45 protein-coding genes and 1 pseudogene (2 of these 46 cut by a window edge) are annotated in these 57,671 nt (G+C 45.7%); 22 read left to right on the top strand and 24 right to left on the bottom strand.

Translation table 11 applies throughout. The annotated features are described in order from the left end of the window. Positions 1 to 41 carry the 5' portion of a penicillin-binding transpeptidase domain-containing protein gene (locus GJR95_RS21765; RefSeq protein ID WP_162387859.1) on the bottom strand. Its footprint begins 1,909 nt before the window's first position, so the window shows 41 of its 1,950 coding nt (coding positions 1–41); its start codon is at positions 39 to 41; the stop codon falls past the left edge of the window. Between the two features lie 136 nt (positions 42 to 177). Continuing rightward, positions 178 to 1,200 carry an SMP-30/gluconolactonase/LRE family protein gene (locus GJR95_RS21760; RefSeq protein ID WP_162387858.1) on the bottom strand — a complete coding sequence of 341 codons (1,023 nt, stop codon included), beginning with the start codon at positions 1,198 to 1,200 and terminating at the stop codon, positions 178 to 180. Between the two features lie 234 nt (positions 1,201 to 1,434). Between GJR95_RS21760 and GJR95_RS21755 the strand changes: the two genes are divergently transcribed. Beyond that, entirely contained in the window at positions 1,435 to 2,868 is a 1,434-nt protein-coding gene (locus GJR95_RS21755; RefSeq protein ID WP_162387857.1) for a Gfo/Idh/MocA family protein, read from the top strand. Positions 2,869 to 2,945: 77 nt separating this feature from the next. Here GJR95_RS21755 and GJR95_RS21750 read toward each other — a convergent pair whose 3' ends face one another. After that, entirely contained in the window at positions 2,946 to 7,052 is a 4,107-nt protein-coding gene (locus GJR95_RS21750) for a glycosyl hydrolase (RefSeq protein ID WP_162387856.1), read from the bottom strand. A gap of 333 nt (positions 7,053 to 7,385) precedes the next feature. Between GJR95_RS21750 and GJR95_RS21745 the strand changes: the two genes are divergently transcribed. The 11 genes from GJR95_RS21745 to GJR95_RS21695 all read left to right on the top strand — a co-directional run bounded on the left by GJR95_RS21745 (position 7,386) and on the right by GJR95_RS21695 (position 20,904). Then, positions 7,386 to 9,020: an amidohydrolase gene (locus GJR95_RS21745; RefSeq protein ID WP_232540821.1), complete on the top strand. Its 1,635-nt coding sequence runs from the start codon at positions 7,386 to 7,388 to the stop codon at positions 9,018 to 9,020. A gap of 207 nt (positions 9,021 to 9,227) precedes the next feature. Beyond that, positions 9,228 to 10,088, top strand: coding sequence for an ABC transporter permease (locus GJR95_RS21740; protein ID WP_232540820.1), 861 nt, complete (start codon positions 9,228 to 9,230; stop codon positions 10,086 to 10,088). Between the two features lie 10 nt (positions 10,089 to 10,098). Beyond that, entirely contained in the window at positions 10,099 to 11,376 is a 1,278-nt protein-coding gene (locus GJR95_RS21735; RefSeq protein ID WP_162387854.1) for an ABC transporter ATP-binding protein, read from the top strand. A gap of 22 nt (positions 11,377 to 11,398) precedes the next feature. After that, positions 11,399 to 13,015 (top strand): glycosyltransferase, encoded by a 1,617-nt coding sequence (locus tag GJR95_RS42195; protein WP_232540819.1) that lies wholly within the window; start codon positions 11,399 to 11,401, stop codon positions 13,013 to 13,015. Then, the gene (locus tag GJR95_RS21725) at positions 13,012 to 14,025 is read left to right on the top strand and encodes a polysaccharide deacetylase family protein (RefSeq protein WP_162387853.1); all 1,014 of its coding nucleotides are present in this window, start codon (positions 13,012 to 13,014) and stop codon (positions 14,023 to 14,025) included. The genes GJR95_RS42195 and GJR95_RS21725 overlap by 4 nt, the downstream gene beginning before the upstream one ends. Positions 14,026 to 14,085: 60 nt before the next feature. After that, positions 14,086 to 15,156: a polysaccharide pyruvyl transferase family protein gene (locus GJR95_RS21720; protein ID WP_162387852.1), complete on the top strand. Its 1,071-nt coding sequence runs from the start codon at positions 14,086 to 14,088 to the stop codon at positions 15,154 to 15,156. Between the two features lie 56 nt (positions 15,157 to 15,212). Further along, entirely contained in the window at positions 15,213 to 15,686 is a 474-nt protein-coding gene (locus tag GJR95_RS21715) for an acyltransferase family protein (protein ID WP_162387851.1), read from the top strand. Continuing rightward, positions 15,617 to 16,363 (top strand): acyltransferase family protein, encoded by a 747-nt coding sequence (locus tag GJR95_RS42855; protein WP_162391813.1) that lies wholly within the window; start codon positions 15,617 to 15,619, stop codon positions 16,361 to 16,363. The genes GJR95_RS21715 and GJR95_RS42855 overlap by 70 nt, the downstream gene beginning before the upstream one ends. A gap of 356 nt (positions 16,364 to 16,719) precedes the next feature. Continuing rightward, on the top strand, positions 16,720 to 18,159 hold the full coding sequence (locus GJR95_RS21705) for a serine hydrolase (protein WP_162387850.1): 1,440 nt from the start codon (positions 16,720 to 16,722) through the stop codon (positions 18,157 to 18,159). A 766-nt stretch (positions 18,160 to 18,925) separates the two neighbouring features. Beyond that, positions 18,926 to 19,903 carry a glycosyltransferase family 2 protein gene (locus GJR95_RS21700; protein ID WP_232540818.1) on the top strand — a complete coding sequence of 326 codons (978 nt, stop codon included), beginning with the start codon at positions 18,926 to 18,928 and terminating at the stop codon, positions 19,901 to 19,903. Next, the gene (locus GJR95_RS21695) at positions 19,903 to 20,904 is read left to right on the top strand and encodes a glycosyltransferase (protein WP_162387848.1); all 1,002 of its coding nucleotides are present in this window, start codon (positions 19,903 to 19,905) and stop codon (positions 20,902 to 20,904) included. Before GJR95_RS21700 ends, GJR95_RS21695 begins: the two co-directional genes overlap by 1 nt. A 97-nt stretch (positions 20,905 to 21,001) precedes the next feature. Here the strand turns inward: GJR95_RS21695 and GJR95_RS21690 are convergent, their stop codons facing one another. Continuing rightward, positions 21,002 to 23,488 (bottom strand): TonB-dependent receptor plug domain-containing protein, encoded by a 2,487-nt coding sequence (locus tag GJR95_RS21690; RefSeq protein WP_162387847.1) that lies wholly within the window; start codon positions 23,486 to 23,488, stop codon positions 21,002 to 21,004. A gap of 73 nt (positions 23,489 to 23,561) precedes the next feature. Here GJR95_RS21690 and GJR95_RS21685 point away from each other — a divergent pair, with 73 nt between their 5' ends. Continuing rightward, on the top strand, positions 23,562 to 24,212 hold the full coding sequence (locus tag GJR95_RS21685) for an oxidoreductase (RefSeq protein ID WP_162387846.1): 651 nt from the start codon (positions 23,562 to 23,564) through the stop codon (positions 24,210 to 24,212). Between the two features lie 272 nt (positions 24,213 to 24,484). Here GJR95_RS21685 and GJR95_RS21680 read toward each other — a convergent pair whose 3' ends face one another. Together GJR95_RS21680 and GJR95_RS21675 are read right to left on the bottom strand one after the other, a co-directional pair. After that, a complete protein-coding gene (locus GJR95_RS21680) occupies positions 24,485 to 26,929 on the bottom strand; it encodes a glutaminase family protein (RefSeq protein WP_232540817.1) in 2,445 nt (814 codons plus the stop codon). Positions 26,930 to 27,133: 204 nt separating this feature from the next. Next, positions 27,134 to 28,360 (bottom strand): DUF6786 family protein, encoded by a 1,227-nt coding sequence (locus tag GJR95_RS21675; RefSeq protein ID WP_162387845.1) that lies wholly within the window; start codon positions 28,358 to 28,360, stop codon positions 27,134 to 27,136. Positions 28,361 to 28,445: 85 nt separating this feature from the next. On the opposite strand from GJR95_RS21675, the gene GJR95_RS21670 reads away from it, so the two are divergent. The 3 genes and pseudogenes from GJR95_RS21670 to GJR95_RS21660 form a co-directional block, all read left to right on the top strand. Beyond that, on the top strand, positions 28,446 to 28,907 hold the full coding sequence (locus tag GJR95_RS21670) for a GNAT family N-acetyltransferase (protein ID WP_162387844.1): 462 nt from the start codon (positions 28,446 to 28,448) through the stop codon (positions 28,905 to 28,907). A gap of 631 nt (positions 28,908 to 29,538) precedes the next feature. Then, positions 29,539 to 31,311: an arylsulfatase gene (locus GJR95_RS21665; RefSeq protein WP_162387843.1), complete on the top strand. Its 1,773-nt coding sequence runs from the start codon at positions 29,539 to 29,541 to the stop codon at positions 31,309 to 31,311. A gap of 25 nt (positions 31,312 to 31,336) precedes the next feature. Further along, positions 31,337 to 31,558, top strand: a pseudogene (locus GJR95_RS21660) (serine hydrolase); the annotation flags it as partial. Positions 31,559 to 31,639: 81 nt separating this feature from the next. Here the strand turns inward: GJR95_RS21660 and atpH are convergent. The 6 genes from atpH to GJR95_RS21630 all read right to left on the bottom strand — a co-directional run bounded on the left by atpH (position 31,640) and on the right by GJR95_RS21630 (position 35,137). Beyond that, entirely contained in the window at positions 31,640 to 32,179 is a 540-nt protein-coding gene (gene atpH / locus GJR95_RS21655; RefSeq protein WP_162387842.1) for an ATP synthase F1 subunit delta, read from the bottom strand. Between the two features lie 55 nt (positions 32,180 to 32,234). Then, complete coding sequence (locus GJR95_RS21650) at positions 32,235 to 32,729, bottom strand: F0F1 ATP synthase subunit B (RefSeq protein ID WP_162387841.1); 495 nt, start codon at positions 32,727 to 32,729, stop codon at positions 32,235 to 32,237. Between the two features lie 217 nt (positions 32,730 to 32,946). Beyond that, a complete protein-coding gene (atpE, locus tag GJR95_RS21645; RefSeq protein WP_162387840.1) occupies positions 32,947 to 33,204 on the bottom strand; it encodes an ATP synthase F0 subunit C in 258 nt (85 codons plus the stop codon). A gap of 106 nt (positions 33,205 to 33,310) precedes the next feature. Further along, positions 33,311 to 34,411 (bottom strand): F0F1 ATP synthase subunit A, encoded by a 1,101-nt coding sequence (gene atpB / locus GJR95_RS21640; RefSeq protein ID WP_162387839.1) that lies wholly within the window; start codon positions 34,409 to 34,411, stop codon positions 33,311 to 33,313. 19 nt (positions 34,412 to 34,430) lie between these two features. Next, entirely contained in the window at positions 34,431 to 34,793 is a 363-nt protein-coding gene (locus GJR95_RS21635; RefSeq protein ID WP_162387838.1) for a hypothetical protein, read from the bottom strand. Between the two features lie 71 nt (positions 34,794 to 34,864). Beyond that, positions 34,865 to 35,137, bottom strand: coding sequence for an AtpZ/AtpI family protein (locus GJR95_RS21630; RefSeq protein WP_162387837.1), 273 nt, complete (start codon positions 35,135 to 35,137; stop codon positions 34,865 to 34,867). 118 nt (positions 35,138 to 35,255) lie between these two features. Here GJR95_RS21630 and porW point away from each other — a divergent pair, with 118 nt between their 5' ends. The 3 genes from porW (at position 35,256) to uvrC (ending at position 41,997) form a co-directional block, all read left to right on the top strand. Next, positions 35,256 to 37,520, top strand: coding sequence for a type IX secretion system periplasmic lipoprotein PorW/SprE (gene porW / locus GJR95_RS21625; protein WP_162387836.1), 2,265 nt, complete (start codon positions 35,256 to 35,258; stop codon positions 37,518 to 37,520). A gap of 82 nt (positions 37,521 to 37,602) precedes the next feature. Then, on the top strand, positions 37,603 to 39,954 hold the full coding sequence (locus GJR95_RS21620; RefSeq protein ID WP_162387835.1) for a penicillin-binding protein 1A: 2,352 nt from the start codon (positions 37,603 to 37,605) through the stop codon (positions 39,952 to 39,954). A gap of 234 nt (positions 39,955 to 40,188) precedes the next feature. Continuing rightward, the gene (uvrC, locus tag GJR95_RS21615) at positions 40,189 to 41,997 is read left to right on the top strand and encodes an excinuclease ABC subunit UvrC (protein ID WP_162387834.1); all 1,809 of its coding nucleotides are present in this window, start codon (positions 40,189 to 40,191) and stop codon (positions 41,995 to 41,997) included. 77 nt (positions 41,998 to 42,074) lie between these two features. Here uvrC and porN read toward each other — a convergent pair whose 3' ends face one another. The 8 genes from porN to sucD all read right to left on the bottom strand — a co-directional run bounded on the left by porN (position 42,075) and on the right by sucD (position 51,455). Then, positions 42,075 to 43,130, bottom strand: coding sequence for a type IX secretion system ring subunit PorN/GldN (gene porN, locus GJR95_RS21610; RefSeq protein ID WP_162387833.1), 1,056 nt, complete (start codon positions 43,128 to 43,130; stop codon positions 42,075 to 42,077). 64 nt (positions 43,131 to 43,194) lie between these two features. After that, positions 43,195 to 44,781, bottom strand: a complete 1,587-nt coding sequence (gene porM / locus GJR95_RS21605) for a type IX secretion system motor protein PorM/GldM (protein ID WP_162387832.1) — start codon at positions 44,779 to 44,781, stop codon at positions 43,195 to 43,197. A 115-nt stretch (positions 44,782 to 44,896) separates the two neighbouring features. After that, on the bottom strand, positions 44,897 to 45,709 hold the full coding sequence (gene porL, locus GJR95_RS21600; protein WP_162387831.1) for a type IX secretion system motor protein PorL/GldL: 813 nt from the start codon (positions 45,707 to 45,709) through the stop codon (positions 44,897 to 44,899). A gap of 128 nt (positions 45,710 to 45,837) precedes the next feature. Then, on the bottom strand, positions 45,838 to 46,974 hold the full coding sequence (gene porK / locus GJR95_RS21595; protein ID WP_162387830.1) for a T9SS ring complex lipoprotein PorK/GldK: 1,137 nt from the start codon (positions 46,972 to 46,974) through the stop codon (positions 45,838 to 45,840). A gap of 268 nt (positions 46,975 to 47,242) precedes the next feature. Further along, a complete protein-coding gene (locus GJR95_RS21590; RefSeq protein WP_162387829.1) occupies positions 47,243 to 48,214 on the bottom strand; it encodes a PorP/SprF family type IX secretion system membrane protein in 972 nt (323 codons plus the stop codon). A 204-nt stretch (positions 48,215 to 48,418) separates the two neighbouring features. Further along, a complete protein-coding gene (locus GJR95_RS21585) occupies positions 48,419 to 49,204 on the bottom strand; it encodes a uroporphyrinogen-III synthase (protein WP_162387828.1) in 786 nt (261 codons plus the stop codon). Positions 49,205 to 49,307: 103 nt separating this feature from the next. Beyond that, positions 49,308 to 50,546, bottom strand: a complete 1,239-nt coding sequence (locus GJR95_RS21580; protein ID WP_317167011.1) for a DUF4271 domain-containing protein — start codon at positions 50,544 to 50,546, stop codon at positions 49,308 to 49,310. 30 nt (positions 50,547 to 50,576) lie between these two features. Then, positions 50,577 to 51,455, bottom strand: a complete 879-nt coding sequence (sucD, locus tag GJR95_RS21575) for a succinate--CoA ligase subunit alpha (RefSeq protein ID WP_162387826.1) — start codon at positions 51,453 to 51,455, stop codon at positions 50,577 to 50,579. A 159-nt stretch (positions 51,456 to 51,614) separates the two neighbouring features. Here sucD and GJR95_RS21570 point away from each other — a divergent pair, with 159 nt between their 5' ends. Together GJR95_RS21570 and GJR95_RS21565 are read left to right on the top strand one after the other, a co-directional pair. Continuing rightward, on the top strand, positions 51,615 to 52,190 hold the full coding sequence (locus GJR95_RS21570; RefSeq protein WP_174260216.1) for a DUF6962 family protein: 576 nt from the start codon (positions 51,615 to 51,617) through the stop codon (positions 52,188 to 52,190). A 111-nt stretch (positions 52,191 to 52,301) separates the two neighbouring features. Further along, positions 52,302 to 53,387, top strand: coding sequence for a DNA topoisomerase IB (locus GJR95_RS21565; protein WP_162391810.1), 1,086 nt, complete (start codon positions 52,302 to 52,304; stop codon positions 53,385 to 53,387). 29 nt (positions 53,388 to 53,416) lie between these two features. On the opposite strand, the gene GJR95_RS21560 is transcribed toward GJR95_RS21565, so the two are convergent. The 3 genes from GJR95_RS21560 to GJR95_RS21550 all read right to left on the bottom strand — a co-directional run bounded on the left by GJR95_RS21560 (position 53,417) and on the right by GJR95_RS21550 (position 55,838). Further along, complete coding sequence (locus GJR95_RS21560; protein WP_162387825.1) at positions 53,417 to 54,112, bottom strand: DUF421 domain-containing protein; 696 nt, start codon at positions 54,110 to 54,112, stop codon at positions 53,417 to 53,419. A 57-nt stretch (positions 54,113 to 54,169) separates the two neighbouring features. Continuing rightward, on the bottom strand, positions 54,170 to 54,376 hold the full coding sequence (locus GJR95_RS21555) for a DUF2188 domain-containing protein (protein WP_162387824.1): 207 nt from the start codon (positions 54,374 to 54,376) through the stop codon (positions 54,170 to 54,172). A gap of 73 nt (positions 54,377 to 54,449) precedes the next feature. Further along, positions 54,450 to 55,838, bottom strand: a complete 1,389-nt coding sequence (locus GJR95_RS21550; protein ID WP_162387823.1) for a TolC family protein — start codon at positions 55,836 to 55,838, stop codon at positions 54,450 to 54,452. Positions 55,839 to 55,944: 106 nt separating this feature from the next. On the opposite strand from GJR95_RS21550, the gene GJR95_RS21545 reads away from it, so the two are divergent. Next, positions 55,945 to 57,576: an amidohydrolase gene (locus tag GJR95_RS21545; protein WP_162387822.1), complete on the top strand. Its 1,632-nt coding sequence runs from the start codon at positions 55,945 to 55,947 to the stop codon at positions 57,574 to 57,576. A gap of 1 nt (position 57,577) precedes the next feature. On the opposite strand, the gene GJR95_RS21540 is transcribed toward GJR95_RS21545, so the two are convergent. Continuing rightward, positions 57,578 to 57,671: the end of a 3-oxoacyl-ACP synthase gene (locus GJR95_RS21540; RefSeq protein WP_232540816.1), read on the bottom strand. Its footprint extends 377 nt past the window's final position; 94 of the gene's 471 nt are visible here — the last part of the coding sequence; its start codon lies beyond the right edge, outside the window — the gene reads right to left on this strand; its stop codon occupies positions 57,578 to 57,580.

Genomic DNA, 57,671 nt, shown 5'->3' with positions numbered 1-57,671 from the left:
CAGAAAACGCCGATAATGACATACTTACGATTCTCCAACATGAGAATAAAAACCTAACTTTCAAGCGATGTACTCTCTACAAAGTTAGCTTAATAATGATGAATTATGAATGATAAACGATGAATGTCTTTTCGCTAATTTATCGATCACTTTTCATTCCTAATTCATCATTGCTTATTACCATCCTTTAGCCGTAGTTTTTATCCGACAGAGATACATATCGGCGGTAATGTAGAGCATGGAGCCGTCGTCGCCCCAGGCGCAGTTAGCGGTTGCTCCTCCAATTTTAATATGCCCCAGAAAATCGCCTGCGGGTGAGATCACCAACACGCCACCGGGACCTGTAGCCCAGAGGTTGCCTTCACGGTCAACTTTCATACCATCGAACCCTCCTTCCAGATTTTGCTTTTTCAGGCCATCGGCTCCAAACACAACCCGGCCTTTGCTCACCGATCCGTCTGGCTGCACGGCATAAGCCATAATGACGGGTCGGGATGGATCTGACTGAGCCACATACAACGTTTTTTCATCTGGCGACAAAGCAATGCCATTCGGGCGGGTCAGATCGCCGACAACCATAGAAACGGTTCCATTCTGAGCAATCCGGTAAACACCGAAGCCTTCGGTTTCCCGAGTGGGGTCTTTTTCTTTTTTGGGCATCCCATAAGGAGGGTCAGTAAAATAATAGCTGCCGTTGGAGTGCGCTATCACATCGTTTGGGCTGTTGAACCGCTTTCCGTTGTAATTATCGGCCAGTGTGCGTTTCCCACCAATCCCATCTAAAGGCATGGCCGTTACGCGCCGGTCGCCATGCTCACAGGCAATAAGCTGCCCTTTACGGTCAATGGTCAGTCCATTAGAGCCGGGCTCATCGCCGTACACACCCGTACCTGTATAGCCCGAAGGTTTCAGAAAGGGAGTAACACCCTCTTTTTCGGTCCACTTGAAAATGGTATTTTGCGGCACGTCGGAGAAGAGTAAAAAATTTCCGGCAACGGCGTCATGGTTTTTGACCCAGATTGGCCCTTCGGTCCATACGAAGCCACTGGCCAGTACTTCTATCTGGGCATCTTTCGGAATCAGTTTATCGATTCGGGGATCAAGTCGCACGACCTGACCAATGGTCGGGTAAGGCGTAGTTTGTGCAAGAATCTGGCCAACACTGGCCGTTATTAAACAAGTTAACACGAATGCTTTCATCTTACTGACAGTGATTTAGGAATAAGGACAAGATTACTAAAGTGATGAGGGGATTGCAATGTGAATAAGTGGTTTCAGCGGACTTTTTAATTATTAAATTTTTTAAAAATTAAATAAAGACTTCGGTTATTTTTACAGGAGATTCGCCGGAAACCAAGTTATAAGCGGCTGAAACCTTAAACAGCCCTGTAACAGCGAATACGCGACTTTTCAAATCCTCAATCTATTTTTATTATGAAGAACGACAAACGGGCGGTTTCATCAGAAAACAATGGGAAAAACTCCCGCCGATCTTTTCTGAAGACCCTCGGCATTGCCGGTACGGCCGCAGCCACGGCACCAGCTGCATTGGCAGAAACCAAAGCAATAGCTGCTCCCCAGTATCTGAATCTGGTAAAAAGCCATTCCAGTACTGCGGCTAATGACAAAGTTCGGATTGCCCTCATCGGTACGGGTGGCATGGGTATTGGCGATACTCAAACGGCCCTGATGGTCGATGGTATCGAAATGGTAGCAGCTTGTGATCTGTATGACGGGCGTCTTCGTCGTGCCAAAGAACTTTGGGGCGATCAGCTTCCGGTTACCAAAGACTACCGGGAGATTTTAGAGCGTAAAGACGTTGATGCCATCATCAATGGTACTACCGATCACTGGCACGAAAAAATCTCTACCGATGCCATGCGCAAAGGCAAGCACGTTTATTGCGAAAAGCCGATGGTGCAAAAGTTTGAGGACGGCCATACGCTGATTAAAGTCGCTAAAGAAACCGGCAAGGTCTTCCAGGTTGGTAGCCAGTTTGCCAGTTCATTGCTGATTGCCAAAGCTCGTGAATTGATGAAGGCGGGTGATATTGGCGAACTGGTCTTCGCAGAAGCTATTTATGACCGCCACAGTGCGATGGGTGCCTGGCAGTACTCGGTTCCGCCGGATGCTTCACCACAAACCGTTGATTGGGACACCTATCTGGGTAGTGCACCCAAGCGTGCCTGGGACCCACTCCGCTTTTTCCGGTGGCGTAACTATCAGGACTATGGCACCGGAATTGCCGGGGATCTGTATGTTCACCTGCTAACGTCTCTACACTGCATTACGGGGTCAAAAGGGCCAAATCGGGTATATTCGAGCGGGGGTACCCGCTACTGGAAAGATGGGCGGGATGTACCCGATATTCAGTTGAGCATCTACGATTATCCAAAAACGGCCGAACATCCTGAGTTTAACCTGACAACCCGCTCTAACTTCGTCGATGGCGGTGGTGGTAATTATCTGGTTCGGATTGTGGGCACAGAAGGCGATTTGTCGCTCGGTTTCGATAGCCTGACCGTTCATCGGAATAAATTTCCAAAGGCACCGGGTATGTCGATCGACAACTTCCCGAAAGACCAGAAGGAACTCTATATTCAGGAATACGCCAAGTTGTATCCACCCCATCCGGAACTGGAAGGCCCGAAAGAGCTTAAATACACTTTCCCTAAAGATTATAAGGGCGATCGGTACGAGCACTTTTCCAATTTCTTCAACTCCATCCGGACGGGTGCTCCGAACGTCGAAGATGCTACCTTTGGCCTTCGTGCCTGCGGCCCAACCCAGTGCGGAAACATGAGTTTCGCCCAGAAGAAGGCCATTAGCTGGGACCCGATCAATATGAAAATTATGGGCGCCGTTTAGCTGTTTTGCAAACGGTACCCCCTTCAAAACAAGGCCATATCCAGGAGATATGGCCTTTGTTTTTGGCTAAAACATCATTACTTCTTCGCAGCTAAAAGCGTATCCAGCGATTTCAGTTCAGCCACGCGTAACGTTACGGGCCCAATTAGGCCGGACTCGAGCAGTGGCGAGTCTTTGGTATAGTGCTTCCAGGTGGTAAATGTAATGCGGCCACCGGCAGGTTTAGGCTTACCCTGTTGATACCAGTCGGGTAATTGCTCAATAGCTCCATTGCTCAGGCTGGCAAATCCACTGGCTCCCCCGCCAGGCGTATATTTCGCTTCTTCCGGGCGGTATTCGTCGCCAATCAGGCGATTCGGCCATAGGTTCGTTACCCGGATTTCAATTGAATTCGCTCCAGCTTTTATGGCTTCAGTAACGTCAACCTGATAAGGCCGTTTCCAGAGAATACCCAGTTCTTTTCCATTTACGCGCACCTCCGCAATCACTTCTACCCGCCCTAAATCAAGCCACACCCGTTTAGTATTCCCCAATTTACTGGCTGGAAACGAAACAGTCTGGCTATAGGTCACCGTACCCGAAAAATGCTTTACGCCTTCGTCTGTGTGGGTATGCAATGATACCAGACGGGGTAAGGTGATGGTTGCCGGTGCACCCAAATCAGGTGGAAAACGGAGTTGCCAGGGTCCAGTCAACTCGATTGCTTTTCCCAGGCCAGAAACCTGAAATGCTGTATCCCGGCCCGCATTATCGCGAAGCGTATAACGACCATCCTGCCAGACCAGAAGGCTCGCTTTCTTCGCACCTGCTATGGCTACTACCGGCATTGGTTGCTCAACGTTTGGTAATTCAGCCGCCAGCTTCTGGATTTGGGTCTCATTAAGCACCTCCCGTACTACCTGTGGTGTGCTCATATCACCATTGTAGTATGAAGCCCCCTCGTTCAGATAGGCTTTTCCAATACCCGGATGGATTGGCTTTCCATTGCTCTCTCCCCGCTGGATGAGTTTTCCATTCACATAGACCGATGGTGCTCCAGCCTGATAAACAAGCGCAATATGGCTCCAGCCCGAAATAGCGGTTGGCGCAGCCAGTATAAAGACAGGCTTACCGGCTCCATGATGCCATACAGCTACACCATTTCGCCCCACGGTTAAGCCGCAGGTTTCGTGCCCTTCTCCGTATAAATCTTTCCCCGATGGTGGATAAATCGTATAATAGTCTGTCCACGGATCAGCTATATTGTCCATGAAGTTCCGGGTACTAAGCATGACATTCGACTCCGGTTTCGCCCAGAAAGCGATGGAAAAATTGTCGGTTACCTCTTTGTAGAGCGTTCGGGTAACAGCCGGGAATGGCTTTGTAGTTACTAGTTGTTTTGCGTCTTTCAACACCACTTGCAGTTGTTTGCCCGCAACAGGCTCCCGAAAAACAACAAATACCGAACCTGATGGGTCAAGCTGTACAGGAACGCGCATCCGCCCATCAGGTTCTTCGTAAATCCCTACTGGCGTAATGGTACCCGTATTGGCATCCCATAACTCCGGCTGGCGGCCATTTACGCGAAAGGTGCAGACAAGTTCTTCAGTCGTTCGACGCTGATTCGCCAGAAAATAGAGATCAGTTTGACCTATCCGCCGGTGTATGTAGGTAATCGGCGCATCTCCCGACCGGGACGAAACCTCAAAATCCGGCTTTACGCTTAGCTTTTCGAGTACGGTGGGTAACGCAATACCCCAGTAAACGCTGCCTTTTCCTACCCGGTTTTCAGTCAGCGTAGTACCATTTATGTTGCCCCACAACTCACCCACAATCTGTTTGAACTCTGGCTCACCAGCCGAGTAATCCCTCAGTCCCGGTGTTCGTTCGGGTTTTGCTCCGACCAGACACATCCCCTGATGAACCAGTTCGCGAAGTTTTCGAAGCAGTTCGAGCGTGATTGTTTTATAATCCTGAAGCACCAAAACCCGATAGCTCATCTCATCGGGCAACACAATCCGCTGATTCTCAATTTTTACCCGCCGGAGAATAACCTCGGCATTAATCAGGTCATAATCATGGCCTTGCGGAGGAGCAGGGCTAAGTTCATCCGGACTCACTTTGGTATAGAGCCCGCCCGACTCGCCCGTAAAATAAGCCAGATCAGCTACGAATAATCCTTGCTGAAGCAGGTATTGACAACGGGACAGGTAATTCACCCAACCTTTTCCGACCGACCACCAGGTTGTTGTTCGATCGAAATGAATGCCCCACGGCCCCATTGTCATGCCCGGCAATGCCGTTGGATGAGGTTGATGTGCATAGCGGTGAAAAATGATTCGGTTCAACCCCTGCGTGAACATTTTATCACCCGTAGCCTTCATGGCAAAGGGATATTCCTGCCACCGCGACGACTCTGGCTCTCCGGTGAATGCTTCTGCCCCTACAACCTGTGGTTTTTCGCCACCCTTTCCATTAATGTGAGCAATAGAAGCGGCTAATTTGGTCGTTCTGCGCATCGTCCAGTTATTCTGAAACAGCGTCGACAGACCATTCCAGAACTCGCCCATGTTCACATCGACCCGGGCTCCGATCTGCATTTCTTCCATTGGCCCGCGATCGTAGGGTTCGGTATAGGCAATGAGGTTATGTTGATGGCATAACTCCGTAAACTGACCATAGTAGTTATCGGCCATCAAGTCGGCCTGTATCCGCCGAAAATCCCAGAGGAATCGTTCTGTCGTATCAACGTTACCAACAGGGCGCCCGGTCAGCGTAGGCAGGTAGTTGACCAGATCATATCCGGCACGTTTCCCGAACTCCTGTGGAAATTCAGGCGTCCAGTTTTGCATACCGATCTCATACGAATCGATCAGTAATCCGACCTTACCCTTTTGAGCGAGTGAGCCAAGCGTTGGCAACAGATTCGCCATCATCTTGTTAAAATGGAATGTGATAGCCGTTTTGCTGTATTTGTCACATTCCAGCCCCACACCTGTGTCGGGAGCCGAACGATTTAATGCTCCTAATGGGGTGAATCCTATCCGCAAAATAGTCCACTGCCCGGCAGGTGCATTCCAGTTCAGGGCGCCCTCTTTGTCCATGTACTGCGTAATGTTAACAATAGACTCCGGTTTAATAGCGACATTGTCCAGACTAGCCGAAGCCGGTGCTACCTCCTCCCCATTAAAAACAGTATTGACTTTCTTCATCCAGTCCGTCAGGCGGGGCGTTCCCGAGAAGCGCAGCTGGGAAAGATTTCTTGCGGTTGCAGTAGTCAGCCGGAAAAAGCGGGCTTTTGTAGCTGTGAACTCCTTCATGGTGAAGTCATCGTCGGCCGATCGGCTTAAAGTCCCGGTAGCAACTTTTCTAAATTGACTCCCATCATCCGATGCTTCGAGCGTAAACACAGGCCCACCGCCAAAGCCACCCTGACCACCTGATTCGGAAGCGCCAGGCACAGATTTACTCACAAATGCAATCGATCGGGCCTCAAACCGCTCATTAAATTCAAGCTGTAGATAAGCCGATTTAGCGCCTTCGGCTGGCCGGATAGTAGCTCCTTCAGGGCTTTCGCCAGTCAACAGCTTACTATCGACTATTCCATTACCGGTTGTTATCTGTCTGATCAGCTTTGGCAGAGAAACCTCACCGGGCAAAGAGGGGAACGCCAGCACCTGCACATCGCGATAATAGCCCAGTCGAGTCAAGGGTTTAGGCAACGTAAGCGTTACCGTTTTTCCCCCATCAACATAGGCTTCGCTCCAGGTTATCTGCTGCATGGCCAATTCTGGTGTAATCCAGGGTCCACCGCTCGATGACCAGCCGGGGCAGTTGTGCATCGTAAATTCCAGTCCCAGCCGCTCGGCTTCCTTAATGGTATGTTCTTTCAGTTTAAGCCATTCCGGGCTCAAATACTGAACAGGCCCTTTGGGTATGCCCGTACCAGCATCGAAATTCTGAAAACCACCCAGGCCGATTTGCTGCATGGCTTCGAGATCACGAGTGATTCCATCCGCCGTAACATTACCATTCATCCAATGCCACCATGTTTGTGGTCGGGCCGATGCCGGAGGAGTCAAAAAATTGGTGGCTAATGAACCGGCATCAGGCACCTGGCTACTGCGCCTGATAATACCCGTAGGAGTAATTAATGCCACCAGGCCAGCAGCAGAGCTATTTTTCAGGAAGGTACGTCTTTTCATTTAGGGCTGATAGGATAAGTCCCGTTTTATCGGCTATACAAACTATCGTCTGCGCTGTACGATCCAGACACAACACGCTTTGTCTATAAAAAGCCTAATTATAAGCCCAAATATTACTAATCAATCAGCGACTTGCATCATGCACTTTCCTTTTCCTGTCTATTCTTTATAAAAATTTCCAACACACAGCTCTACAGAACTTCCTGGCTTATTAATCAGGCATAAGAAATTCCACATTTTCAGTATATTTATAAATAGTTAACCTAAATAGCCCAATATAATTTTATCATAACAATGAATTATAGAATAAAACCTCTATTACTTCTCTGCCTGATGCCTGCTATTCTACTGGCACAAGCCAAAAAGGCAAAACCGACTGTCGATAAAGTTGAGCGGCTCAAACAGGAGGCAATTGCTGCTATTGATCAGCGCAAGGATCAGGCGCAACAGATCAATGATATGCTGTTCAGCTTCGCGGAACTGGGTTTTCAGGAGGTTGAATCCTTTAAATACCTGACCTCTATCCTCGAAAAAGAAGGCTTCACCGTTCAGAAAGGCATTGCCGGTATGCCAACGGCCTGGGTTGCAACCTGGGGGTCGGGCAAACCCGTCATTGCCATTGGCTCTGATGTGGATTGCATACCCAAAGCCAGCCAGAAACCGGGCGTAGCTTACAAAGACCCAATTGTAGAAGGTGCGCCCGGTCACGGCGAAGGACATAATTCGGGGCAGGCTCTCAATATTGTGGCCGCCCTGACGGTGAAACAGCTGATGGAGAAAAACAAGATGTCTGGCACGCTGATGCTCTGGCCCGGTGTTGCCGAGGAATTACTTGGTGCCAAAGCCTTCTACGTTCGTGATGGTTACTTTAAGGATGTTGATGCCTGCATTTTTACCCACGTAGCCGATAACCTGAGTGTATCCTATGGCGACGTAGGGTATAACGGCATGATCTCGGTCAAGTTTACTTTTGAAGGTCAGGCTGCTCATGCGGCAGGTGCTCCGTGGCGGGGTCGTAGCGCACTGGATGCGGTAGAACTGATGAATATCGGCTGGAACTACCGGCGCGAGCATCTCGAATTAACCCAACGCTCCCATTATGTCATTTCCGACGGTGGCGATCAACCCAACGTCGTTCCGTCCAAAGCGTCGGTCTGGTATTACTTCCGCGAACGATCTTACCCTAAAATCAAGGCGCTATTTGAAAAAGGGATCAAAATTGCGGAAGGGGCTGCCCTGATGACTGATACAAAATTCACCTATGAGATTTTGGGGTCGGCCTGGCCGGGGCACTTCAATAAGCCCATAGCCTCAACGATGTATGAAAACATTAAGCGGGTTGGTCTGCCAACCTGGTCGCCCGATGACCAGTTGCTGGCCAAAGCGACCCAAAAGGAACTCCAGTCGCCCAAACGGGAAGGGCTGGCCATCAAGCTGGACACAATCGGAACGCCAATTCCAACTGGGCCAACGCTCATGATGGGTGGTCAATCGATGGTTCCTCTGACGGGTGGTTCCGACGATATTTCGGACATTTCCTGGGCAGTTCCAACGGTGGTGCTTCTTTATCCGTCCAATATTCCGGGGCTGCCGGGCCACCATTGGTCAGATGCTATATCTATGGCTACACCCATTGCGCACAAAGGGGTGGTGGCCGGGGCAAAAGCCGAGGCCATGACGCTTCTGGACATGCTCATGAAGCCAGAAATCATTCAGCAGGCTAAGGCATACTACACCGACGAGCAAACAAAAGAAACGAAATACCAACCACTGATTTCGTCGAAAGAAATACCGGCCATTTACCTGAATCAGAAAATAATGACTGAATTCAAGCCCAAACTGGAGAAATACTATTACGATCCCACTAAATATAAGACCTACCTGGAACAGTTGGGCATCAAGTATCCAACCCTCCGCGACGATCAGCGGGCGGAATTTGAGAAGAAGCCAGAGAGCAAAGGGAAGTAAGCAAAGAAACAATTAAGGATTAGTCTGCTAGCTTTACAGCCAGACTAATCCTTACCAATAAGGTATTCGTTTCGACTAATCTACCAAAATAGATATAAATAATCAATTGATTTTCAGTTACATAAAATTCGTAAACGTTGCTTTTATACAGGCTTTACTTTTTTCCATGCCAGTGCTTAGTTACTTTTGGATTAGTAGCTATAGAACATGAAGAGCGATTCCAAATCAGAAGAGTGGGAATGGGAGCTTACCAGTGAAACCAGTTGGTGGGATTGGAAACTAAAAGAAGTATGGGCTTACCGTAATCTTTGGCTCCGTTTGATCAGGAAAGATTTTCTACTCAATCACCAACAAACCCTGCTTGGACCGTTATGGATACTTTTCCAGCCTGTTCTGACTCTATTGACGTATGTACTGGTTTTTAATAAACTGGTTGGTATTTCCACGGGCAATATACCACCGGTATTATTTTACCTGATCGGTATTGCTTTATGGACATTCTTTAGTGAAAGCTTTATTGCTATCTCCTTTACTTTCACCCACTATGAATCCATTTTTCAAAAAGTATACTTCCCACGACTTATTGTTCCATTATCACTAGTAAGCGCCAACATCATACGACTTTTATTACAACTCCTGCTCTTATTCATACTAATTTTGGTTTATTGGAGTATTTACAACACACCCATCACTATAAGTTGGTGGTTACTTTTACTTCCGTTTGCGATAGCCGTAATTGGTATTAATGGCCTGTCAGCAGGCTTATTGTTTGCCGTTTTGACAGCTCAATACCGTGATTTAATCAATATTGTGAATATCGGCATTCGCTTAATGATGTTCATTACACCCGTTATTTACCCAGTAATCATTGTTCCAGACAATTTAAGACTGCTCATGGAGCTAAACCCCTTGTCTTCCTTATTCGAACTGAGTCGGTTCTGTATTTTTAACGAAGGGACATTTACTACTGGTCAATTGCTCTATAGTGTTTCCATCACGCTGCTTTTATTCGTCGGGTCTATGATGCTTTTTCATAAACGGGTGGACAAATTGATGGACGTTGTATAATTTATTTTCGATGTCAGATACGATCATTCAATTAGAAAACCTTTCAAAATATTACCGGCTGGGTACCATTGGGACTGGCTCGTTCCGGCAAGACCTCCAACGGTGGTGGACAACCACCGTTCATCGAAGAGACGACCCATTTTTTAGAAATCCAATGTCGCCCCATGACCCGTCTCGCCTGGTCGCATTAGATAATGTCAGTTTCGATATTAAGCAAGGCGAAGTATGGGGTTTAATTGGTTCTAATGGCGCGGGCAAATCGACATTATTAAAAATCATTTCCCGAATCACCCGACCGAGCAAAGGCGTTATACGTGGCAAAGGGACAATAAGCAGTTTGCTGGAAGTTGGAACAGGCTTTCATATGGAGTTGACCGGTCGCGAAAATATCTACATTAGCGGGCATATGCTGGGAATGAAAAAGGTCGATATCCAGCGAAAGTTTGATGAAATCATTGCCTTCTCAGGTATCGAAAAGTTTATCGATACGCCAGCAAAGCGCTATTCTTCAGGCATGTATATGCGCCTGGCATTTGCGGTAGCAGCTCACCTCGAACCTGATATTTTAATTGTTGATGAGGTACTGGCCGTTGGCGATGCCGAATTTCAGAAAAAATGCCTCGGCAAGATGCAGGAAGTTGCACATGATAAGGGGCGAACAATTCTGTTTGTTAGCCATAACATGCAGGCTGTCAATAATTTATGCCAAAAATCGGTATGGTTACAGCATGGACGGGTGAACGAGATTGGCGAAACACGTACTGTTGTCAGTAAATTTTTAGCCACCCTTCAGCAGAACAGTCTGCAACAGTCCTGGGAGGAGCCGGCAGATGCGCCTGGCAACAAATACGTCCGTATTAAACACGTCGAACTGATTCCCCAATTCAATAATGGGCAAACCCTGGTTGATGTCTGTACACCCCTGAAGTTCAGGTTTTCTATCTGGAATTTTGCGGCAGCAACTCAATTGAGCCTATCCTTACAGTTGTTTACCAATGTTGGCGAATGCGTTTTTGATATTCCTACGGCGAGCCTTACCTGTAATGAAGGAATACTGGAAGGCGAATGCACCATTCCGGGAAACTTCCTGAATGATGGCGCCTACTATTTATCACTCCGGATCATAAAAGATACGAACTCCGTTTTATTCGACTATCAGCAATGCTTATCGTTTGAGGTAGAAGATTATCGGGAAAACACAACATGGTTTGGCAAATGGCCGGGAATAGTTCGTCCGGCATTTCCATTCACGTGGCGGCAAACGTTAGTCAATCAAGTACACCAATAGGGCCAATTCGTCCAACCATCCTGTGGATTCACCCTTAGTTTCCGTAATTATTCCGTGCTATAATCATGGGCGTTTTTTACAACAAGCTATCGATAGTGTTGTCCGGCAAACGTATACCCCAATCGAAATTATAGTCGTCGATGATGGCTCTACCGATACAACCAAAACCATTGCCTTACGGAATCCTCAGGTTCGCTATGTATATCAATCAAACCAGGGATTATCGGCCGCTCGAAATACAGGCATAAGCCACAGTACAGGCGATTATCTTGTTTTTCTGGATGCTGATGACCTCTTGTACTCACATGCCATTGCCTATAATGTGAAGATGTTACTTAATCATCCTGAGGTAGCATTCGTTTCAGGAGGGCATCACACTGTTGACGCCGAATTGAACATTCTGAATACTATAAAACGGACTGTACTCACCAATCATTATAGAAACTTTCTGAGGATTAATTATATCGGTATGATTGCGACGGTTATGTACCGTCGAAGCATATTCGATACCTTACGTTTTGATGTAACCCTTAGAGCATGTGAAGATTACGATTTATACTTGACCATATCAGCAAAGTATCCCGTTCTGCACCATACTGAGGTTCTAACCGCTTATCGGCAGCATCAGACCAATATGTCGTCTGATTCGTCAATGATGCTATCGATTGTCCTTCAGGTGTTGCAACGACAGGAAAAAGCAATCCATGATCCAGAAGATCTTGAAGCGTATCAGGAGGGTATAAAAAACTGGTACACCAATTATTGTGAGCAGATGTATCACCAGCTCCTCGGCCCTAATGTCTCCTTAAGCGCTTTAACCAGAAAAAACTATGAGCAAGTACTCTACAAGCATAAACCCAAATGGTTTTTTCGCTATCAATTAATTACTAAACTCATGTTTATCAAGCCAATAGCCAAACGCATTATACCTAACTTTCTATTCCGATGGGCGTATCAGGCGGGTGTATTTCAAAGTTATCGGCCTAAAGTAGGTTCCATTCGGTTAGGTGATATTAAGCGGCTCAAACCAATAAGTAACTCGTTTGGCTACGACCGGGGTGGTCCCGTTGATCGTTACTACATCGAAAATTTCCTGCATCAACAAGCCGATTTGATTCGAGGGCGCGTATTGGAAATTGGCGACAATGAATACACAGTGCGCTTTGGCAGCACCAATGTTAGTCAAAGTGATATTTTACACGTTCATGCCGATGCTCCCCAGGCCACAATCATAGGGGACCTGACAGACCTTCCGCAGGTTGATGCGAATACATTCGATTGCATTATCCTGACCCAAACATTGCACTTGATCTATGATTTCCGGAGCGCCATACAAACGTGCCATCGGATTCTGAAACCAGGTGGTATGTTACTACTAACCTCGCCAGGAATCAGCCCGATCGATCATGGTGAATGGCAGAAAACATGGTACTGGTCGTTCAATGAATTATCGCTGGGACGAATTCTTACGGAGCATTTCCCTCCCGATCTTGTCAGATTGCAAACGTTCGGCAATGTATTCGTGGCTACGGCATTTCTATATGGAATGGGGCAGAGCGAACTAACTCAGCATCAATTAGATGCACAGGATTCTCACTATCCTGTTATCATTACGGCTAAAGTTTGTAAACCAGTATGAGCGTTCAGTCCCTTTGGTTGCGTCGGCTCCGGCAATCTATTTCCCCCAGCGTATTGGCACTGATGTACCATCGTGTGGCTGAGGTTACTGTTGACCCCTGGGATTTATGCATTAGCCCTGCTCATTTTGAGAAGCAACTACAATGGCTAAAAAAGACCAATCGTGTGATATCAGTTAATCAGTTAGTTGATCAGTTGCGAACGGGTAAGCTCACTCGCCGGGGGCTGGTGCTGACTTTCGATGATGGGTATACGGATAATTTTACGGTTGCCAAACCATTGTTGGAAAAATATGAATTACCAGCAACATTCTTTCTAACAACCGATTCTATTTTTAACAGGCAACCGTTCTGGTGGGATGAATTGCAATGCCTCATCTTTGATACGCACCTTCTACCTCAGACGCTTTCGGTACAAATTGCCGACGAAAACTTCCTGTTTGATCTGGGTGATGAATCAGAACTGACACAGAGTCTTGTGCAACTACAAAAATCATGGAAAGCAACCAGTCTTCCACCAACCAGGCGATGCAGTTTATATTTAAGCATCTGGAAGAAAATGCGGCCTTTACTTCACAATGACCAGCAACAAATTTTAGCTTATTTACGAAACTGGGCTAGATCTGATGTAAAAATACGACCCGAAGATTCAGCACTATCGCTAGCGCAGCTTAATGAATTGATCGATCATCCGTTTATCGATATAGGCGCTCATTCCTTATCTCATCCGGCACTGTCTGATCACAGGGAGGCTACTCAGCGCCACGAAATTGCTACCAGTAAAAATATACTTGAAAAAATTAGCCATCGATCCATAACTTCGTTTGCCTATCCGTACGGTGACTATGACAGCCATACGCAAAAAATAGTGCGTGAAGAAGGATTTTCGATTGCTTTCACGACAAACGCTGTACTAACAAGAGCTCGTAGCAATCAGTATCAAATTGGACGGTTTCCCGTTCCAAACTCCACGGGCGAACAATTACAAAAACAGCTTGATCAAATTTTATAATAGTCATCATGAGCTGTTTCAGATTTGTAGAAACAGAACTAGTGGCGGGTAAAATTCCTCATGAAAAGAAAAGTTCTTATTGCTGGCTGGTTTAGTTTTGAGCTAGGACACCCTACTGCTGGAGACATTCTGGCCTTAAACGTTACCTGCAAATGGGTAGAACAAGCTGGTTATAGTTACGATATTGCTTTCGATCCTCCATTTGAAGGAGGTGTCGACTGGCGAGTAGTTGAAGCATCAACTTATTCGCACGTTGTCTTTGTATGCGGCCCCTTCGAGCAAGGTCAGTATGAAGCTGATTTTCTAAACCGCTTCAGCACATGCCGTCTTATTGGCCTTAATTTATCAATGCTTGTCCCACTAGATAAGTGGAACCCTTTTGATTTACTATTAGAACGAAATAGTTCATTCGCTGTACGGCCAGATATAGTTTTTTTATCGCAGGAACCCCAAGTGCCGGTTGTGGGGATTTGTTTAGTCGAGCCTTATCCGGGCGCTTTGGATTCAGTAGCAAACGAGGCTATTAGTCGTTTGGTCAACTCCCGCCAAATGGCTGTTGTCTATATAGATACTCGCTTGGATTCAAACAATACCCATCTTCGGACCCCGGCAGAGATCGAATCCCTGATTGCGCGAGTCGATGTACTGTTAACAACCCGCCTGCATGGCACGGTACTTGCACTCAAGAATAATGTTCCAGTACTTGCAATTGATCCAGAAGCTGGAGGAGCTAAAATCGTGGCTCAGGCTGAAAAAATCGGCTGGCCAATTGTATTCAAGGCTGACGAACTAGATGATCAGGCATTAGCTAATGCTTTTACTTATTGTTTGACCGATCAGGCACGTAAAAAGGTGCGGGAGTGCCGTGATAACTCTATCGCAATGGCTAAAGAGATACAACATGAGTTTATTTCTGAGCTAATTAATCCCGTAGAGCTGGAAACTAAATTTAAAAATAGATTAGCGGATCCAGCCGCGAACAAATGGATGATCGACCTACCTGCCAGTTCTCGTATAAAGCCGAATTGGGTAAACAGGCTAAAAAGGAATAGCAAAAGGCTCGTAAAAACTATATCTTATTTGACATTACCAATTCCTATTTACAACTTTCTTTCGTCAAGAAAAAGGTAATGCTCCACTTCTCAATGTACATCAATAGTTAAATTAAGCGAATTATAGATTTTACTATGAAGCTTTTATACACTGAAAGTACAGACCGCAAAAATAATCTGGACTTTTTCAGGTTTATTCTGGCGACAACAGTAGTCTTCAGCCATGCTTATGTGATATACTACGGGACGGCCAATTATACGGAGCCACTTTGGGTATTTTCAGGAAAACAAGTGGGATTTGGCACTGTAGCGCTTAATTTCTTTTTTATTATTAGTGGATTCCTTGTTTTACAAAGTTGGGATCAAAACCCAAATTATTTTGCATTTATAAAAAAGAGAATTTTACGAATTTATCCTGGATTTATAGTTATTTACTTACTCTGTGCCTTTGTTTTTGCGCCGTTGGGAAACAGCACGCCAATTCAACCATTTCAAAATAGCAGCACTTATTGGGCTCAGATTAATATTCCTGATCTTATATACAATATTTTTTTATTAAGATATCCTGTTTTACCAGAAACACTAAAAGGATTACCCAAGCCAACGTAATTAATGGGTCAATCTGGACAATACCATATGAATTTAAATGTTATTTATTGATAATTATTTTGGCATTCCTCAATATTTACAAAAACAAATTCGCCTTATTAGCAGTATATATTCTTATTTTAGTTGTCAATATTTTACATCACAAAACGTACGAATTATATAATACTAGCGGGATCATTAATCCCGATCTCATTCCGTATTTTCCGTCACAAAAATTCATGACTACCCTGAATTTGGAATATTTTTTATTATTTTTTCTATCTGGTTCATTATTCTATTTTTATCGAAACTATATACCTCGCTCGCTTGTCTTATTTTCAATTTCACTATTTTTTCTCATTTTCAGCGCAAGCTGGGTAGGCTATTTTGAATTAATCCAACCTTTTTTCGGATCTTATATATTATTTTACCTTGCATTTTCAAAAAAACTAAAGTTTTACAGTTTCGCAAAGTACGGCGATTTCTCTTACGGAATTTATTTATACGGTTGGCCAATCCAACAGCTTGTGCTATTGTACATTGGCCAGCAATTGAGCATGTTAGGAAATTTCATAGTTTCCTTCTTACTAATTCTTATATTTTCCGCGTTTAGCTGGTATTTAGTCGAAAAACCATTTCTATCCCTTAAAGGGAAATCGTTCTCTATAAATTTTTCTTATTTAAAAGTCAGGCTATAAACTACGAAACCTTTTACATTCATAGATCCAGATTTTCCCGCGTCTATTACTTTCATCCTTTTGCTATAGATTCGTGAGCAAGTGTCTGCTAAACTTATAATATGTTGGAAGATTGCCACAAACCGAGATAAGTGAGCGTCTGATTAGTTATAGGTAGCAAATGTACATTGGGCAAATCAGGCATCTTCGCAGGGCTGCTATCGATGCTGTGGTAACCAGTAGCAAATGTACATTGGGCAAATCAGGCTGATAGCTCAGTATCAGAAAGCTAGGTGCTACAACGAATACCGTAATTATAGCTTGCCATAAGTAACTAATATAACAATTTTACTCACGGTTCAATAATCTATACTTATATGAAATCATATCTATTTTTTGTGTGTCTGTTTACTTTGATGCTAAATTCAAGTCTAGCACAAAGCAAACAAGATAAGCTAAATGAAATAATGAGGGCCTATCACAACTATAACATGTTCGACGGAAGTGTTTTAGTTGCTGAGAATGGTGAGATCATTTATAAAGCTGCTTTTGGATTAGCCAATAGAGAATGGAACATCCTTAATACTACCGATACCAAATTTATGATTGGTTCTGTCTCAAAGTCGTTTACTGCTACACTAATGCTTATTCAGGTCCAGAAAGGCTTAATTAAACTTGATAAAACAATTTCAGATTATCTTCCCGAATTTGTCAATAAGCCAGCAGCAAAAGTCACAATCAAGCAACTGCTAAGCCATACATCAGGAATTCCAAATTACGATATAATAAAAGATTTTTTTCCAAAGATTAGCCGACAGAATTTTTCGAGAGAAGAATATGTAAAAGTATATATGGATTCCTCTCTGGCTTTTGAACCAGGCACAAGATATGCTTACAGCAGCTGGGGATATTTTACACTCGGCTACATCATGGAAAGAGTTACGGGCAAATCATATTCACAATTAATGAAAGATGATATTTTCAATAAAATTGGTATGAACAGTTCAGGCTCTTATTTCCATACGCAAGTAATCAATAAAAGAGCCACAGGCTATGATTACAGTTTTGGAGGCTATACCAGTTCTGATTTTCGTGATCAATCAAATACTATGGGAACAGGAGATCTATACTCCACCGTCGATGATATTTTCAGATTTCATATAGCGCTTAGCAATAATACTTTGCTCAATAAGCAACTCACAGCAGAAATGTTCACTTCTGGCATTAGACCAGCCCAATATGGCTATGGCTGGTTCAATAAACAGTTTAAATACACGCCTGCAGATAGCGTATCTTCAAACTTTCACTTAGGAATGACTGAAGGCTTTTTATCGTTCGTAGTTCGAATTCCTTCTACAAATAGTTTAATAGTTATTCTTTGCAATAGCTCTCCAACTGATTTTTTTGGAATTACAGGTAATTTGGCAAAAGTGTTATATAACAAGCCAGTTAATTTGAAAAAACCCGTCCATAAAATTATCGAGAAATTGATAGCTGAACAAGGTACAATAAAAGCAATTGAAGAGTATAAGCGAATGAAAACGGATACGGCTCACTATTATATTGACTGGATCTCTATGAATTTCCTGGCTGAACAATTACAATCCCTGAAACGATTTGAAGATGCAAGAATCATTGGAGAGAATAATGCATCAGAATTTCCTAATCGCGACTTAGTTATGGTAACAATGGGGAATATTTATTTAGCATTGAACCGAAAAGCCGATGCCATAACCTATTACAAAAAAGCACTTACAATCTATCCAGGCTACGAAGAAGCGAAAAATAAATTAAAAGAGCTCGAGGAACATAAATAATGTTGATCCTTTAATTAGTCAGTAATGAAGTAAATGTGGTGTCGGTTTCTTAAAACCGACACGGCGAGGGCGATCAGCCAAGTACAGGAGGAAATTCTGTACTTGAGTGAAATAGCTCCTATGCCAATCATCTGGGCAATGCAAGTGCTGGAAGGGTTAGCTAAAGCGGGGCTACCTTCTCCCAGGTGGAGATTACGAAAACTGCCATGGGCCACCGTGCAAATTGTGTGATATTGAGTAAAGGCCTTACTATTGTTCGGACAGTTGAAGTGTTGGATGTTGGATGGAATTCTCTAAAAGCTGCAAGCTCATCAGGATTTTTTATGGGAGCTTCCCGTTGCCCACACCTAAAAAAAGTAACGACAATCTGCGATTGATGAAGGCCATTTCCAAGGCACCTGATTAATACGACATCTTCATTAAGCAATTTAAAATCGTGAAAATCTGTCCAGTAAGTAGAATTTGAGCCAGTATAGGTATCATTTTTTGTCCCTCAGCATTTTAGTTACTGAGCAATCATTTTAGGACACAGCATAAAAACTTGCGTTTAAGTTATATTCTATGGAATAAGTTATTATAATAATTATTAATAAATTTACAACCAATTCTACATACTAACTTCGGAAGTTATGAAGCTACTTATGTTAGAAAATCTCTACCTATCAATAGATACCAGACTTTACTGTTTATAAGCATAAACTTATTTGCAGACGTACTATAAGATAAAGAGGCTTTAATGACATTAACAGTAACATCCACGTCAGTTTTGAACCGTATCCCTCTAGAACCACCTTCTATTAGCCCAGTCTCAATAGCCGAAAAAAGGTTACGCTGGTCGGTTATGATCCCTGTTTATAATTGCGCGCACTACTTAAAAGAAACATTAACTAGTGTATTAATGCAAGATATGGGGCCAGCCCAAATGCAGATCGAAGTTATTGATGATGCTAGTACTGATGGTGATATTGCTTCATTGGTGGCCGAAATTGGTCAAGGAAGAGTTAACTATTTTCGGCAACCTCATAACGTTGGGAGTCTTCGTAATTTTGAGACCTGTCTAAACCGGTCACGCGGCCAGTTAATCCATTTATTACACGGAGACGATAAAGTTTACAATGGATACTATAAGGCAATAGCTTCATTATTTGACAGCTTTCCCGAGATTGGAGCCGCTTTTTGTAGACACAATCATATTGATGAAATCGGACAATTTCTTGGCACTACGAACGTAGAGGCTGTTAGTGAAAGTATTTTAAGTGACTGGTTATTGCGCTTAGCGACGATACAGCGAATCCAATATAGCAGTATTACTGTAAAGCGTGAAGTTTATGAACAATTAGGTGGGTTTTACGGAGTAACCTATGGCGAAGATTGGGAAATGTGGACACGGATTGCCCACAAATACCCAATAGCTTATACACCAACCGTTTTAGCAGCTTATCGCATGCACTCAACCTCTATTTCTACTCAATCATTACAAACAGGCCAAAATTTGCGCGATTTGCAATGGGTTATTGGGACAATTCAACAGTATCTACCTGCTAATAAACGGAACGAGATAAAACGGAACTCGTTAAAAAAATACGCTCATTCCTATTTAGGAAGGGCTAATCATGAATGGGTAAAATCGCGTAATAAACAGATCGTTTACGCACAGATCAAAGGATGCCTTCACATGCATCAAGACATGCTTTTATACCTTAAAGCTGCCTATTTATATAGTAGACTATTACTTAATTATTAATGCAAAACGGCGTATCAATTGTTATCTGTACCTATAACGGGGCAAGCCGTTTGGAGCCAACCTTGCGTCACATTGCTCAACAAAAAGTACCTTCTGACGTAAATTGGGAAGTACTTCTAATTGACAATGCATCTACTGATGACTCAGCTCAAACAGCCTTTCAACTATGGAAAGAGTTAGCTTGTACTACGCCTTTTCGTGTTTTGCACCAGCCAATAAAAGGACTAAGCTATGCTCGAGATATGGGGTTTAGTGAGGCACAATATGAGTATATACTAATGTGCGACGATGATAACTGGCTAGATAATGATTATGTTAGCTACGCATATAAAATTATGCAGAGCCATCCAATTCTTGGCGTACTGGGTGGGCATGGAAATTTAGTGTATGAAGTCCCCCCCTCTCTTAATTATCCAATTCATGCAGGAGGAGCCCAGGTGTACAGATCGAGAATACTTCGCTCCTATGGAATATATGGTGCTGGGTGTGTTATCCGTAAATCAGCTTATGAAACGCTCCGCTTAGCCGGTTTCAAATTCTTATTAACGGATCGAATGGGTACGAAGCTTAGCAGTGGTGGAGATACGGAGTTGTGCTATGCTATAGCTCTAGCCGGGTATTTGATTCGATATGACAATCACTTACAGTTCAAGCATTTTATCCCCAAAAACCGCACTACCTGGAATTATTATGTGGAATATTTGAATGAAGATGCTCGTTCACATATCGTTTTAGAACCATACATAATTAATCAAAGTATATACACAAATAACTTAGCTATTTTTAGGTTGATATTAGTTGTAAACTTTTCGCTCCGTGGATTATATTTACTTTTTATCCTAGTAAAAAAAGCGAAACTGATTCTTACATCCTCTAACACTAATATGATTAACTTAAAAATAATCTGGCTTTTAGCCAGATTAAGGATCTATAAAAATCATAATGAGATGGCTGAGAATTTTCGTAAAATTGCCGCATTTCGGCAACGCTTCACCCTCTAAAAGCCTTATTATCCAAATCAGTTCTTAGCTCTTCTTTATCTGAAAAATATATATTACTCGCCAGTTATAAAGAATATACAATCCCATTTACTATATATTATTCTCTCTCCACTTGCACTAGTCGTTGCTCCATTCCCGGCATACCGCTCGTTGTTACGCCTTCGGCCCGTAAACGGAGATTGGTTTTGGCATCGGACGTATAGAACGACACGGTCGCTTTACCTTCAGCATTCGTTTGAATGAGTGGTGCCCAGAAAAGAGTCGTGCGATAATCGGGTCTGACATGTTCCGGCTTTTTAGTATCGTACCTTGGTGCATAGAACTCTCTTACCGGCGCATAACCGGGCAATTTGGCCAACAGCGTTCCGGGCGGTACATCCTTCGTTAAATCATAATCGGGAGCGCCCCGTTTGGTCAGGATAGAAATAACACCACCGCTCCCCCGAGAGCCATAAATAGCGGCCGACGGTCCTTTTAACACATCGATCCGATCAACGTCCTGCACCGACACACCAAGCACTGCCTGCAAATCCATAGGCATACCGTCCAGAACAAATAAGGGCTCAACGGGCCCACTAAAATTAGCCGCCCCCCGAATCTGTACCCGTGCACTCAGACCGTTGCCAATTACCTGCACACCCGCAATTCGCCCCTGAATCACATCCAGAATATTCATTCGACCTGCTGTATTCATCTGATCGAACTTGATACTGGCATCGGGTGTGCCATAAATCGTTCGGGAGTCATGTTCCTGATATTTCTTCGCCTTTACCGTAACGGATTGGAGTAATACCTCTCCATTCCGTCGAATTTGCCGCTCTATTTCCTGATATTCTTTGGTTCGTTTGATGAATTCTGCCAATTCATCGTATCTAAACTCAAGGGGATTATACGGTATGCGTGTGATTGTAACGGTTGGAGTCAGTAACTGGTCGAGCGAAATAGACAGATCACGGTTTGCTTTGCCCTTAACTCCCTGAATCAGTACCGTTGTTGTATCTGTAAAATCAAGGTCATAAGCACCGAAATTGCCAAACTCATCACTATCGCCAGCCAGAAAGTCGCGCGTGCTATCACGTCTGGACAAGACAAACGTTAACTTCACTTTACTGGCAATTCCTTTCTGATTGGGCCGCAGAACCCGACCTGTGAGTGATAGCCCGCGCTCAACATGGTATTTAACTGGTGGAATCGTATCACCCAGCACTTCGGTCCAGGTGAAGCGTCGCCATCCCTGCGTCATCAAGAGCAAGTCCAGTTGCTGCCAGCGATCTTTATGCATGGCATTAAAATAGTAACCTGGCTGTTCGATCGTGCCCGTCAGGTCCGATGAAAGCAACAGATGCGATACAATACTGGCACTGTTCGAGTCGGCTTCGGGCGCCTGTCGGGCGTCAAGAGCAGCCAGTGATAGATTAGCCGCAACAGGCTTACCTGCCGGATTCGTTGTTGAGATGGTCAACTCAACTTTTTCGCGGTTTTTATAGGATGCTTTGTCAGTAGACAGGCCGATATTGATTTGCTCATTTTTTGTAACGAAGACAAGCCGCTCACAGGCTGGTTTGTTTGTTTCATCGAAAAGCGTAAGCTGGGCGATTCCTTCGGGAAAATCAGCTTTAGGTAGCTGTACCAGCGATCCTTTTTTCGATAAAGGCACTTTTGCAGCCTGAATCACCCGTCCGCGCGTCTGAGCCAAAAGTGTCATCATGGCGGCAGGGTCAGCACTGGTTTTATTGTGGCGCAGATACACCCGAACGTGATCCTTATTACTCAGATTGTCTACCTGCATAATCACCCCCTGCGGCTGAACAGCTGGTAATGGATAAGGTTCCAGCGATCCGTCGGCCTGTTTGACAAAGCCTGTATAAGTCTGGCCGACTTCGGGAGTCAGGGTAAAAAAACCCATACCCAAATGTGTACTGAAAAGACCCGTAACCGTATCTTTCTTTGCGTTCAGCACGAACCCTTCGACTGGCTGGTTATGTCCCGATGAATTAACCGCTTTGAACGCTACCCTTGCTTCTAAACCCTCAACCAATTGGCCTCCTTCGGGCAAAAACTGTACATCCAGTCGATTCGACTTACCTAATACTGCACTTGCAGGCTTTGTATTTGCGCCATCTGTCCGCAGAATGGTCAGTGTTTTGGTAAAAAAATAAGCTTCCGGGAAATTGCGCATGTAGTTTGTATAAGCCCGAAGCAGGTAGGTTCCAGCCGCTAATGAATCAGGTAAAGCAAGCTGACCAGGCGAGTAACTGGTTGTTGCCCGAAGTTGTGATCGAAGGCGAATACGCCGGGCATACGGGTCGACTAAATCCACATATAGCACCCGACTGATGGTATCAATACCGTGAGTATTCCCATCGAAAATATAGCCTTTCATCCAGATCGTTTCACCGGTGAGATAAATAGAGCGGTCTGTATGGATATATACTTTTTCGAGGGGGCGTTGTTGGTTATAAGACTGGAATTTCGCTAATAATTGTTTTATAAAGTCATCGTTGTTTATAAAGCGAAATGCCGACAGTAAGCCAATCGCCGTTAGCAGACTAAGAATGGTTGTTCGATGGATGGTGTGGTGCATAAAATAGGTTTTTTCATTAAGTATCTCCAACTGCTCAATGAGCGACTAAATTAGCAAAAATATCCTCTTTGACATGACTGCACCCACTCCTAAAACAGCTATAGTCCTTGGTGCAACGGGGCTTATCGGCAACCTGCTTACTCATCGACTGGTCGATTCTCCCCTCTATGAAAAAGTTAAAGTTCTGGTGCGAAAGTCATTAAACTGGCAGCACCCTCGCTTGCAGGAGGTCCAATTCGATTTTGACTACCCTAATGGCCTACTGACTCAAGCCGACGATATCTTCTGCTGCCTTGGTACAACGATGAAAAAGGCAGGGTCAAAGGAGACTTTTCGTAAAGTTGATTACCAGTATCCAATGGATATTGCCCGATTAGGCCTGGCTGCTGGTGCTCAGCAATTCGCTATTGTTACCGCTATGGGTGCCGATACAAATTCAACGTTTTTTTATAATCGGGTCAAAGGGGAAGTAGAGCGCGACCTTACGGCGCTCAACTATCCGACATTATTGATTTTTCGGCCTTCCCTCCTGCTCGGAAACCGGGGAGAGAATCGGTTGGGAGAACGGCTGGCCGAAGGTGCTATGCGACTATTTTCTCCACTTATTCCGGCAAAATATAAAGGGGTCGAAGCATCTAAAGTCGCCAATGCCATGCTGACTACCATGCAGCAGGGGTTGGTGGGTAAACATGTATTTGAATCTGATCAGTTACAGACGTATTGACTTATCAACTTCATACTATTTTTTGACCCCGTTTGCGTTAAGATTGATCAGTAAATTTAACCCATGCTGAAACGGCAATGTTTTTCTTTTCAACTAAATAACCCGGCTTGTCGGAGTTCATGACACAAATTCTGTATACCCGAACTCCGGCTAATCAGGCCCGAATAAGTAGGTAGCTCCAACTATTATAGACCTTTCTCTCAGCAGTGTGCTATTAGTAGATTTTTCGAGCGACCTGCGAGCAAAGATACAAAAAATAGATTAAAGATTACTTATTTTATTTTTTCCGCCAGCATTTTGATATAGTAGCCGCCAACTACCGATCGTGCCCGAAAACCAACATGCTTTCCATCGGTGGTTTCATGCCAGTCGCTTAGCGGAATCCGGTCGGGGCTTTCGTTCACAAACCGCAATACGGGTGCAATCAGCGCGTCGAAATCGGCCGGTCGGTCAGCTAAGGTGGCTGTCCATATTATCCAGTCTGATTTGGTGTAGGTTCTACGGCTGTCCAGAGGTAGACCAAATGGTTGCTGTTTTGTTAGATAATAGGCAATTTCTTTCTGTGCTACTTCTTTAGGAAAGATGTCCAGCTTTAACAGCTTATCCCATATTAGATTATACTTCTGACTCCAGGTGCTTTTGTTTTCAAATGTGAGAGTATAGTGATCACCGTTATCAGCGAGTTTCATCCACTTGCGGGCTAGGTCACGCGCCATCTCGACATACTCCTTTTCACGGGCTTTATCGCCCAGACGACCCGCCAGATAACCATAACTGGCAATGCCCATGATGGCTTTGACAGACAGGTTTGCGTTGCGGGCAATATGCCCGGCAAAATCATCAGTACACAGTTGATTAGCCGGATCAAAACCATCTTTAATCAGATAATCGGTCCAAGTTGTCAGCGTTTTCCAATGCTGCCTGGCATACGTAGCATTCCCTTCTACAGCGGCAATAGCTGCTGTTAGAATCAGCATATTTCCGCACTCTTCAACGGGCATGTCTTCACCATACGTTTGCCCATTCGCCAGCGGATAGGTTCCAACGTCATGGGCAGCAAAGGGTTTGGTCCATTTCCCGCTTTCTGAGTACTGAAAAATGGGTTCCATCATTCCTTTCAGTAACAGCGGATTATACAGCAGAAAGAGCGGAGCCGATGGGTAGGTTACATCTACAGTGCCAATTGAGCCATTCGAGAAATTTTCTTTCGAAAAAAAGAAGGCTTCTCCATTAGGCCCGGCAACCAGTTTATGGGCGGCAATTGCCTGCCTATAGGCAACAACACACAATTCGGCATAGGCTGCGCCACCTGCTTTCAGTGCATCGGCATACAGTTGCTTATCGAACGCATCACATTGCTTTTTTAATTTAGTATAATCGACTTCAGCATCCTGTAAAGCTTGCTCAATGGATGTGTTTCCATTTGTGTATCGGCGCCACCAGGCATTCAGCGGTTTGCCGAAGTACTCCACCGACTTGATATCATCATACCCAATCAGCAAATGCCGCTCCACTGGCTTACTATCGACTTTTCCCAGTTCCATACTGGTAGCCAGAACGGGCAGGCTATCACTCACGATGCGGGGCATGCGTTCATGCATATCCGTTACGCGCCCCTCGCGCTCAAATTGATTCAACGCACTGGCCAATGACCCGATCCGCCGATTCGTGCCTGGCTCTGTCGTCGATGCGATATACAAATACCCCCAGTCGATCCGCACATCATCACCTTTCCTGCCCAAAATTTTCTGATCAGCTGTACCAACACGCATGTAATCCAACTTTCCGGCTTGACCACGGCGCCAGGTCACGAGTTGATCAGGCGAATTAACGGCCAGTTCAGCCGAAGCATCAGTATATACCTGTACATCGTGCTGCTTACCATCTGTCGATTGTACGCGGTAGCTAACATACTGCACAGGTCGCGATAAAACGTCCAGGTTATCCATCAGCAAAGGAGCCATGAACGTAACCGTTAGTTCAACACCCTCTACCGCGAACGTGTATTCAGACTGCGTTGCCGTCGTCCGGCGCCCGGTTTGTGTGGCGGGTTTATAGTTCAGAATCCGCTCTTCAACAAGACCCAGATCGACAAACCCTGGCCCCGACAAATTCTGACTATGAAAGGCGATTACATTCCGGCCTTTCCGTAACACCTCTGATGCTTTACGATTGGTCGGTGTCAACCGATAGATTGGCGAAACACCGCTCACCTTGGTCATCCGTTCGCCATTGATGAACAGCTCATAATTATCATTCTGGATAGCATCAACGACAAGGGGGCCATCAGGTACCTGATCCAGCGTTACAGTTCGCCGGATATAAATATCGTTGGTGGTCCATTTTGTATGATCGCCATCCCGGCTTCCAAACGTGGCTTCTCCTGTAGCCCATTGGCTATCATCGAAATCGGGGCTAGTCCAGCTTTCGGAGGCTGGCTTATCGGTCACATAACGAGCCTGATAAGTCTGGTGTTGTGCCGACGGAACGATCGTTTCACCGGCAAAGGATGGATTCCCCATGAATCGAAACGTTCGTCCATCAACACGAATCAACCCATTTAATTGCTGCGGTTGCCCTGTCCAGTGGCGAGTTGCATCGCTGTTAAGCTGGTTGCCAAATGACCATACACTCGAATAAGGATCAATGGTCAACAATGGAGTTGCCGGAGGGTTGATCGTACTACCTGATTGAGCATACCCAGTCAGAGTGGTCATAAATAAAATAATAATTACGGTTAAGCACTGGCTCTTAAACAGAAAATACATATCGAATTTACTGTATCTATAGAACATATTTTTTAACTATTTCAATATGGATTTAATTAATTTTAACATATCGCTTATAAAACTATAAGGCTGGGCGGTATAAATTTTCCACAAACTGGGTTAAACTCTGACCAGCGATTCAGAGAAATCGCATTATTGCTGTATCGTTTCCAAACGGGTAAGCAATAGCCGTTGTGCAATTTTATCCAGCTCACTTTCCGGTCCTTGTAAATGAATGGTTGTGTGCTGATGCCGCATTGACTCACTGGGGGCCAATGCGGCAGCGGGCGAAGACGACTCCATCTCATAGAATTTCCCCATCTGTGGCTGGCCAGGTTTCATGGGTCCATCATTATAAGCGTTGATCACATCGCCTGAGTAGGGCTCTTTCTGAAGCTCCCAGGTAGAATTAACGTATTTTTTATTGCCCGGATCAAATGTGTATGTCACAAGTGTAAGCGTCTTTGTTGCCGGATCGTAGCTGCCTAGCCACTTTGTTGCACGGGCAGGCGCTACGCCAATCTTGCTACGGTAATTCGCGTCAGCTTTAAACAGTGCCGATCTCTCACCAACAATCAGGCGTTCGGCTGGCACTTTGCCGAAATAACTGTCATTGATGGGCTGCCCCGCTCCAGTCTGAAAGGGTACTATAACGGTGGTGGCTGGCGATGCATTCATCATGCCCAGAATCCAGATTGACGGTAAACCTGTTTTGGCAGACCAGGTTTGCGCCCCTTTGTTTATGATTACATTATCGGACCGAACGCCAACCACTTTTAGTGAATCTGTTTTTTCACCCAATAACTGATCAATTTCGGGCTTGCTTACCAGCGAAACGGTTCGTTCGATACCGATATTGAACGGACTCCCGGAATAGTTTACCAATTCAACCTGGCGGGTAAATGTAGCCGAGGTTTCGGTCTTTTCGGTGAGCGTAAATGGCTCCGAATCAATGGCCGCTGGCGTTTGCCAATGTTCCCCGTCGAATGGGTCTCCTTTCTTAAAATATAAGGCGAACTGGCCGCCTTCCGGCCCCAACCAGAAGCGATCTTCGCCCCCAAACGCATTCATATGGGGTAGTATTTTTTTTGATTGAATCAACTCGTAATTGATCCAGCCATAACTAGCCTGCCCATCGGCAGTGCTGGTCATTACGCGCCCCTGGTAAGCTGGGCATATCAATGCCTCGGCATCTCCTGCTTTTAACTCAATAAGATCAGGGTGGTATTCCTGTAAAAACTGTCGGGCCTCGCTAAAGGTATTTTGGTCTATTGATGCACTGTCCATGTTAGCCGTTTTTTGTTCATCCGTTGTTGCAGATTTCCGACCAGAACAAGCCAGGATCCCGCAACCAAAGGCAAGCAATAGGATTTTATTCATACGCATGGTAAAGAAATGCTTGAAATTCGGCAAATTGAGGATCGATTTGTCAGGTTAGCCATCTGGCAACGATACCAAAATCACCGTGCTCATTAATCCTACTCCATCCGCTCCCATTATCATTCGCCCAGCCGACAAAAATGACGTTGATATCGTTTATCGGTTTTTGTGTGAGCTTGAAGAATTACCCCTCGATCAAACCCAGTTTCGATCGGTCTTCGATCATAATCTACAAAACCCAATGGTTTATTACCTGATCGCAGAAGCAGGTGGAGAATCGATAGGTTTTATTAGTTGCCACGTTCAGTATCTGCTCCACCATGTCGGTAAAGTCGGCGAAATTCAGGAGCTATTCGTACGAGCGGATCGACGCAATGAGCGGATTGGTCATCAGCTTGTATCAGCTCTGAATGAGCTGGCCATTCGCGAGGGATTTATCAATCTGGAAGTCACAACAAACCAGAAACGCACCGATACCATTCGATTCTACGAACGGGAATTATTCAATCGAACGCATATCAAACTGGTTAAATCGATTCGACCCTAATGCGCTTTTATCCCTTCTTGCTATTCATTCATTGTCTTCAGTTGACAGTATTGGTACAGTTTTCGGATCGGATACGATCTGGGCGAGGGCTTAAACGGGGAGCATAAAAACCTAGTTAGGTACTTTTAACCGGGCAGCCATCAATGGAAGTTTCCCAGACAAATAACCACATCTAAATAGCAACATTCAAATCCTAAGTCAACACAATTTCTTGTGTATTTATTTTCTATTGAATAGTTGATTCTGTCATTTAATTAGCCATTGAAAGGCATTATAATTCGAATATTAAAATTATCACATAAATAGTTTGGTTTTAGCTATTACAAATTTACTTTTACATCAACAAAGAGTATTTATTTGTATTCAAAATTAACTTAATCTATAGCCTTACACAAAAGTATCGAACTGATTTTTTTACGAGCAAACCTTCATAGGTAACCTGCTACTTTCAAAAGTATATGGAATGGTGAGTCCAACTTGGAAGTCTATGAACTTCATCGAGCACAGTAACTAAGAACCCCTTGACACCATCCATGACAACAAATCTGGAGTAGAATACCCGATTTTCAACAAAATTGGAGAAAGTGCACAAGCGATAGTAAACCCTATAAAACAGTCTATTCAATAAACCATGAAACAGCAAACCGTTCTACGTCTGCTGCTGGCCAGCGCGTTCATCGTAACGTCAGTATGGGCTAAACCAACTCCTCGCCCAAAGGCAGTTGTACGACCCAATATTATCCTGATCATGACAGATGATCAGGGGTTTGGCGATTTGGGATTTTATGGTAATCCGTACGTAAAAACACCCAATATCGATGGCTTTGCAGCTCAGAGCACCCGACTGACCAATTACCATACCTCACCAGTCTGTAGTCCCACGCGGGCAAGTTTACTAACAGGCCGCTATCATCAGCGCACGGGTGTACATGACACCTATAACGGTGGCTCAATCATGGCAACGGAAGAGGTGACACTGGCCGAAATCCTGGCACAAAATGGCTATCAAACTGGTATTGTTGGTAAATGGCATCTGGGAGATACTTATCCTTATCGGGCATCGGAACAGGGATTTGCTTTTTCACTCGTTGGACACGGCGGAGGTATTGGTCAGCCCGGCGATCACGCTGATAATTTCTTTCGGCCTGACAGTAGTTACTTCAACCCAACACTTTATAAAAATAATATACCTCTGAAGACCAGCGGTTACTGTACTGATGTATTTACTGATGCAGCCGTTGATTTTTTAAAAACCAATCAGAGTCAGCCGTTTTTCCTATACGTTGCTTATAACGCGCCACATGATCCCCTGCAGGTCCCCAAACGGTACTATGACCAATATAAAGATCTGGCATTCAATACCGATTTCGATCAGCAATCGGGTAAAGACTGGGCAGCGATGTCAGATAAGGATAAAGAGAGTGCGCGTCGGGCATACGCCATGATCACCAACATTGATGATAATGTGGGACGGATACTGGCACAAGTAAAAGCGCTACATCTGGAAGAGAATACGATTATCCTGTTTACAACCGACAATGGCAATCAACAATTGCGGTTCAACACAGGATTTAAAGGGCGTAAAAGCAGCGTTTACGAAGGAGGTACCCGTACTCCTCACTTTATTCAGGGAAAAGGCATTTTCCCCACTAATAAAGACATCAATACCCGAATAGCTCATATCGACATCCTACCTACCCTATTGGAAGCCGTACACATTCCGATACTGGCTAACCTGCGATTGGATGGCCAATCGGCGCTTACAATTATTCAGGGCAAGGTAACTACACGGTCCGGGCTTTTTTACAATGTCTGGAATCGCGGCTGGCCCGAACCGTATCGAAACGCAGCCATCTATAATGATGATTTTAAATTAGTTGCTATTAATGCCGATCCCCAAAAACTGGAAAGTTTTGAGTTGTATAATCTCAAAAACGATCCATATGAGCGGTCGAATGTAGCTGCGGCTAATCCGGCCATCGTCACGCAGCTGAAAGCAAAGCTGGATAGTATCTTTGCCGACATTACGGCTAGCCCAAACCTGGCGACGCGCCGAATCAACCTGGGCAATACCCACGAAAATTCAACTGTACTAACTCGTCAGGATTGGACAGGCCTGATAAATAACTGGGTGAGCGAAAGCGCGCTAGGATACTGGGCCGTGCGTGTACAGAAAGCCGGCTATTATGACTTTACCATTCGTAACCGCCCCGTTAAAAAAGGAAGCCGGGTACTGGTAAGAGTCGGACAGACACAACGGAGCCTACTGACCAATCAGGACGATAGTACTGAGGAAACCTTACAGCATGTCTACTTAAAGCAAGGGGAGTATACGCTCGAATCGTGGCTGGAAACTGACAAAGGTATGCAAGGACCATTTTACGTAACAGTTGAAAAACACTAGTACAGTACGCGTTAGCATCACCGATAAAAACGGAATTGTTAATCCAGCCCGCTCTAAACTGGTATTTGTTCATGCTCCCCACAGCGAATACGTGTATTGCGTCATGACAAAAAATCAGAAAGACGAAAGCTGGGAACGAACCAACGAGGGATCTACGCTTTTACGGGTGGTATCGGCTACTCTATGGCACTATTTTGAGCCAAAATCTACCTGGAAACCGGCAGCGGGGTATGAAAAGTGGTGGTAATAAAGCCAGAAGCCGCTTCCTGGTCAGGAAGCGGCTTCTTAGCCTGACTCAAAGAGCCATAGTTTATAGAGGTGTCACACGTTAATTCAGGAACTGTAATCGCAATTCGTTCAATTGGTTGCGGATCGAACCATCGATCTGCTGATCGCCAACACGCAGAACGTAGCCGCCAATCAACTTCTGATCAATTTTTTCCTCCAGTTCAACCAATTTGCCGCCCGTTGTTTTCAGCACTATCGCCTTAAACTTCTCGCGAAGCGCGTCGGTGAGCGGAACTGTCGTGATAACGGTTGCCCGTTCAACACCTTTCAGTTTATCATACTGGGTGATAAACGCTTCGGCAATAGCGTCCATGATTGGCTCACGATTCTTTTTGGTAATAATTTGCAGGAACGACATCGTTACTGGATTGAGCCGTTTTTCAAACGCAGCTTTTAACACAGCGCTTTTCTTCTCCGACCGAACGATAGGGTTCTTTAGCATCAGCAACAGCGGACGGCTTTGGTCTACTGTTTGCTTGAATAGCCGCATGTCTTTGTATAACGTTTCCGTTATGCCCTGCTCCTGTGCCAAATCCAGAAGAGATTTTGCATATCGGGATGCTACGGTAGCAACTGCCATAGGTATGTCGTAAGTTACACGTTGTAAGACGCAAGCCCTACATCGTATTACTCGTTTAGTTTAGTCTTGAATTGGATACCAGATCACTAACCAGTTTTTCCTGCGAAGCCTTGTCGCTCAGTTCTTTGCGCAGTACTTTCTCAGCAATATCGAGCGAGAGCGTAACCACTTCTTTTTTCATCTGGGTAACAAGCGCCTGCCGCTCATTCTGCATGGCTTCACGAGCCTGTTCCAGAATACGTTGTCCTTCAGCCGATGCTTTATCCCGCGAATCAGCGACCATTTTGTCGGCAGTTTCTTTTGCGCCACGCAGAATAGCTTCCCGTTCAGTGCGGGCCTGTGCCAGCAGTTTCTCATTGTCGGCTTTCAACGCGGTCATTTCGACGCGTGTTTTTTCGGCCAGATCGAGCGCACTTTGAATATTGTTTTCGCGCTCATGCAAACTATCGGTGATTGGTTTCCAGGCAAATGTGCGAAGGATCAGAAAAAGGCCGAGGAAAACGACTACCTGCCAGAATAATAGACCAAGATCAGGAGTAAGCAAATCCATGGATTTACGATTTACGTGTTTTACGATTTATCTTTAAAAGTGATATGCGTTTACTAAAAACCGCCTATCAATACGCTATTCAATCTTTTGTTTGAAGTTGTCTGCCCATCGGCAACCCCAAATGGGCAGACAGTCTCCGGAAATTTAGCGAGTAGTGGAGCCGGCACCTAATGTAGCCAGCCTACTCAGTTTTAGATGCTGCTGTAGCCAGACCGAATTAAGCGGTAGCTACCAGCAGACAAATAACAGCTGCGAACAGAGCCACGGCCTCGATCAGAGCCGCGATGATCAGCATGGCGGTTTGGATACGACCAGCAGCTTCTGGCTGACGGGCGATACCTTCCATAGCGCTACCACCGATCCGGCCAATACCCAGACCAGCACCAATAGCGGCCAAACCAGCGCCAATAGCAGCACCCATAATGGCAACACTACCTGTGGCTTCTAACAGCAGAGCAAACAACATTGCTAACATAAAACTTGAACTATTTATATAAGTGAAACAAAAGATTGCAAATCGGTCGGCAGTAAATTAATCCACAACAATCTGCAGACTGCCTGCTGCAAACTATCAACTGATCTTAGTGCGCTTCTGCGCCTTCATAACCAATACCATGATCGGCTTCGTGGTGTTCTTCTACTGCGCTACCAATATACATGGCCGTAAGCAGGGTGAAGATAAATGCCTGAAGGAATGCCACCAGCAATTCGATCATATTCAAAAACAAGGTAAAGAACACAACGACCGGGCTAATGGCCAGGCTCGTGCCAGACCCCCCCAAATGGTTGGCCATAAAGATCAGTCCCAGCAAGCTCAAAATAATGATGTGGCCTGCCGTAATGTTGGCAAACAACCGGACCATCAGTGAAATTGGCTTCATGAATACGCCCACAATCTCAACCGGAATCATGATTGGTAAGAGCGCAATGGGAACACCTGTCGGCTTGAGGATGTGCAGCCAATAATGTTTGTTACCACTGAACGTAACGATCAGGAAGGTAATAACAGCCAGTACCAGCGTAACAGCGATGTTACCGGTCAGGTTAGCGGCACCAGGCAACAGACCCAGCAGATTGTTTACCAGGATAAAGAAGAACAGCGTAAGCAGATAAGGCAGAAATTTAGTGTATTTAGGCCCAATGCTTGGCTTGGCAATCTCGTCGCGAACGAACAGAATGATTGGTTCGAGCAATGATTGAATGCCTTTCGGCGCTTTGCCCTTGTTGGTGACGTACCCTTTGCTAACCGCGGGAAAAATCAGTAACAAAATCACCGCACTTAACAGCAGCGACGCTACATTTTTGGTAATCGAGAAATCGTAGATCTTGGCTTCATGATCTACTTTACCGGCTTCATCAACACGATGAATTTTGCCATGCTCCTGCTTGTAACCATTATAGACGGCTTCGCCAGCAAGGTGCGATGAGGAGAAAACTTCCAGCCCCCGATCCTGCGAATACAGAATAACAGGCAATGGTAGCGTAACCCCGTGTGCAAACTCCCAACCGTGTTCATCTTTAATGTGGTGCATGATCATTTCGCCCACATTAAATCCTTCTTTTTTACCATGTGTGCCCGGTACTTCGCCCTCGTGGCCTTCCTCCTGAGCATGTACAAAAGCTAACGAGCTCATAACAAGAGCTATAGCCAACAGAAACTTATTAAATACCGAACTCATCATATGATGTGACAGATCGTTTTTACGAATCGCGTCGCAAGTTACGAGTAAGCCCCCAAATCTCAAAGCCTGTGTAAAATATATATAGTACAAGAAAGTCAAAAATGAACGTTCGGCGTTGATCAATATGCCGGAATAGAAAAAACCCGACAAAAGCAAGGCCAAGGATCAACCGGGCAACCGTTGCGGCCATAAACAATGGAATGAACCGTTCGCGATCCCCTTGTAAACCAGACTCCACCAACCGATGAGTCAGGAATGACACGCTCAGAAAAAAGATCAATAAAATTTTCCAGTCAGGGTGTAACCAGGGTGATACAGAATAGCGCTCGGCTACGAAAAATACAATTGCCAGTATGACGGTGACGATAAATGTTCGAAACATGGAGATGGAGCAAGCGGTATTGGGTCGAAGAAGCTACTTAATCCGAGCGCCTGACTCCCACCCGTTACCAATTATTTTCTTGTCAATTGTCGGATAAATAAATACAAGGAGGCACCGATAGCCGTCAGCGACAACACAATTGTCCAGATAGGTCGTTTGTTATCCTGCCATTCATCCAGTTTTAAACCAACCCAGACACCCAATCCTATAGTGCCAAGCATCTGAAAGGCAATACCGCTGAATTGCACAAAGGAAGTCGTTTTTTCGGCGGCTTTCTTTATCGGATCGTTTCCGGCAGGCTTTTCCGGACGGTTTTCGGAAGGTAATTCAGGATCGTTTTCCACAGAATTCAAGGGTTCTATACTATCTAAAGAGCAAAATTCGTTAATTTGGGCTAACGTTCCATACGGTCAACACAGACTGGAGCGTTTTGAGATACGAGTGACTACGTATTATTTCCGAATGTCCCGCTATTTTCGTAACCGTCCTTTCCTATTATTGTTAACGGTTCTTGCTCTGCTAACCGGTGGGCTGGTTTCATGTTCGCAATACAGCACAAAGCCCATCAGCAAAGGCTATCATAACCTGACGTCCCATTTCAACGCCTACGTTATCGCTCGCGATGAAATCAAGGAAGCTGAATTGATTCTTTTCAAAACCCGGCAGGAAAATTACAATCAGTTATTACCCATCCTACTGCCCGTGGATTCGATGCTGTCGATGCCTGTAAAACCCCAGCTGGACGACGCGATTAAAAAAGCATCCCTTATTCCTGAACGCCATCAAAATAGCAAATGGCTCGATAATGCTTACATTCTGATTGGTCGGGCCCGTTTACTGAAGCAGGATTTACCGAATGCCATTGAAGTTTTCAAGTACGTAAACACAAAAGGAACCAGCGAAGACGACAAACATGAAGCCCTCGTCGGTTTGATGCGAGCTTATACCGAAGCCAGCGACTACACGAACGCATTGAATGTGGCGGAGTATCTGCGTACTCAACCCCTTAACAAGGCAAACACGCGCGACTTTTACCTGACCAAAGCGTACATGCACGAGCGGAAGGGTGAGTTCGTGACCGCAGCCGGTATTCTGGACGCGACTTTCCCGGTTTTAAAAAAGGGCGAATCGACTGCACGTCTCCACCTGATTACGGGTCAATTATACGATTTGTCGGGCGAACCGACCAAGGCAATAGCGCATTACCAGAAGGTTCTGAAATCAAGACCTTCTTATGATCAGTCATTTTATGCGAACCTTTACGCCATTCAAAGCAATGGCCTGACGGGCGATGAGAAACGGTTGGCGCAATCGGCAGAAACGTTCGAGAATATGCTCAACGACCGTAAAAATGTTGACCTGAAAGACAAAATTTACTTTACAATGGGCTTGCTGGAAGCCCGGAATGGCAACTTCGATAAGGCCATTAATTTTTACAGCAAATCGATTCAGGCAGCGGGTTCGAACACGACACAAGTTCCATACACATATCTGGAAATCGGAAAGTTGTATTTTGACAAGAAAACCGACTACGCCAAAGCCAAGGTTTACTACGATAGTGCACTGGCGCTGATGCCGCAGCAATCGCCGGATTATGCGGCACTGGCGACCCGAAAGAAAACGTTGGATGAGTTCGTGCAATACAAAACCACGATCCGTACCGATGATAGTTTGTTACATCTGGCCCAGATGAACCCTGCGGCACTGGACAAACAACTCGAAGATGCCATTACACAGAAAGAAAAAGAAGACAAAGCGCAGGCAGCCCTGGCCCAGCAAATTATAGATAGAGCCGCTAACGGTAATTTCAACTCTGTTCCCGGAGCCACCAATTCAGACCTTCAACCAAACGAACGCTGGGTATTGTATAATCCAGTTGCATCGAGTCAGGGAAGACAGGAATTTTCGGTTCGCTGGGGAAATCGACCCATTGAAGACAACTGGCGCCGTAGTAATAAAGAAGCTTCGGAAGCTATTGCTGGCGTCAATAGCCCGCTTAACGGTGGTACTCCTGCCAATGAAATAAATCCGAATGCTCCCCTGCAACAACAGGATGCTACGAACGCAACAGCACCAACGGGGTCCACAGGTGGGCCTGTTAATGCCCGAAAAGCACAAAAAGATGCCCTCTACGCTAAAATTCCTTTCTCGAAAGAAGCACAGGCACAGGCCAATCAGCGAATAGAAAATGCATTGTATAAGTTAGGGAAGCTCTATAAGTTTCAACTCAATCAACCGGCCGACGCTATTCCAACGTTTGAACAATTGCTAACCCGTTATCCCAATACGCTCCAGAAACCAGAAGTGTATTACCTACTCCACCTGTCGAATGAGCAGCTAGGAAAGACGTCGACCTGGAAAGATAAACTGTTGGCCGAGTATCCAAATACGTCCTATGCACGATTAGCGGGCCGGGCTGTTGCTCAGTCAACCGATAGTGAAGCAAAAGCACTGGCGACTTATACTCAGATTTACGAACTCTATAAAGCCAATAACGTGACTGAAGCGCTGGCTCGTGCCGATAATGCACTAAGTGCGTTTGCTGGTACACAACTGGAAGACAAATTAGCCCTTCTGCGTGTTATATTGGTCGGAAAAGTGCAAACTGTAGATGCCTATCGGCAGTCTCTTAACGAGTTCGTACGTGATTATCCGGCGAGCCCACTACTTCCGCGCGTTAAAGAAATGCTGGCGGCAGCCAATCAGCCAACGGCAACCAGAAAATAAGTTCGTGGTTTTTGAGTTTGTAATCTGATTACTTGACTAAAAAACGACAAACTGATCAACAATAAACACCTACACACCCATAATGATTGAATTTGCTCCCGGTCGCTACCGGACCATTATCAAAAATCTTTGGCGGTATGCATTGCTTGGTCTAGCTATGCTGGTTTTTTACATACTGGCTGTTAGCTACAACTTTCTGTGGTTATTTGGCGGTATGCCTAGTCTGAAAGCCCTCGAAAACCCACAGAGCGACAGAGCATCGGAAGTATATACGGCCGATAATCAACTACTTGGAAAATATTACGTTGAAAACCGGACGCCCGTTGAGATCACTCAGGTTTCACCCAATGTAGTTTCTGCCCTACTGGCTACGGAAGATGCCCGTTTCATTAAACATTCGGGGATCGACCCGCGCTCGTTCTTTCGGGTTATTAAAGGTATCGCTACCGGCAATAGCAGTTCTGGCGGAGGCAGTACCCTTACGCAACAGGTAGCCAAAAACCTGTTCGATACTCGTGGGGAGAAACTTCGTGGTGTATTGGGCAATGTTCCTATCCTTAAAACGGTCATCGAAAAAACAAAAGAATGGATTTTGTCGGTTCGTCTGGAACGGAATTATACCAAACAGGAGATCATGATGATGTACCTGAATACGGTATCATTTGGCAATAACACCTATGGTATAAAAACAGCGGCCAAAACCTATTTTGACAAAGAGCCGTGGAATCTGAATGTTGAGGAAGCCGCTTTGCTTGTCGGTATGCTACAAAACCCCTCGCGCTACGACCCCCGCATTTTCGAAGAGCGTGCTCTTCAACGCCGAAACGTGGTGTTGAGCCAGATGAACCGATACCGATTTCTGAGCGAGGAGCAGTTCGTCACTTATAAGCGTAAGCCGATACAACTTGATTTTAGTATCGAAAACCAGAATACGGGTATGGCAGCCTATTTTCGGTCGGTTATTAAAGAGGATATCAAGGCATTTATCAATCAGTATAATGAAGATAATCCGGAAGCAGAGCTAGACCTCTATACGAGCGGATTGCGCATCCAAACGACGATTGATTCACGCATGCAGGCCTATGCCGAAGAGGCTGTAATGACTAACATGCGTGATCAACAGAAGAAGTTTTACGAACACTGGCGCGGCCGGAATCCGTGGGTCCGAAAAAATCCAAAAACCAAAAAATACGAAGAGTTGCCGGGTTTTATTGAAGCCCGAGCGAAGCAGACAACCCGGTATAAACAACTCAAAGCCGAGTATGGCACCGATGAACAGGCGATTTGGCGTGAGATGCGCAAACCCGTCAAGATGCGAGTGTTTGTTTATGGTGGTCGGCGCAATGAGAAAGATACAACCATGAGTTCGCTGGATTCCATCCGGTATTACAAACGGTTGCTCAACACGGGTTTTATGTCGATGGACCCGCGCTATGGCCACGTAAAAGCCTGGGTAGGCGGTATCAATTTCAAACACATGAAGTTCGATCACGTTCGTCAGGGACGCCGGCAACCGGGGTCTACGTTTAAGCCGTTCGTGTACCTCACGGCTATGGATCAGGGATTCGTTACTCCGTGCAGCCACCTGATCGATCAGCCAACTCTTTTTGCCCACGGAGAAGATAATAACGGCGGCCCTCCCTGGCAGCCACAAAATTCGAACGGGAAGTACAGCTATCGAAGCTTGTCGTTACGGGAGGCACTGGGTCAGTCGATCAATACGGTCAGTGCTCAGTTGATCAAGAAAACCCGTTCTGCTGAAGTAATCGAGTATGCGCATAAAATGGGTATTGTCAGTAAGGATTTACCGCAAAACCCAACCCTTTGCCTGGGAACGGGCGACGTTTCGGTCTACGAAATGGTATCCGCTTACTGCGCCTTTGCTAACGGTGGCATTCGCGTACGCCCAATGCTGATTCTACAGATTTCTGACAAAAACGGAAACGTCCTTAAATCGTTTAGTGCCGATGCTAACCAGGTAATCAGCGCAAATCGTGCCTACGAAATGCTTTATCTTATGCGTGGTGCCGTTGAAGAGCCTAATGGCACTGCCCAGCGTCTTCGGACGCAATACAAGCTCCTGGAGGGCGGCAACGAGATTGCCGCTAAAACGGGTACAACATCGAATTACTCAGATGCCTGGTTTATGGGACTGACTCAGCATCTTGTTTCGGGTTTATGGGTTGGTGGCGACGACCGGTCAATCCACTTCCGGAACATCGAGCTTGGCCAGGGTGGTCGGTTGGCGATGCCTGCCTGGGGTATGTATATGCAGAAAATATATGCTGATCCCTCGTTGGCAAAATACCGCCCGGAGCCCTTCCGTAAACCCAACAATTTTAAAATAGATTGTGGCGGTTATCACATCGACTCCTCTCAGCGTTATATTCCGCCCAAAGTCGTGCCAGAGGATCAGGATGAAATTCTGCAATAACAGAGCTTATCAGCAGACGTGCTACGGTTCTTTAGCACAAAAGCATTAACCGTGGCAAGCCTGTTGGCAACTCTAAATAATATCGTTGGGCCAGCAGGATGCTGGCCCTTTTTAATATAATTCAGCAGGCAACCTTTAGGGTATATTGGTTGTTTTGTATAGCCGCCCGTCCATAATTTGGACTCCCGCGATGACATAATTCTATCCCGACCGAGGTAGACGGTCTCTTAATTTATGCCGGAATTCGATTACAAGCAGGAATTAGCCAAAGTACCTCATGAACCGGGCGTTTATCGGTATTTCGATCTGACGGGTGAGGTTATTTATGTTGGTAAAGCGAAAGATCTAAAGAATCGGGTCAGCAGCTATTTCACAAATTCGAAACAGCACGACCGTAAAACCCTTCGTTTAGTCAGTCAGATTCGTAAAATCGAGTTTACGATTGTCCATACGGAATTTGATGCGTTGCTGCTCGAAAACCAGCTCATTAAACGCTATCAGCCCAAATTTAACATTCTGCTTCGCGACGATAAAACGTACCCGTTTGTTTGTGTTACCAACGAGAATTTCCCTCGGGTAATTACAACCCGGCGCATTGATCGCAAACTAGGCACGTTCTACGGCCCATTTGCGAATCTCAAGCCTATGTATACAGTACTGGATATGTTTAGTCAATTGTTTACGATCCGTACCTGTAACTACAACCTTGCGCCCGAAAATATTGAAGCGGGCAAGTATAAAGTCTGTCTTGAGTATCACATCGGGAACTGCAAAGGCCCCTGTGAAGGCAAACAAACGGAGAGCGAATATGATAAAGACATCGAGCAGGTTCATCACATCCTGAAGGGAAACCTGAAACCGGCACAGGACTATTTTAAAAGTCGGATGGTTGAAGCTGCCAATGATCTCGCTTTTGAGCAGGCTCAGCAGTATAAAGACAAGATGGAGGTCATTCAACGGTTTCAGAGCAAATCAACCGTTGTCAATCCTAAAATCGCCGATGCAGATGTGTTCTCCATCGCTTCCGATGAATCAGCGGCTTACATCAATTTTATGAAGGTCGTTAACGGAACAATTGTCCAGGCACACACTGTAGAAATTAAAAAGAAGCTCGACGAAACGGACCCCGATTTACTGGCTATGTTGATCATCGAGTTTAGGGAACAATACGGCAGTCAGGCCAAAGAGATCATTACAAATATTCCGCTGGATGTCGATTTGCAGGCAGAGGTAACCATTCCGCAGATTGGTGATAAGAAAAAACTGCTCGATATGTCGCTCAAGAATGTGCTGTATTTCCGCCGGGAGCGTCAGGAGCGGGCAGCTTCCGAAGCGACAGCCAATGCGAGCAAAAAAGATCGGGTATTGATCCGCTTAAAGCAGGATCTACAGCTGAAAAATTTACCCAACCGCATCGAATGCTTCGATAACTCCAATATTCAGGGAACAAACCCGGTATCGGCGATGGTGTGCTTTATTGGTGGCAAGCCTGCCAATAGAGAGTACCGGCATTTTTCGATCAAAACGGTTGTTGGCCCGAACGACTTTGCGAGTATGTATGAGGTTGTAACACGCCGTTATACACGTGTGCTGGAAGAGCAAACGGATATGCCCGATCTAATTGTGATCGATGGTGGGAAAGGACAACTCAGTGCCGCCTGCGACGCCCTGAAAGCCCTGAATTTATACGGCAAAGTACCCATTATCGGGATTGCCAAACGGCTCGAGGAAATTTATTTCCCGGAGGATAATCTCCCGCTTTATATCGATAAAAAATCAGAGTCGCTTAAGCTTATTCAGCGTATTCGCGATGAAGCTCACCGATTTGCCATTACCTATCACCGCGATAAACGGAGTCGAAACAGCCTGATCAGCGAGCTGGAAAATGTGGAAGGTATTGGCAAGAAAACAGCAGCCAAGCTTCTCAAGCATTTTAAGGGCGTAACTAAAATCCGTGAAGCTTCTATTGACGAAATGGCCGAAGTTGTTGGCAAAGACCGGGCCCACAAACTAAAAAACTATTTTGATACAATTGAGCAGTAAAAAGTAAAGCGGCTGGAGAGCCGCTTACGATTTATTACCTATAGCATAAAAAAGGCGGGGATGACCCGCCTTTTTTATTAGTACTCCCAAAGACCATGTTCGGTTTCCATGAGTTCGTATTCCGTCTGATACGACTTCATCAAGCCCTCTTTGTCGCCATACATACCGACTAAATCAGTATCACCAGGGTTTGCTACTTTCGTAATACGACCGTAGAACAGCCGCAGATCAAACGCATCGGCGAGGTTTTTATGCTGAGCCTGGTTCTGGGGGTTATACCAGATAAATTTCTTTGGATCACTGCGGAACAGCTTGTCCAGATCTTTGTATTTAAAGGTAGCAAGTGGCGTTTCGACACCAGCTGCATTTTTATCGGAAGGCAGGTAAATAGTTACCGTCTGGATATCGTAGTACAAGCGTGAACGCTTACGGTCGAAAATCCAGTCTTCCTTAATTTCCATAATGTTAAACTCTTTGGCAAAGTATTCATCACCAACGGGAACGGCGGCCACTTTAGCTACGGTATCAGCTTTGGGCGGCTCAACTACTGGCGCAACAACTTTTCCTTTTTTGCCTTTTGAGTTCTTTGCGGTCGTTTTTTTCTTCGGTGCGCCCCAGCCATCATCAGCAGGTTGAGCAGCAGCGGCAGCGGCTGGCTTTTTAGCCCCCCAACCATCGTCAGCAGGTTTTGCCGCAGCTTTAGGATCTTTCTTTTTGGCATCACCCCAGCCATCGTTTGCTCCATTGGCAGTCGTTTCGTTACCGAAACCGGCGGCAATTTCTTCAGCCGATAATTGTGGCGCGGAGTTCGGCATGATCATCCGCTGCTGAAACTTCTCTGGCGTCAATTTCGTCGTTACAGAGTCGTTTTCGTAAGCATCGATCAAGCCAGCTTTTAACGCATCGATCAAATATTTCGATATCTCATTGTTCTTGGAGAACATCGATTGATTCTGTTTCTCTTTGAGGTCGATCCGACGCCAAAGAGTTTTCTTCATCATGATATCATTTTCATTGATCGCCCGAACCGACAGCGCGTTTGTGCCGGTGCTTGCTTTCTCCTGCGCCATTGCTCCTCCACCAGCTACCGCCAGTAATGTGGCGGCCACGGCCATCGTTCTAACTTGTTTCATTGTCAAGTATTTGTTTTTGTCCTTCGTTCCTGTTGATAACGAAAGACTACTTTATTTAGTACGATTAATAAAGCGGAACTGTTTGCTGGGGATTACCCATAGGAACATCGCTGATATCCCCTCTGAAATTACGACGCTGAACACCATCAGCCTGTATCGACAAGCGATCACCGGGCTGTATCTCAGCTGCCAGTGAACCAATTGAACCACCGCCTGGGCCTAAATTTACCTGACCAACTTTACGAGTACCTCGTGCCAGAATAACGGTAATGCCTGTTACCCGGAAATTGGCATCATCGGGCGAATAGTTTCGGAAGCTTTCATCAGCCACGGCCGTAACACGCACACTTCGAGCCTGACCAGCAGGTACACCCCGTGGATCACCTGCTTTTGTACCCCCAACGTAAAACTCTAGCGATGGGCGGGGTACTCTGTTTACACGAAAATCATTTTTACCCAGTAAACTTCCGCCATTACTCACATTAAGCGTGACACGGGCAGCGCTGGGGACAATGGTAATTTTGCCTTTTTCGCCAGACTGAATCACCGAAGCTCCATCAGCCGAAAAGCTTGGATTCCATAATGCGCCTAACTGTGGGCTTTGTACACTTAATTTATTAGCACAGCCTAAGTATAACGGTGGAAATGAACCCGATTCAATTTCGTAGGATGGTTTCGCTACGAAATATTCAGCGGTTAACGGTACAGTTTTCAAACCCGCTGGCGTCTGATAAGCAATCGAGCCAGTCAGCGTACGCTTGGACAAACCATTTTTATCATAAGCGCCACCCTGTGCCGTAAACTCAATGATTCCCTGACCATCCTGGATACGAACCGGACCGCCGTTCAGACTCATCCGTGGCTGGATACCCGACGACGAAGCTGCCAGAAACATCTGCCCTTTAAACTTCGTACCAGCAACAACAACTTTGGAATCCATGCTGAGCATGGCCAGGATCTTGTCAAATTTCACATCCTGTGCACCAACTTTACTGGCGAGAAAATCAAGTACTTCACCCTCAATCCGGCGAACATCGGCTTGTTTCTGGCTCAATACGGCCAGTGCTGCTGGTATTGGTGTTTGAGCAAAGTTAAGTTCAGCAAAATCTTTCCGGCGCTGGTCTGGCGACCGATTAGCAATTGGATCGTCTTTGCCATCCATAGCCATCGGAGCGTATTTTGTAGACGAATATTTAGAAATATTTTCTATATATCCGTTCAACTGATCTTTCAATTTGAAAGCGGCTCCTTTACGATTGGTGCCGATCATTACTTGAGCTACACTTTCTTCTTCACTCAGGTTCTTAATATTACCAGACTCATCACGGCCACCACCGGCTTCAACGATCTGGTCTTTCAGTTTATCCATTTCACCGACAATCTCGGTGGTCAATTTCCGAACATCATCGGCCTGTTTGACGATTGCCAGATCGGTTGCCCGATTCCCTGATTTCTCAACCGTCGCCCGGATGTTGTCAAATGTTGACTGGTTAACCTTACTGACAGCCCCTGTTGACTGCTCTAAGCTGTTATTGATTAATACGAATTTTTCCAGAATAGCCGACGTAACCTGCAATGCCAATAACGCGGTCAATACCAGATACATCATCCCGATCATCTTCTGACGGGGTGTCTCTTTAGTGCCTGCCATAAATTATGGTAGAAAACGGGGGTTAGTTATTTGGGTTATAATTTACGGTTTATAGTACCGGTTGTTTACTATTGATACAACCATGAACTACAAACCGTAAACTAGCCAACTGATTTTAGTTACCACGCATGGCAGTTAACATACTGCCGTATACGGTGTTAAGCGACGCCAGATTACCTGTCAGCTTTGCCATTTCGCTCTTGAACTGCTGGGCATCACGGCTAGCATCAGACATATTTTCCATCGCAGTAGTCAGGCTACCATAAAAGGCGTTCATAGCCTTAAGATGTTTATTCGCATCCTGCAATTCCAGTTCGTATACAGCGTTTAGTGCACCCATATTTTTGGTCACTTTCTGGAATTGATCCCGATAATCTTTAGCGTCGGTAGTAGCATCGGCCATTGAGTTCATGGCCGTAATGGCGGTACCATATGACTTATTCATCTCGCTGATCGAGCTTGAAGCAGACTTAACGTTACGAGCGTAATCGTTCGTAGCGACAGTTGCGTCGGTGAGGTCGCTCAGTTTCGAAACAGTATCATTCAAATTGCGAAAGCCTGAACCAAGGCGCTCAAACACATCAGGCGTTACTTTAGCCTGTGCCAGCATCTGGTCCATATTACCTGTCAGACCATTTGCCTGGGGTGCTGGTTTCCGGGCTTCTCCTTTATAATCTTCAGCCAGTTCTGGATAAACGCGCTCCCAGGCATAGCCATCACCCGCCGTAGCAGGATTGGTGAAACTCTGAATAGCGTATAATAAGAAGATAACAACTTCAGTTAACAGACCAGCCGTTAATAGCCAGCCAAATTGTTCGTTGTGAGTAATCTTTGCCCAAGCACCTGCGATTACGACGGCGGCTCCGGCACTATAAATGGTTGGTACTAAACGATCCCAAAAGAAATTCGTGGACTTTTCTGCTGCCATGATAAGCGATTTGGTTGGAATAGGTAACTAACTTTTGTGGTTAAGACTTGTGTACTCTGAGCAATTGAACGCAGACAATCAACACTGGACGTTATTTCTAACGTCCAGTATCCAGCGTTAATTACGAATTAGGCTTTCTTAGCTGACGCTTTTTTGCTGCTTTTACTCTTACTGCTACCACCAACGCGGCCACCACGACCCGATGCAGCACGTCCTTCGAGGTTATCCATTACACAGCGGAAACCTATATACGAACGTTTCTGGTCTTCATATTCGTAGTAACGTGTACCTGTTTCGAGGTAGTAAGCAATGTCTTTCCAGGAACCACCCCGAACAACTTTACGAGGTTCATCGGCATTCTGGTTATCCGGGTTCATATCCCAAACAATGGCGTTTGAGTTATCGGCATAGGCATCCCGGCACCATTCAGCTACGTTACCAGCCATGTTGTATAGACCGTAATCATTTGGGCTGTAGGCTGTGGCAGGAGCGGTATAGGGATAACCATCCGCATCGAAATTACCACGCTGTGGTTTGAAGTTAGCTAAGTAGCAACCTTTCCCATTGGCCACGTAGGGGTTTCCCCAGGGATATTTCGCCCCGCTTTTTCCGCCACGGGCAGCCCATTCCCACTCAGCTTCCGACGGGAGCCGGAACCCGAACGAACGATAGCCACCTTCTTTAGTGCGGAAATCATCGAGTGTGTTGGTACGCCACTGGCAAAAGTGCTTGGCAGCGATCCAGCTTACGCCAACTACCGGATAGGTATCGAAGGCCGGGTGCGCATAATAATGCTCCAGCATCGGGTCACCGTTGTGGTAGGTGAAGTCATTTTTCCAGACAGTTGTATCAGGATAATACTTCGCCATGATTTCCTCCTCCCCTAATACGGAGACAGAGTCGGCCAGCAGTGCATTGACATACTGCCGGTATTCATGGTTCGATATTTCGGCATCGTCCATATAGAACGAACTGATGGTTACCTGCCGGTTCATATTAATTTGAGTAGCCGCCACGTCTTCGTCAGCCTGCCCCATGATAAACGAACCCGAAGGAACCAGCACCATTCCGTATGGAGTTGGTTGCTTCCAACCTTTACGACCTGTGGCCGTAATTTCTCCATTCGTAACACCGACTTCTCCTCCTTTGCCGTCTTTACCACCGAACTTTGACTTAATAAAGCCGCAACCTTGCATCAGCAGAATTACTGCTGCGACCATCACCACCCGGGTTGCGTTGGCTGTAAACCAGTTGTACTTCATCATTATAAGACTTTTTACCTTCTTCTTGTGCGAGACCAGACTAAAAACGAAAATCCGTTTGGTTATTGTATGTAGAATTTTCTTTACGAAGAATTTCTCAAAAACGTTGCTTCATTAATTCACTCAATAGCGCATTTTCACACTTTTTAACTAAACCTACTTTCTTCAAAAATACACTGCTATTCCTAAACTGCCTAACAAGAATACTGCCAAAATGCTAGTCTTTATTATCCGTTGCCAGAAACCTTGAACAATCCTGTTAAATATTAAATTAATACCGAAAGCGAGGAGTCCGTATAATAGGTTTCTTTCGTGGATCGGGCGCCGGGAGTGCATAGCCTATCATAAATTCGTGTGACGTTGCACTTTTAGCACTAGCTCCAAGCACCAGATCAACCGAGTAGCCTACGCGCAATGCGTTGTTTCGCATCAGATTGATGCCAACCGTAGCCATGGCTGCATCCTGGTATCGATAGCCAACACCAGCCCAGATCCGGTTGTCGTACGTGCCCACTAAATTGATGGTTGCCGTTGAGTTCCGTATTCCTCCCAAGGTAGCGTATTGAATCAGAATAGATGGCTGTATGTCAATATCATAGCCTATTCCTAATCGATAGCCAGCGCTCAGATAAGCGCTTGGGTAGAGCGGGTTGGTAGAACGATCAGTACCTATTTGATACGGTGCCTTATTGATGTGATTAACGCTTACGCCAATCCAGTAGTCAGTCGTGTTGTAATAAACGCCAGCACCAATATCCGGCTTAGCCTGTCCGATCCGACCGGTTGGAATCAGCGGATCGCCTGCATCACTTGGTCTAAGCACACCATAGTCGTAGCCTTTATTGAAAAGCCCGGCCTGAACCCCAAATGCCAGTGTACCGCTCTTCAATGCCAATCTATAGGCATAAGATAATTGTACTGATTGATTGTAGTTTGGCCCAACCTTATCATTCAACAGGTAGATGCCTATGCCGCTCTTAATGCGTGCCAGTGGCATGTTGAATGATAAAATCTGGGAGTTCTGAGCTCCTCCCGGATCAGAATTACCCGTTGTCTGATAGCCAAGATACTGGGTTCTCTGCGTGAGTTGTATTCGTGACACTCCCTCTGACCCGGCGGCTGCCGGATTATAATAGAGCGGATTGTACATATACATACTAAGCTGAGGTTCCTGTTGGGCAAAAACCGACTGAGCGGTAAGCATCAGTAGCAGGAAGGCAAAAAAGTAAAAAGTGCGAATCATACAAGCAAAGAAAAAAGAACCTGTGCCAAGGCCTCTTGGCCTATTACGACACGCATCGGTACGTTCGTTGCAACCGTACGATGCAGTTTACAAATAAACGCCGAAACTGCTACTTTATTGAACCAGAAAAATAAAGGTTGGTTGTCGAAAAAGGACCAAAAATGTCCTGATTTCAACAACCAACCTCACAAAAGTGCCAACTGTTTATGAATTGTTAGCCTTTTTAATATACAGATCAAGCGCACCTGTCATTGAAGGAGCGTTTGGCAATGGTGCTTCGATGTCAAGGGTAAGCCCGGCATCTGTCACTGCTTTTGCCGTAGTGGGGCCAAAAGCAGCCATTCGTGTGCCATTCTGCTTAAACTCCGGGAAGTTCGTCATCAGCGATGCTACACCCGATGGACTGAAGAAGGCAATGATATCGTAACTAGTGATATCCAGATCAGACAAATCAGTCGGCACAGTTTCATACATAACTGCCTCCGTAAAATGCAGGCTACTGGTATCCATGAACTCAGGAATATCGTTGCGCCGAATGTTGGAACATGGAAACAGGAACTTCTCGTTCTTGTGTTTCTTGATCAGATCGAACAGCTCGGTCGCGGTTTTTGTGCCGTTAAAAATTTTTCGCTTTCGGATAATGATGTATTTCTGGAGGTAATTAGCCGTCTGTTCCGAAATACAGAAGTATTTCATGTCGGCAGGAACCTCGATACGGCCTTCCTGGCAAATACGAAAGAAATGGTCGATCGCATTCCGGCTGGTAAAAATAATGGCTGTATGATCCAGAATATTGATTTTCTGGCGACGAAAATCTTTAAACGATACACCCTGTATCTGAATAAATGGCCGGAAATCAATCTGAATATTGTACTTGCTGACTAAGTCAAAATAAGGAGATTTTTCGTCGGCAGGGCGGGATTGGGTCACTAGCAGCCGGTTAACCTTCGTCAGCCGGTCTTGGGTGGATTGCATGCTGGTCTCGTTCATTGAATCTCAACTCGTTTCAATAGTCAGTTCTGAGTTTATAGCACTGGCTTATAATTGACCAGAAAACCAACCATAAACCACAACCATAAACTGTAAACCACTCTCACAGCGCGAAACGAAGGCCTATGATGAGTGGAATCAATTCAACGATGCAAAGGTACGAAAATAAATACAGATTTTTGATAGGTTCCTGACTACGGATGACAATGTATAGAAAGGCTAATCGCATCAGGTAAAACACCAGGACGGGCAATAACAGCGCACTTTCAGACCAGGTCATACTAGCCGTGTTGTAGGCAATAACAACTAAAAGTAACGTCAGTGCCGTAAAGAACAGCATCGACGACTGAAGCACCTTGAAAAAATGGATATTAATGATGCTCTGTAGTTTATATAACCCACCAAGCACCTCCAGGGCGATGTATTTACCCATTAGTACAATAAAGGCAAGCCCGCTTAATACGATAAACTCCCCTAACACCGAGCCCAGATTCTGCGCTCCCAACAGGCGCCGGGATACAAATACATCGAGATTACGGCTTTGTACGAATACAATTAAATAAGCAACAACAAAACTTAAATTAAGAATAAACAGCACATTAGTGCTACTCAGAGGCCGATTGATCAAAAAAGACTCCTCCTGCGCCCGAAGTGACAATAAATCACGCAGGCTATAAAATCGAAGAAACGCCCTGTGATAGAATGAAAACAGGAACGCATGGCTTGCTAATAAAAACAGTAAGCCTAAGCCGAAAAAATTATCATAAACCGAAAACGTACGCGGTCGTACACTCAGGTTATCATCACGCAGGACAACCAGTTTCTGCGTAGCTGACTTAGGGTAGCCAATAAACAGGCGTTTGTCATTCAGACCCGGCGCACCATACAGTGTCAGAAAAACTTCCGGCTGGCGATAAACACGATACAGGCTGTCGATACTGAATACTGACCACTCGCCTGCCCGAAGTTTCCGTTTCAGGGATGCGTTGATAAACAGATACCCATCCTGTTTGGTCGAAATAAGAAGATTGTAGTGTCGATTACTTTCCAGGTCGATATAGGTACTTAACGCTGTTTGGTCAGCGTGCTGCTCAACGATATAGGGCACGTATGCTTTAGCGGCCTCATCGTATACCTGAAAATCATCGTGAAAATCATGAACCGGATAATACTGGTTGGCCGGTCCAATTCCTTCTGTGCGGGACTGTGCAAAAACGGCTGTAACAAAGAGTGCCGCACAGAATGTTGAAAGAGCGAAAGAGCGAAAAAATGTCATGGCAGGTACTCGTATCCAGTTTAGCCAGCCTTTTTTCCCTCTATCGCTCTTTTGCACTTTCAACATCCGTTGCGGCACTCTTTATGGCCCGTTAAATCAATTTTTCCCCAATGCCTTCAGCATGGTATCACCAATGAGAGCGGGCGACTCAACAACGTGAATGCCACACTCACGCATGATAGCCATTTTAGCCGATGCGGTATCGTCGGCTCCGCCAACAATCGCTCCGGCGTGTCCCATCCGACGTCCTTTCGGAGCTGTTTGTCCGGCAATAAAACCCACAACAGGTTTGCGGTTGCCGTCGGCCTTAATCCAGCGAGCGGCTTCGGCTTCCATTCCTCCACCAATTTCGCCGATCATGACGATGGCTTCGGTTTCTGGATCGTTCATCAGCAATTCAACAGCCTGCTTGGTTGTTGTGCCAATGATTGGGTCACCCCCAATACCGATCGCTGTGCTTTGCCCTAGACCGGCTTTAGTAAGCTGGTCAACCGCTTCATAGGTCAGTGTTCCTGATTTGGAAACGATACCAATGGTTCCTTTCTTGAAAATGAAGCCGGGCATAATCCCAACTTTACATTCCTCCGCCGTCATAACACCAGGGCAGTTTGGACCAATCAACCGAGTGTCTTTATCGGTAAGGTAGTTTTTCACCGCTACCATATCTTCCGTCGGAATGCCCTCGGTAATGCAGATAATCACCTTGATACCTGCTTCAGCAGCTTCCATAATGGCGTCAGCAGCAAAAGCGGGTGGTACAAAAATGATGGACACATCGGCCTCAGCCTGATCAACAGCTTGCTGAACGGTATTAAAAACGGGCCGATCGAGGTGAGTCTGTCCACCTTTGCCGGGCGTAACTCCACCAACGACATTGGTACCATATTCGATCATCTGCTGAGCATGGAAACTGCCCTCCGAGCCGGTAAAGCCCTGGACGATAACTTTGGAGTCCTTGTTAACTAAAACACTCATGACGGTTAGTAAATCGTTGGCGATGCGATTGAATTTGACACAGGATTAACAGACGACTGAAGAAAGATCTGAACAATTTTCGTCTTTTTTCTTTCGTCTGTTAATCTTGCATCATTGAATAAGTTGGGCAAAAGTAGCCGAATCTTCGTAAATTACGTGATGATTTTTTCGCACATTCTCTCAGGCTCTATTCTGGCCGGAACGGGCGTTGGGGTGTTCTGGCACTTTTTTCAGCGGGTAAGCATATATAATCGGCTTTTATGGGGTTTTTTCTTACTTACCGTTTCGCTGGCGGCCGTGATTGGTATTTTCCATTATGCAGGCAATGAATCGCTTGAGCCTCTTCATCACTCAATGGTCGTTCTATCCGATAGTCTGGGTGTTGTTTGTGCGGTAGTAGGCGTTTGGGGATTACTTAACCGGCGCGTCTATTCGATAACGACTTTTATAACAACCATGCTATTTGGTCTGTTTGTCTTTATCCTTCTACTCCTGCCCGAGGTTCGTATTTTCACGCCAGTCGTGCCATCGCTCGCTATTCTCGTACTGATGCTGCTTGCTGTCTTTTCCTTACTCCAACGCAATAAACGCGGTCTTTGGATTGTTCTGGCGGCTATGATGATGGGGCTTGCAACGAAGGCTCAATCACTGGAATCGTTTTTTCATCCGACCGATTTTTATCATTACGCCAGCGCATTAGCTCTTTGGTTCTTTGGCAAAGCGGCCCAACGGTAACCTGGTTTTATGACAACTGATTGCTTCAGATCATTGGGGACCTGTTTTCTTTAGCCCCGCTTTAACCAATTGGCTCGTCAAACAGTTACCAATCCACAAAACGCAACGAACGTGGATTTACTGGAACTGGCACACGACCCGATCAAGGCAGCAAAGGCAGCCCGGCTCGTGTATATGAACGACACAATGCCCGGTATCAGTCGGCGAAAAACCGGCGATCATTTCACTTATTTTGATGCAAACGGACAGATCATCAGCGACGATGAAACACGGGAGCGTATCCACAAACTGGTTTTGCCCCCAGTCTGGGAACATGTCTGGATTAGCCCGAAAGCGAATGGGCACCTACAGGCAACTGGTATCGACACAAAAAACAGGAAACAATATCGCTATCACGCCAACTGGAACAAGATCCGGAGTGAAACGAAATTTTTTCGAATGGCCGCTTTTGGCGAAGCGCTTCCCAGGCTTCGCGCTCGACTGGATCAGGATTTGGCGCATCGATCGTTGGCTCGCGAAAAAGTAATCGCTATTGCGTTGAGCGTAATGGAACAAACCCTGATTCGGATAGGGAATGCGGCCTATGAAAAAGAATATGGTTCTTATGGCTTAACAACCCTCAAAAACCGGCACGTTAAGGCAGTAGGCAGTGACGTACGATTTAGTTTCAAAGGCAAAAAAGGTATTTATCACGATATTACGCTCCATGACCGGCGATTATCCCGGCTGGTAAAAGCCTGCCGCGATATTCCGGGCAAAGAGCTATTTCAGTATTTCGACGAAGCGGGCAATCGTCACTCCATCGACTCCGGGATGGTGAATGAGTATCTTCATGAAACAATGGGTGACGATTTTTCAGCAAAGGATTTCCGCACCTGGGCCGGAACAGTCAATGCACTTCGGCTGCTCATTGAACTGGAACCTTGCGAATCAGAGAAAGAATTAAAGAAAAACGTTAATACCGTACTCGATGAAGTATCACTGAAACTGGGCAATACGCGCACGGTCTGCCGCAAACATTATGTTCATCCGCAGATTCTGGAATCGTACGAATGCAGGGATTTAAACCCATACATCGAACAAAAAAACCGATTCCGGCAAACGAGTCCTCATGGCCTGGATGGCGCCGAAAAGCTCTTATTAAAATTCCTGAACGATCAGGTCAAGAGCGTTATCAAAGACTCATCAGTTAAATAGACAGTTTACTGATTATCAACCACATAACTTCATTTTACTGCCTTTACCCATTTAGTTTTTTTGCACCGCTGACACGAAGAGTGGTCAACAGATGCGCTAAATGTCTTTACATGACCACACGCACAACAGGCATAATCACCCGGTTGTGGAATGCTTTCTGCATGACGCTTCAATTCATTGGGTAGAATCGGCAATCCGGGCCGGACATCATTTTCTTTAAATGTGAACAAACTGAGCTGACCATTTGGCTCCAGAATAGCCGTGCGCACCTGTCCCAGCTGTTCAACACCTTCTACCCGCAAATCAGAAAATAACTCCTCCAGCCCCAGGTCCTCCTGATCAAAATTCTCGGTTAAAATACAGCCGTTTTCAATCACATAAACGGGTTTGCCTTCCAGAAGGGTTCTAACAGTTTTATTACGGTCACTGATGTATGTTGCCAGTTTGTAGCACCCCATTATCACCAGAAAGACGACTACGGCCGAAGCCAGCGGCACATCATGGTAGAACATGGGATCACCAGCGGCCGAGCCAAGGCCAATCAGCAATACCAGTTCGTAGATAGATAATTGGCGCACCTCCCGCTTCCCCGATACGGTCAAGGCTGCCAACACGACCAAAAACATAAAGACGGTTCGGAACGCAACCTCGCCAAGATACGTCCAGGGAAATTCATGAATAAAAATACGCTCCCAGTCAAACGGCTGAACAGGTTCTGGCTTCATAGTGAAGTGGGAAATAGGTGGTAAGGCTCTAAGCGAAAGTTCTGACTCATTAGCCGATTATTTATTCTCGGGAGCATTGTCCTTTCGCACTTTTATGCTTCGTTTTAGAGCCCACTCTTCAGCTTTGGCGGTTGCAATGGCTATCGCTTTTGACTCATCAGCACCTTCCGTGAGCAAAGCATTGGCAATATCGATGGCTTTGTTGCGCACCGGAGCCATAAAATTCCTGAGTGAGGCAGGGTACTCTTTTTTTGTGTAGGGCATACTGCGTGAGCGTTAGTTAATAAGTTGCCGTTAACTTAATTAACTAACGCTCAATCGAGCAGACTGTTTGTATTTACTGCCCCAGCTCCTGGGAAATGGTACTGCTAAGCCGAAGTAATTCAATTTCAGCCGCTTTAGCATTGAATTCGGCTTCAATTAATCGAGTCTGTGCATCGATGGAGTTCCGCTGTACATCGCGGAATTCAACGAATGTAGAGTTCCCAATCCGGTAGCGATCATACGCAATATCGACGTTCTGATTTGCCAGCTGGTTATTCAATACCTCCAGATTCAACAGTTTCAGGCTATTCTGGTAAGCCTGGAAGGTTTGCGTAAGTGCGAGCTGGAGCTGCAATCGCTGGTTGCTTTCCTGATCTTTAGCAATAACCGTATTGATGCGGGCATTCTGAATTTGTCGCTTCAGGTTATAGCCATTAAAAATTGGAATTGAAGCCGTAATCAGGTAGTTAAGTGACCCCGTACGGCCTGTACTGACCCCAAAACCGCCCTGATTATCCTGAAGCTGATAACTATAGCCTGTCTGTGCCGTAACCAAAGGGAGTTGCTGTGCAGATGCCAGCCGAACATTCAGATCAGCGATCGTGCGGTTCAATACAGCCGAAACCAGCAGCGGGTTATTGGTATTCAGCGACTGCTCAAGCGATGCCAGTTCCAGATTCGGCCGAACAATGATCGTATCACGAACCGCAAACTCGGCGAGTGGTTCACGCACAAGCTGCGTATTCAAGAGGGTTTTTGCATTGCGCAATGACTGCTCCTGCGCAATTAGAGCAGCACTATCGGTATTATAGTCTACCTGAGCACTCAAAAAATCGACTTTCGAGCGCGTACCTACTTCATAGTTGGCACGTGCCAGTTCAAGCCGTTCTCTGGAGATGTCGAGTGCCTGACTAAATGCAATTAACCGCTGCAACTGCCTGACTACGTCGTAATAACTCGTTGCGATACTGGCAACGGTGGCTTCTATATTAGCCCTGGTCGTTACAGAGCTGATCTGCAATATCTGGCTAAGTTGCGTATATGTGGTTGACCGTGCATACCCGTTAAAAACCGTATAGTTCAGGTTCATCGCGAGGTTAGTTGTCCGGTTAAACACACCGTGGACCTCCTGAGGAGGGCGAAGACCATCGAGATACGTTTGCCGAAAGCTCTGTAGGTTACCACTTGTGTTGCCATTAAACAACAGAGAAGGCAGATAACCCGCGTTACCTTTCGAGAAGTTATTACGAGCAATCTGCTCCTGCGACCGGTTAATCTGAATCTGGTAATTCTTGCCTATGGCTTGTTCGATGGCCTGCGAGAGTGTTAATACCTCACCCGGCTGCGGGATAGTAGCAACCGTAAAGGTGCGTTGCTGGGCGCGTTGAATAGCGTTTTGAGGTTGTTGAGCAAGGGCCGAAAAAGGAAGGCAAATAAAAAGAAACCAACTGCTGAGCTTCATTGAATTAAGGTTGACAACGACGATTATGACAAAAATACGAGAATCTGCGATTAGCTGGTTGGGTTATCAACTTTCCTTTAATTTGCATCTTTCCCAATCATCCATCATGAAACACCCTCTTTTCTTAATTTTAGCCTTAATAGCCCTGCTTTCCGGCTGTTCTTCCAGGCAAAAAGCCGACCTGATTGTCATCAACGCCCATGTCTACACGGCCGATTCAAGTTTCTCCGAAGCCGACGCATTTGTCATCAAGGACGGTAAATTCCTGGCCGTCGGTTCGATCAAAACATTAACTGATCAATATTATGCCGATAGTACGGTCAATCTGCACGACCAATCCGTTTATCCGGGTTTCTACGACCCTCACTCCCATTTTCTGGGTCTGGGACAGGTACTTGATCAGGCTGATCTGGTTGGAGCGGAGTCCTACGATGAAGTGATTGATCGCCTGAAAACATTTTACCAGAAACATCCGAATGTTTTATGGCTTTCTGGTCGAGGCTGGGATCAGAATGACTGGCCCGACAAAACATTCCCAACAAAAGAGAAACTGGACGCTGCTTTTCCTAATGTGCCGGTTGCCCTGATGCGGGTAGACGGCCATGCGCTGCTCGTCAATTCAAAAACATTGCGATTAGCCAAAATAACGGCAGGATCGAAGCTGCCCGGCGGAGAAATTATTGTAAAAAATGGCCGGCCTACTGGTGTTTTGGTAGATAATGCCATGCAACTCGTGAAGCGGGTAATTCCACAGCCCGACAATACCGACAAGGCAAGAATGCTGCAGGCAGCCGAGAAAGTCTGTGTTTCGCTCGGGCTTACAACGATTTCAGATGCAGGCATTAGCCCCGCCGAAATTAATCTCATCGATAGCCTGCATAAAGCAGGTAAGCTAAAAATTCGGGATTACGCTATGATTAGCCTCGGCGAACCGAATCTAAATTATTTTCTGAAACGGGGACCTTTTCAGACTGATCGGCTGACCGTTCGATCCTTTAAACTCTATGCCGACGGCGCTTTAGGCTCGCGCGGAGCCTGCCTACGGCGGCCATACAGCGATCGCCCGGAAACAGGTGGATTCCTATTGCTCAGTCCTGGTGAACTGGAACGTGTCACGACCATTCTATACGGAACTGGATTCCAGGCCAATACGCACTGCATCGGCGACTCGGCTAATCACCTCATGCTCGATCTTTACGGAAAGCTGCTAAAAGGCCAGAACGATCGGCGCTGGCGCATTGAACACGCGCAAGTCGTGTCTCCCGACGATGTCCATAAGTTTGGGCAGTATTCAATAATTCCATCGGTACAACCCACTCATGCAACGTCAGATATGTATTGGGCGGGCGAACGGCTGGGGCCAATTCGGGTAAAAGGTGCTTATGCGTTTAAGGATCTGATGACACAAAATAAGCTGATTGCCTTTGGGAGCGATTTCCCCGTAGAAGCGGTCAATCCACTGTTTGGCTTCCACGCGGCTGTTGCGCGGCAGGATGCCAGGAACTTTCCGGCGGGAGGCTACCAGATGGAGAACGCCGTTGATCGTAAATCAGCCCTGCTGGCCATGACCCGCTGGGCAGCCTATGCCTGTTTCGAAGATCAGTTGCGGGGTAGTATTGCCCCCGGCAAACAAGCCGATTTCGTTGTGCTTGACCGCGACATCATGACAGTACCAAATACCCAACTACGCCAGACGAAAGTGAAACAGACCTGGATTGGTGGCGAACGGGTTTATTAGACTACCCCACTTTTATTACCTCATACGTCATTTTATTAAACGAAACCTGATCGCCCGCGCGCCGACCGGCCAATGCCATGCCAATTGGCGACGCG

The sequence above is a fragment of the Spirosoma endbachense genome, from assembly GCF_010233585.1.
In the GTDB taxonomy this organism is placed as follows: Bacteria; Bacteroidota; Bacteroidia; order Cytophagales; family Spirosomataceae; genus Spirosoma; species Spirosoma endbachense.
Note: the sequence above shows the minus strand (reverse complement) of the source record. Positions and strands in the feature narration are given on the sequence as shown.

Excerpts from the sequence above, each read along its gene's own strand:
- GJR95_RS21585 (WP_162387828.1), bottom strand. The coding sequence starts at position 49,204 with ATGAACGAGACCAGCATGCAATCCACCCAAGACCGGCTGACGAAGGTT.
- GJR95_RS21715 (WP_162387851.1), top strand. The coding sequence starts at position 15,213 with ATGAAGCTTTTATACACTGAAAGTACAGACCGCAAAAATAATCTGGAC.
- GJR95_RS21580 (WP_317167011.1), bottom strand. The coding sequence starts at position 50,546 with ATGTTGAAAGTGCAAAAGAGCGATAGAGGGAAAAAAGGCTGGCTAAAC.
- GJR95_RS21545 (WP_162387822.1), top strand. The coding sequence starts at position 55,945 with ATGAAACACCCTCTTTTCTTAATTTTAGCCTTAATAGCCCTGCTTTCC.
- GJR95_RS21650 (WP_162387841.1), bottom strand. The coding sequence starts at position 32,729 with ATGGATTTGCTTACTCCTGATCTTGGTCTATTATTCTGGCAGGTAGTC.
- GJR95_RS21675 (WP_162387845.1), bottom strand. The coding sequence starts at position 28,360 with ATGAATAAAATCCTATTGCTTGCCTTTGGTTGCGGGATCCTGGCTTGT.
- sucD (WP_162387826.1), bottom strand. The coding sequence starts at position 51,455 with ATGAGTGTTTTAGTTAACAAGGACTCCAAAGTTATCGTCCAGGGCTTT.
- GJR95_RS21690 (WP_162387847.1), bottom strand. The coding sequence starts at position 23,488 with ATGCACCACACCATCCATCGAACAACCATTCTTAGTCTGCTAACGGCG.
- GJR95_RS21735 (WP_162387854.1), top strand. The coding sequence starts at position 10,099 with ATGTCAGATACGATCATTCAATTAGAAAACCTTTCAAAATATTACCGG.
- GJR95_RS21755 (WP_162387857.1), top strand. The coding sequence starts at position 1,435 with ATGAAGAACGACAAACGGGCGGTTTCATCAGAAAACAATGGGAAAAAC.
- atpE (WP_162387840.1), bottom strand. The coding sequence starts at position 33,204 with ATGTTAGCAATGTTGTTTGCTCTGCTGTTAGAAGCCACAGGTAGTGTT.
- GJR95_RS21705 (WP_162387850.1), top strand. The coding sequence starts at position 16,720 with ATGAAATCATATCTATTTTTTGTGTGTCTGTTTACTTTGATGCTAAAT.
- GJR95_RS21620 (WP_162387835.1), top strand. The coding sequence starts at position 37,603 with ATGATTGAATTTGCTCCCGGTCGCTACCGGACCATTATCAAAAATCTT.
- porM (WP_162387832.1), bottom strand. The coding sequence starts at position 44,781 with ATGGCAGGCACTAAAGAGACACCCCGTCAGAAGATGATCGGGATGATG.
- GJR95_RS21745 (WP_232540821.1), top strand. The coding sequence starts at position 7,386 with ATGCCTGCTATTCTACTGGCACAAGCCAAAAAGGCAAAACCGACTGTC.
- porK (WP_162387830.1), bottom strand. The coding sequence starts at position 46,974 with ATGATGAAGTACAACTGGTTTACAGCCAACGCAACCCGGGTGGTGATG.
- GJR95_RS21555 (WP_162387824.1), bottom strand. The coding sequence starts at position 54,376 with ATGCCCTACACAAAAAAAGAGTACCCTGCCTCACTCAGGAATTTTATG.
- GJR95_RS21680 (WP_232540817.1), bottom strand. The coding sequence starts at position 26,929 with ATGACCACTCTGACTGGGTATGCTCAATCAGGTAGTACGATCAACCCT.
- atpH (WP_162387842.1), bottom strand. The coding sequence starts at position 32,179 with ATGGCAGTTGCTACCGTAGCATCCCGATATGCAAAATCTCTTCTGGAT.
- GJR95_RS21720 (WP_162387852.1), top strand. The coding sequence starts at position 14,086 with ATGAAAAGAAAAGTTCTTATTGCTGGCTGGTTTAGTTTTGAGCTAGGA.
- GJR95_RS21665 (WP_162387843.1), top strand. The coding sequence starts at position 29,539 with ATGAAACAGCAAACCGTTCTACGTCTGCTGCTGGCCAGCGCGTTCATC.
- GJR95_RS21725 (WP_162387853.1), top strand. The coding sequence starts at position 13,012 with ATGAGCGTTCAGTCCCTTTGGTTGCGTCGGCTCCGGCAATCTATTTCC.
- GJR95_RS21760 (WP_162387858.1), bottom strand. The coding sequence starts at position 1,200 with ATGAAAGCATTCGTGTTAACTTGTTTAATAACGGCCAGTGTTGGCCAG.
- porW (WP_162387836.1), top strand. The coding sequence starts at position 35,256 with ATGTCCCGCTATTTTCGTAACCGTCCTTTCCTATTATTGTTAACGGTT.
- GJR95_RS21550 (WP_162387823.1), bottom strand. The coding sequence starts at position 55,838 with ATGAAGCTCAGCAGTTGGTTTCTTTTTATTTGCCTTCCTTTTTCGGCC.
- atpB (WP_162387839.1), bottom strand. The coding sequence starts at position 34,411 with ATGATGAGTTCGGTATTTAATAAGTTTCTGTTGGCTATAGCTCTTGTT.
- porN (WP_162387833.1), bottom strand. The coding sequence starts at position 43,130 with ATGAAACAAGTTAGAACGATGGCCGTGGCCGCCACATTACTGGCGGTA.
- uvrC (WP_162387834.1), top strand. The coding sequence starts at position 40,189 with ATGCCGGAATTCGATTACAAGCAGGAATTAGCCAAAGTACCTCATGAA.
- porL (WP_162387831.1), bottom strand. The coding sequence starts at position 45,709 with ATGGCAGCAGAAAAGTCCACGAATTTCTTTTGGGATCGTTTAGTACCA.
- GJR95_RS21560 (WP_162387825.1), bottom strand. The coding sequence starts at position 54,112 with ATGAAGCCAGAACCTGTTCAGCCGTTTGACTGGGAGCGTATTTTTATT.
- GJR95_RS21590 (WP_162387829.1), bottom strand. The coding sequence starts at position 48,214 with ATGATTCGCACTTTTTACTTTTTTGCCTTCCTGCTACTGATGCTTACC.
- GJR95_RS21750 (WP_162387856.1), bottom strand. The coding sequence starts at position 7,052 with ATGAAAAGACGTACCTTCCTGAAAAATAGCTCTGCTGCTGGCCTGGTG.
- GJR95_RS21635 (WP_162387838.1), bottom strand. The coding sequence starts at position 34,793 with ATGTTTCGAACATTTATCGTCACCGTCATACTGGCAATTGTATTTTTC.
- GJR95_RS21685 (WP_162387846.1), top strand. The coding sequence starts at position 23,562 with ATGACTGCACCCACTCCTAAAACAGCTATAGTCCTTGGTGCAACGGGG.
- GJR95_RS21570 (WP_174260216.1), top strand. The coding sequence starts at position 51,615 with ATGATTTTTTCGCACATTCTCTCAGGCTCTATTCTGGCCGGAACGGGC.
- GJR95_RS21740 (WP_232540820.1), top strand. The coding sequence starts at position 9,228 with ATGAAGAGCGATTCCAAATCAGAAGAGTGGGAATGGGAGCTTACCAGT.
- GJR95_RS21695 (WP_162387848.1), top strand. The coding sequence starts at position 19,903 with ATGCAAAACGGCGTATCAATTGTTATCTGTACCTATAACGGGGCAAGC.